Source organism: Photorhabdus africana (assembly GCF_035181445.1).
Taxonomy (GTDB): Bacteria; Pseudomonadota; Gammaproteobacteria; order Enterobacterales; family Enterobacteriaceae; genus Photorhabdus; species Photorhabdus laumondii.
This window is the reverse complement of record NZ_JAXBVE010000035.1, coordinates 1-47,902: the sequence shown is the minus strand read 5'-3', so window position 1 is coordinate 47,902 and position 47,902 is coordinate 1. Positions and strand designations below refer to the sequence as shown.

Genomic DNA, 47,902 nt, shown 5'->3' with positions numbered 1-47,902 from the left:
GATCACCCGCGGTAATTTGCGTACCTAATTCAGAGAATTTGTCTAATCCATCTAATTCGGATAAATAAAACAGGCTCTCTGGTGTATTGGGCCGAGAGATATCAATATCGCAACCCGCACTGAGCATGACTTGTTGTCCCGCCCGGATACCCGCTTGCCGCAACATTAAATCATTTCCCGCAAACAGATTAATGTTGCCCGCCGCGTTCAATTGGCTCCGACTGGCATTCAGGTTACGACCCGCACTTAATGTCAGATTGTGTGATTTATCTAATCGGGTACCGGAGAGATCCAGATCGTTGCCCGCGGAAATCCGCAAATGATTATCGGCCGAAATTGAGGCTAATAACTCATGAGTCCGACTCCGCCCCATTTGGATGTCGCCTTCATGCACCAGAAGCTCAACATTTTGCCCGTTTAACTCTGCCTGACGAGCGGTGATATCCTTGCCCGCAATTAAGGTCAGATTGTTATTTGCCGCTAATTTAACCCGGTCGGCATTAATTTCATGACCCGCATTTAACGTTATATTGTTGGCTTTATCGAACAAAACACCCTGGAGATCCAGTTTGTTGCTCGCGAACATCTGCACATTATTGCTGACCGAAATATGAGAAGAATCCTCCACGCCCATCGGCAGCCTAATGTCACCCTCACGCGCGAGAAGCTCAATATTTTCCCCTTTCAGCCCGGTTTGACGGGCGGTGATACCTTTGCCCGCAATGAGTGTCAGATTTTTCTGTGCGGCCAATTTAATCTGACTGACATCAATTTCATGACCCGCGTTTAACGTTATCGTGTTTGATTTATCGAACAAAAGATCATAGAAATCCAGTTTGTGATCCGCGAATATCCGCAAATTGTTGTCGGCCGAAATACGCGAACCGTCCCCCCACATCTGGATGTCGCCTTCATGCGTCAGCAGTTCAATATTTTCCCCCTTCAACCCGACTTGAAAAGCCTCAATATCTTTACCTGCAATCAAGGTCAGATTTCTGTTTGCCTCCAGTGTGTTTTGGCGGGCATTTATTCTACGTTCAGCGATGACGGACAGATCATTGTCCGCCTTGAGGTGGCCTATATTGATAATTTCACCGGCATGAAGCAGAATATTTTTCGCCAGTATGAATGCCGTTCCGTTGAATTGATGAATAAAATCGGCCACCACATTTAGATCGGCTGAAAGTTTGCCGTCCATCCCGTGGTTAAAGTCGTGACCGGTTAAGATAAGATTTTTCTTCGCATGAAACTGGCTTTGACTGTTATCCAGTTTTGTCGCATTGATATAAGCGTTCATGCCCGCAGCGACGCTAGCATCCCTGTCATTATTTAACGCTTTTGTGCGAATGATGATATCGCCGCTATTGGTTTTTAGCGTCGCTGAAGTGTTGTTAATTTCAGTGCTTAAATTACCGCTCGCGTCTTTTTGCAACCAGAGATGATTATTTGCCTGAATCAGCCCCTTATTCTGATTGTATAAATGGTCGATAAATAACCGCATGTCACCTTCTGCGATAATCTTACCGGTGTTGTTCAGCGTGTTCGCAGCAAGCGTGATATCTTTCCCTGCCTGTACATGGCTCTGTTCCGCCGTTTTAATGTCTTTACTGCTAACGGTGATATCCGTTTTGGCCTGTACATCTCCCAGTGTCACCTTGCCATCCGCCGTCAGACTAATGTCGCCTTGCGTTGCGGTCAGGTTGGTCAGGTTAACTTTCTTACCCGCCTCAGTACTCACCAGACGGATTTTATTAGCATACATTCCCCCTAATGACCCGGTATCAATCGCGTTCCAAGGGGTATTACCTTCGCCTGCAATAGGGACAAGAGTCCCGCGTTTGAAATCAATCCGGTTGGACCCTTGTGTCAATGTCAGGTTTTTCGCCTGCACCTTGCCGTTAAGTATCGTCGCACGGCTGATAATGTCGACAGCATCCTGCGCCGTTGCGTCCAGCCCCTTTTCATCAAAGGTTATGACACCTTTTTTCACCTCTAAAGCCGCTAACGCGCCCTCTTTATCAAATACCGGTTTCCCGGTCGATAAGGTGACAGCCGGGGTATTGATAAAACCACAACCATGACAGGTTATGCCGTTCGGGTTAGCGATGAAGACCGGGGCTTTTTGCCCCACCACTTCCAACAGGCCCTGTAAATTTGAGGCTAAAGTCCCCACCACTTCATTAATAATCAACTCAGCCGATTTACCATTGAAGTGAGGGTTTGCCCCAATTTGTCCCACCAGTACGGATTGGCTAGCTTCGGTAGCATTATTGAGCACCAGCCCGGCAGCCCCAACATTAAACTCCCGATAACGGTTATGTGAAACACCTCGGGAATTCGGTGCCGCAATCTGGATAATAGGCAGGTTATTTCTCACGGCAATCTGCGCGCGTTTATCCGCCAGTTGAATTCCGGGTATTCCACCGGCTATTTCTGGAATAGTGATGGTCAGTTGGGGGGCATTGCCTAATGCAAGGTCAATCAGTGCAGAAGTCACCGGAGTATATTCCCCGCCGACTAAGTGCAACGCGGCACTATTTTGGGCGACTGCGGTCGTCCCTTCTGCCGATAATGTTGTCTCCGTTATATTGCGGCGGGCAATCAGGGTTAAATTGTTGCCGGCGGTAACCTTGCCAATATTAATCGAGCCACCACTGGTCACGGTAATATCTTTCCCGGCGGTCAGGGAAATCCCATCCAAATTTATCCCCCCTCCAGCGTGAAGATCAATATTCTCATCCGCCGCCAAATGCTGATTAATACCAATCCACCCATTACTCGCCACAAAGATATTTTTCGCCCGGTTAATTAGCGTATCTGAAAGCGATATTCCCTGTTCAGACAGAATACGCAGCGTATTAACCGCAGAAATAATAGGTAATATTCCTGTGCCTTCCAACGTGTCACCAAGTGAAACAGAAGTATTATAACTATTGGCAATCAAGGTAATGTCATGACCTGAGATATCCGTGCCACGCACCGTAAAACTGTTCTTTCCCTGTAGCAGAACCTGGTTCCCGGCGGTGATATTTCCCCCATCTAAAGACAAGGTTTTCGCTTTAATGGTGACATCACCGTCGGCACCAATTCGTCCCCAACTCTGCAATGTATCGGTTGTCAATATTAGATGTTGACCGGCTTGCATATGACCTTTTTTCGCCATGTCAATGTCTTTACCGTTAACGGTGATATCCGTTTTGGCCTGTACATCCCCCAGAGTCACCTTGCCATCCGCCGTCAAACTGATGTCGCCTTGGGTTGCCGTCAGATTAGTCAGGTTGACCGCCTTACCCGGCTCAGTACTCACCAGACGGATTTTATTGGCGTACATTCCCCCCAATGATCCGGTATCAATCGCTTCCCAAGGGGTATAACCTTCCTCTGAAATAGGGACAAGAATCCCGCGTTTGACATCAATCTGGTTGGGGCCTTGTGTCAATGTCAGGTTTTTCGCCTGTAGTTTGCCGTTAAGCTTAGTGGTCCGGCTGATGACATCGATAGAATCTTGCGCCGTTGCATCCAGTCCCTTTTCACTCAAGGTGATAGCGCCTTTTTTCACTTCCAAAGCCGCTAACGCGCCATCTTTATCAAACACCGGTTTACCGGTCGATAAGGTGACAGCCGGGGTATTAACAAAGCGGCAGCCATTACAGGTCATGCCGTTCGGGTTAACAATGAAGACATTGGCTTTTTGCCCTGCGACTTCCAACAGCCCTTGCAGGTTTGAGGCTAAAGTCCCCACCACTTCATTAATAATCAGCTCGGCTGATTTACCGTTGAAGTTAAGATTCGCGCCAATTTTCCCCGCCAGCAGAGACTGCGTATCATGGGTAGCGTTATTCAATACCAGTCCCGAAGTGCCAACATTAAATTCCTGATAACGGTTATGTGAAACACCCCGGGCGTTAGGTGCCGCAATATGAATAATAGGGTGATTGTTTTTCGAGGTGATCCGGGTTTGTTTATCCGCCAGTTTAATCCCCGGAACTTCTCCTTCTACTTCTGAGGCGTTTATGGTCAGTTGAGGAGCATGGCTTAACGCACGTGCAATCAGCGCAGAAGTGACTGGCGTATATTTTCCTTCAACTGAGTTATACCTCCCTGACGGTGAATGCAACTCTGCGTTGTTTTTGATGATGGCAGTCGTCCCTTTTGCCAATAACGTTGCCTCAGTATCAATAATATTACCGCCAGCATTAAGGGTTAAATTATTGCCGGCAGTGATGATACTTCTCGCTATGGGTAATTGAAATTGTGGGTAAGATTGTTCGTCTTCCTCGTCATCGGCATTTTCATAATGCTTTTCATAACCCTCTCCGTGTTCATTTTCATATTCATAGGAGTCATCTTCTGTGATTTTACTCATATCAAGCGTGCCGCCACTGGTCAGCGTGATATCCTTCCCTGCCGTCAAGGAAATGCTTCTCAGATCGACAATCTTTCCTGCATGGATCTCAATATTTTCATCCGCTTGCAATTGGCTGAGCTGGCGCAGACGCTGATTAATTAATTCTTGTTTAGCGCCGTCATTGAGTGGGCTCTGCTCATCAATTAAATCACCAGAGGCATAAATCTCAAGCTTATCATTGGTTGCCAAAAAGATATTTTTCGCCCGGTTAATCAGGGTATCAGCAATATCAATAGGACCCTCGGCGATAATGCGTAATATGTTATCAGCAGAAAGCGTGGTTAATACCCTTATTCCTTCCGGGGTATAGTCGTCTCCAGAGACAACAGACAGCAGTCCCCGGCTGGCAAGCAGGGTCACATCACGACCGGAGATATCATAGCCATTCACATCAAGATGTGATTTTCCATCCAGAATGACATGGTTCCCGGCTTTTAAATTCCCTTGACCTAAATAGATTGTTTCTGCGTCAACGGTTAAGTTTTGTTCTGCCCTCATTGACGCACGATTTACTAAATCTCTGGCGGTTAAAGAAATGTTTTTCCCGGTGATTAACGCCAGATCCGTGGGTTTCTTTCCCGCTTTAAAATGTTCTTTATCAAAATCAAAACGAAATGTATCTTGAAATGTCGCCGTCAGATCCCCACCAGCACTCAGTTTACCGATGATATTATCCTGACCGTCTTTTATCGCTTTGGTTGAAAAATTTTTGCCTGTCAGGGTGAGATTTTGTCCCGCGCTTAACTCGCCAACATTATTTATCTCGTTCGCGGTAATGGTGCTGTTTTTACCCGCAGTAATAATCGGGTGACTTTGCTTAGTCGGGTTTATGTTATCAAGTTGAGTCGCTTTAATGGTGACATCACCACCCGCACGGATTTGACCTTGATTCCGCAATGTTTCGGTGGTCAATATCAGATGTTGGCCCGCCTGCACATGGCTTTGTGCCGCCGTTTCAATGACTTTGCTATTGATATTAATGTCCGTCTTGGCATGCACCTCCCCCAAGATAATTTTACCCTCAGCGGTTAAGCTGATAGCGTCCTGCGCTGTGGTCAGGTTGGTGAGATTAACCCCAACTCCCTCTTCAGTGGCAATCAGGCGGATTTTATTGGCATACATGCCGCCTAACGCTTTGGTATCAACCGCTAATTGCGGTTTTGCCCCTTCTCCGGCGATAGGTTTAACCGTGCCGTCTTTCAAGTTGATACGGTTGGCCCCCTGAGTCAGCAACAGAGTGTTAGCCTGAATTTTTCCATTCAACTCCGCCGCCCGGCTGATGATATCGACATAATCCGTCGTCTTGCCGTCCAGCCCTTTGCCACCAATGGTAATCTGGCCTTTTTTCACTTCCAGCGCTTCCAGTGCGCCCTGTTTATCAAATTGGGGTTTACCGGTGGTCAGGGTTGCGCTGGCGGTATTAATAAAACCACAACCATCACAGGTAATGCCGTTAGGATTGGCAATCATCACGTTGGCTTTATTGCCAACAATTTCCAACTGGCCTTGCAGGTCAGAGCGGCCACTGCCGGTGACTTCGTTAATAATCAGTTCCGCTGCTTTGCCTTTCAGGTTAGGGTTCGCGTTAAGTTGCCCTGCCAGTTGTGATTGAGCCGCCTGTGTCGCGTTATTAAGTACGACCCCCTGCGTGGCAATATTGAACTCTTGATAGGTGTTGTGGGATATCCCTGCATCATTCGGCGTGGCGATATTCACCACCGGTGCATTGCCCTGATTTTGTACCTGTGTGCGGTTGTTATCCGGTGTTATGCCGACAGCCATAGCCGGGTGCAATGGCTGGATTGCCGTCAGGTAAATTAAAAGATAACTTGTGACCCTGGCCATCGAGTTGTGGCGTTTATCCATCGTACTGTCCCTTTTCTTAATTTAAGTGTGACAAAGTCAGTCATGCTGACTAATAAATTACCCAATGAGGTATTAGCGGTTTTTCGTACCCGTGCGTTGATATCCTGCCAAGTTAAACCCGCGAATAAATAAGGATGCATCGAGTGTTCTTGGTCTGACCGAGACAAACTTTCTGCCCCTGCAAATTCAATCCGGTGAATAATGTGACAAATAGATCCCAATGCACCCGATGTTGAAACATATGTCCATTCGGATGTTGCCCGCAGGATAAGTACTGCCAAGCTGCGGCGATAAAGCGATAATCTTTCCATAGAAAATATTGATAATTTGATAGTGGCATAATAAAACTATTCTAATGTTTAATTATTTGCTTGTCTAAATCATCAGTACGAAATGTGATCAGCATCTGGATTTTTAATCCTGCTAATGGCGAATCTGATATATTAAATGCCAGAAAATCGCGATAAGGCTGGAGATATTAAATGGTGACGGAGTAGAAGGAAAAGACTAAGGATTGTGAATATCATACAATAATAATAAATTATTATATTAATAATAGTTTCAATTTTATATTAATGAAATATCATTACCCATAAAAACCTATTTAAATAAAATATCAATAAAAACATTTTATTAAATAAAAATAGCAATAATTAAAGATGCTGTTAGATTAGAAATAGCATGTAAAGCTTGGGAGAAAAAGGTATTAAATATATAAATTAATTTTATATTTAAATCGACTTCGCCAATAAATATAAATAATAGCAACGCCAGTTATTATACTGGCATTGACTATTATATTAGTGATTATTGATAATCACAGACAGGTGCACAAGAGCAATGCAGATTACGATCACCGTAAACATCATCAAGGCGTTTAACCGCAGGCCAATATTTATTGGCTTTGGTTTCCAAGGTTGGGAAAACCGCGGTTTCACGGCTGTAGCTATGGCTCCAGTCAGAAACCAGTTCAGCTTGTACGTGAGGCGCGTTAACCAATGGGTTATCTTCTAATGACCACTCGCCTTGCGCCACTTTGCCAATTTCAGCACGGATCGCCAGCATGGCATCCACAAAGCGATCAATTTCCACTTTGCTTTCTGATTCCGTGGGTTCCACCATCAGCGTGCCAGCAACCGGGAATGACATGGTTGGTGCATGGAAGCCGTAGTCAATCAAACGCTTGGCAATATCCATCTCGCTGATACCAAACTCTTCTTTCAACGGTCGAATATCCAGAATACATTCATGCGCCACATAACCATTATGACCGGTATACAACACGTCATAATCATTCTTTAAGCGAACAGCAATATAGTTAGCATTCAAAATCGCCGTCTGGCTTGCCTGTTTCAACCCTTGCGAGCCCATCATACGGATATACATCCAGCTAATCGGCAAAATAGAAGCACTACCAAATGGTGCCGCTGAGACAGCTCTCTGTTCAGTAAGGCCATCCATTTGAACTACTGAGTGTCCCGGTAAGAACGGCGCTAAATGGGCTTTTACGCCAATCGGCCCCATACCCGGACCGCCGCCGCCGTGTGGGATACAGAATGTTTTATGCAGGTTGAGGTGTGAAACATCAGCTCCGATAAAACCGGGCGCGGTGATACCAACCTGCGCATTCATATTCGCACCATCAAGGTAAACCTGACCACCATACTGGTGAATGATTTCACACACCTGACGAATAGTTTCTTCATATACGCCGTGGGTTGATGGGTAAGTCACCATGATGCAGGAAAGCTCATTACCTGACTCTTCCGCTTTTTCACGCAGGTCGACTAGATCAATGTTGCCCTCTTTATCGCAACTCACCACCACAACGGTCATGCCTGCCATATGAGCAGAAGCCGGGTTGGTACCATGAGCAGAACTGGGGATCAAACAGATATGACGATGCCCTTCTCCACGACTTTCATGGTAACGGCGAATAGCAAGCAGACCCGCATATTCACCCTGTGCACCGGAGTTTGGCTGCATACAAACGGCATCGTAACCTGTCAGTTGCACCAACCAGTGAGATAATTGGCTGATCATTTGCTGATAACCCTGCGCTTGCTCTGGCGGACAGAATGGGTGTAGTTCATTAAATTCAGGCCAAGAGATCGGTAACATTTCTGCCGCAGCATTCAGTTTCATGGTGCAAGAACCCAATGGGATCATGGCCTGATTCAGTGCCAAATCTCGGCGCTCAAGACGATGCATATAACGCATCATATCCGTTTCGCTGTGATAACGGTTGAAATTTGGATGCAGCAGGATTTCATCACTACGCAACATTGAGGCAGGAATGGCGTGACTTTCCGTCATCAGCTCTTTATCCAGTGCTTCAACATCTAGCTTGTCATCCGTGCCTGTCAGCACAGAGAACAATTTGATCACATCATCACGGCGGGTAGCTTCACTCAATGTGATACCCACCGCGCCGTAAATATCGGTACGCAAATTGATTTCAGCTTTGTCTGCCCGGGCCAATACCGCCGCTTTATCAGCAACTTCAACCGTCAGCGTATCAAACCAAGTTTTGTAACGTAGAGTGAACCCGGCTTTCTGTAACCCAACCGCCAGAATGTCAGTCAGACGATGAATACGGCTCGCAATGCGTTTCAGCCCCTTCGAACCATGATATACCGCATACATCGCCGCGATATTTGCCAACAACACCTGAGCAGTACAGATGTTGGAATTCGCTTTCTCACGACGGATATGCTGCTCACGGGTCTGCATTGCCATGCGCAGTGCCGTATTACCTGCCGCATCACGGGAAACACCGATAATACGTCCCGGCATAGAACGTTTGAATTCATCACGGCTGGCAAAAAATGCGGCGTGGGGACCGCCATATCCCATTGGTACCCCAAAACGCTGAGCTGAACCAAACACCATGTCAGCGCCTTGTTTACCCGGTGCAGTCAGCAGCAGCAACGCCATCAAATCAGCGGCAACACTGACAATGATTTTGCGCTGTTTCAGTTGTGCGATCAGATCCGCATAATCATGAACTTCACCTGTCGTGCCAACCTGTTGTAACAACACACCAAATACACCGTCCAGCTCCAAGACTTTTTCTGCTTTATCCACAATCACATCAAAGCCAAAGGTTTCCGCGCGGGTACGAACAACGTCTAATGTTTGAGGATGGATATCATCAGCAACAAAGAAACGGTCAGCATTTTTCAGTTTGCTGATACGTTTTGCCATTGCCATTGCTTCAGCCGCCGCAGTTGCTTCATCCAGCAAAGAGGCAGAAGCAATATCCAACCCCGTCAAATCGATCGTCACTTGTTGGAAATTTAACAGTGATTCAAGGCGACCTTGAGAAACTTCTGGTTGATAAGGTGTATAAGCGGTATACCAGCCAGGATTTTCTAATAAATTACGCAAAATAACTGGCGGAAGCACAGCAGGCACATACCCCATACCAATATAGGATTGGTGACGTTTATTTTGGCTGGCAATCGCTTTCAGTTCAGCTAGTGCTTGCTGTTCAGTTGCACCACCGCCAACATCGGGTGGCTCTGGCAACGCGATATCACGGGGAACAATTTTCTGTGTTAAATCATTGAGGGAACTTGCCCCCACTGTCGCCAGCATCTCTTTTTGCTGTTCGGCGGAAGAGCCAATATGACGGCGGATAAACTCGCCCTGATTTTCGAGTTGGCTTAATGTCTGGGTCATTTGTGACTAATTCCTGAAGCTGGCCAGAAATGGCATACAAATAAAAACGCCCTGCTCACAATGTGAAACAGGGCGACGGTAAGCATATTATTCTTCTTCGTCCAGAAGTGCCTGATATCCTTCGGCATTCAGCAAACTCGAAAGTTCACTTTCATCAGAGGCTTTAATACGGAACAGCCAGCCTTCATGATAAGGCTCACTGTTAACCAGTTCAGGCGAGTCATTTAGCGCGTCATTAACGGCAATAATTTCACCACTCAATGGTGCATAGATATCAGAAGCCGCTTTTACTGATTCAACAACCGCACAATCATCACCAAGATTGATTTGATCACCTACTTCCGGCAAATCAACAAAGACCATATCGCCGAGCAGCTCCTGTGCATGCTCGGTAATACCTACCGTGTATTCACCATTACCTTCTGCACGAACCCACTCATGTGATTCAACATATTTTAACTCTGCGGGTACATTACTCATTACCATCATCTCCTTCAATCCTAGAATCTACCCCTATTAGGCTATTTTGTGCTCCTGCACCAATTATGCTTACCGGGATAAATGACTATTTACTCATCAAGTTATTATTCGATAAAAATGACTATACGAGAGGTTTGCCCGCCCGTACAAAGCCAGGTTTGACTACCTGAACCGGCATTTCACGATTGCGGATTTGGACAACCGCCTGTTCACCAATCCCCTGCGGCACACGGGCAAGGGCAATACTGAATCCTAATGTTGGAGAGAACGTACCACTGGTAATAACGCCAGAATGTAAGGCACCCATCTCATCAGTAAAACTAACCGCTAAACCACCGCGTAACACACCCTTTTCTCTCATCACTAAACCAACCAACTGTTCAGTGCCCTCTTCACGCTGTTTTTCTAGCGCTTCACGGCCGATAAACTGGCGATCTTCGGGTTTCCAAGCGATTGTCCAACCCATGTTAGCCGCAAGGGGAGAAATGGTTTCATCCATTTCCTGTCCATAGAGGTTCATACCGGCTTCAAGCCGTAACGTATCACGCGCACCTAATCCCGCGGGTTTAACGCCGACGCTAAGCAATTTTTGCCAGAAATCCGCTGCTTGCTCTTTTGGTAATGCCACTTCATAACCCGCTTCACCGGTATAACCCGTTGTTGCGATAAACAGATCCCCCGCCTGAACACCAAAGAAAGGTTTCATGCCGGCTATAGTCTGTTTTTGTTCATCATCCAATAGAGACTCTACTTTTGCCTGAGCGTCAGGCCCCTGAACTGCAATTAATGCCAGATCATCACGAACCTGAATATCAACCGGGTAACTGGCTACATGTTCATTAATCCAAGCCAAATCTTTCTCACGAGTCGCAGAATTGACCACCAACCGATAAAAATCATTGCTAAGGTAATAAACAATCAGGTCATCAATTACACCACCAGAAGCATTAAGCATCCCGGTGTATAAGGCTTTACCCTTTTCTGTCAGTTTAGCAATGTCATTTGCCAACAAATAACGCAGGAAATCACGGCAGCCAGTACCATGCAGATCCACAATCGTCATGTGGGAAACATCAAACATACCGGCATGAGTGCGGACAATATGATGCTCATCCATTTGTGAACCATAATGCAAAGGCATCATCCAGCCATGAAAATCTACCATACGTGCACCACAAGCCAGATGCTGGTCATACAATGGGGTTTGTTTTGCCATTATTTCCCTCTTTTCATTTCCTACATGAAAACATACCGCGTATTAACCGACAGATACTGTGAATCATGAACAAAAAGCGGCTAAAAAACGCGACGCAAACGATATCTTAAAATGAAAGTTATCACTGAAAACCCAAATGAACCATAAGTAAAAATAGGGTTCAATCCAGTGACCATCAAAAAACGTGTTATGAGTATGCAGAATTTTCAACTATTAAAATGAGTCATAATACTCAAAATTAACAATTAACTTTAGAAAACACCCATTTTCTGTTACAAGCTAACTGAAATATGAATAAAATCACCTATTCATATTTCAGCAAGGTATGAGAAAAAGTTATCGATAAGCAGAGGCTAAATTAGATTTTTTCAGCCGAATGGGATTTAGAACAGAGCCAGTCCGGCAAGTCATTCAATCCCATTGCCTGACGAAGTAATTTAGGTTTAATTCCCGGTAAATTATCTGCCAGAGACAACCCGACATCCCGCAAAAGTTTTTTCGCCGGATTATTGCCATCAAATAATTGACGAAAACCTTGCATCCCGGCCAGCATCACAGCAGCACCATGTTTACGTCGGCGCTCATAACGACGTAAATAAAAGTGCTGACCAATATCTTTTCCCTGACCATGCAAGCGACGCAATTCACCTATCAGCTCAGCGACATCCATAAAGCCCAAATTCACTCCCTGACCTGCCAATGGGTGAATAGTATGGGCGGCATCTCCCAACAAGGCCAGACGATGAGCCGCGAAATTACGGGCATAACGGCCGGTCAGTGGAATCGTCAGACGCTCATTCATCAGTTCACATTGACCAAGGCGCAGATCAAAATCTACCGCCAATTGCTGGTTGAAACGCCTATGATCAAGCTGTTTGTACTGTTCAGCAACTTCACCCGGTAGTGACCAAACGATAGAACACAAATGAGGATCGGCAAGCGGCAAAAACGCCAAAATACCATCACCATAAAAGACCTGACGGGCAGCCCTGCCATGCGGCTTTTCGGTGCGAATAGTGGCTACCAACGCATGATGTTCATAATCCCAGAATGTGAGAGGGATATCAGCATGTTGACGCAACCATGAATGAGCACCATCAGCACCAACAACTAAACGAGCAGTTAACATGCGACCATCGGATAAAGTCATAAAAGCTTCATTTTCACCCCAAGCAACCTGTTTCAAAGCCGCTGGCGCCAAAATGGTCACTTCAGATAAGCTGTCTGCTTTTTTCCATAATGTTTCACGGATAACGCGGTTTTCAATGATATGACCAAGATATTCCAGCCCATATTCAGCCGCGCTGAACCGAATACGGCCAAAGCTATCCCGCTCCCAAACCTCAATTTCCTGATAAGGACTGGTACGCATATCCAAAATATCTTGCCACACACCAAGATGCTGTAATAAGCGCTCACTGGCTGCATTAATCGCAGAAACCCGCAAAGCGTACTCTTCTCCAGCAACAACGGATTGAGTAGGCGGATAGCTCTCCACCACAGCCACCCGCAAGCCACTGCCTTGTAAGCCACAGGCAAGCGCCAAACCAACCATACCGCCACCAGCGATAACCACATCAAATGATTGCATAATATAATGTCCTCTTATTTTGTCTGCTTTATCTGCGGTTACCTTTGGGCGACCCAACCCAAGGTCTGACGGGCCAGTATCCCCCGCATAGGAGAGCATTTTTCCATCATCATCAGGCCGAAGTTACGCCCGACTTGTAATGGAAAATAACGATTGGCAAATATCCGTATCAATCCATCGGTAATATCGATGGTGTTTTCCCGATCTAAAACCCGTTGCTGTTGATAGTTAGCCAGAACCTGATAAGCACCAATATCTTGACCGGCAGCAAAAGCCTCAGAAACAATCTGAGCCAGTGTCATAACATCTCGCATACCAAGATTGAAACCCTGACCCGCAATCGGGTGTAATGTTTGCGCAGCATTTCCCACCAGCGCCAATCGGTGGCTAATTTGTTGATTCGCAGTAGATAGCGTCAATGGATAGCTATGACGCTGACCGGTTTCCAATATTTTCCCCAGTCTCCAGCCAAATGCTTGCTGTAACTGCCTAAGAAATTGCTCATTATTCCAACCCGCTATCTCCTTTCTCCGTGCCAACTTATGGCACCATACCAGCGAGCTCCGTCCCTCAGACATTGGCAGCAAAGCAAGTGGGCCATATTCGGTGAAACGTTCAAATGCCCTACCTCGCGGATGCTCGGAAGTCAGTACATTAGTAATCACGGCAACCTGTTCATAAGCATGCCGCTGCCACTGAATATTACAGGCGTGACCAATGGCAGAATGGCTGCCATCTGCTGCTACCAGCAATTCACCTTGCAATCGTTCACCACTGTCCAAAATGACAGCGACCGATGACAGGGTTCTTTCAACAGCCATAACCTTGGATGGACAATATAGCGTTACCCCAGGCGCATTTTTCAGCAATCCGAACAAACACTGCCCTGCATTATACAATTCGATAACATTACCTAGCGCTGGAATGTTATATTCTTTTGCATAAAGATTCACAAACCCTGCATGACCACGATCACTAACATGAACGTGAGTTATTGGTATCACATAATCTTCCAGAGCAGACCAAACACCAATCTGTTGTAAACGCTGACAAGTACCGTAAGCCAGCGCTATCGCTCTGGCATCAAAGCCGGGATGTTTCTGCTCCGGCTCTGCTGCTTCAATCAGGGACACATGAATCTGCCCCTTACTCAGGGAAGATATCGCCAGCGCAAGCGTCGCGCCGGTCATGCCTCCACCAACGATAATCACGTTCATTCTTAACTTAACCCTGTTTTGCTTTCGCCATCAGAGCTTCAATCTCATCAGCTTCTTTAACGACACTGGCTGTCAGGTTTTCATTACCTGTTTCAGTGATCAAAATGTCATCTTCAATACGGATACCGATACCCCGATATTCCAACGGCACATCTGCATCCGGTGCAATATACAGCCCCGGTTCAACCGTCAATACCATTCCTGGTTGCAAAATACGGTCGCGCTCTACGCCATAGTCACCGACATCGTGCACATCCAATCCTAACCAATGACTGAGACCATGCATAAAGAACTGGCGATAGGCTTTGGTTTCGATTAAATGCTCAACTTCACCGTGCATAATGCCCAGTTTCACCAACTCTTCCACCATAATCCGCACCACATGTTCTGTGACCTTGTTGATGCTGGTGCCTGGTTTATACAATTCCAATGAAACATTTAACGTTTTCAGTACGATATCGTAAATTTCACGCTGAGCACGAGTAAACTTGCCATTGACAGGGAAAGTACGGGTGATATCTCCGGCATACCCCAGATATTCACAACCGGCGTCAACCAACACCAAGTCACCCTCTTTCATCCTGCTTTCATTCTCGGTGTAGTGCAGAATACAGCTATTTTCACCGCTCCCGACAATCGTGTTGTAAGCAGGATAGCGAGCCCCTTGATGAGTAAATTCGTGATGAATTTCAGCTTCCAGTTGATACTCAAACATGCCTGGGCGGCAAACTTTCATCGCACGCATATGGGCCTGAGCGCTGATTTTACCTGCCCGGCGCATAGCCTCAATTTCTGCCTTAGATTTGAACAACCGCATTTCATGTATCCAAGGGCGCCAATCAGTTATCGATAAAGGCGCTGAAAGATTACGGCGACCGCCTTTTCTTAATATATCCAACGCATGGAAGACAATTTCATCTGCGTAGGCAAATTCGCCTTGCGCGTGATAAACCACATTCAAACCATTCAGCAACAGGTAAAGCTCTTCTTTGATATCATCAAAAGACAAAGCACGATCAATACCCAGTTTTTCCGGCGCCGCTTCTTGTCCAAGACGACGACCAAACCAAATTTCCGCAGTCAAGTCACTCGCTCGATTAAAAAGCACACTGTGATTATGCGTATCATCACTCTTAATTAATATCAGCACCGCTTCCGGTTCATTAAACCCGGTCAAATAAAGGAAATCGCTATGCTGACGATAGGGATATTCATTATCTGAATTTCGTGGCGCAGGCGAGGCAGAAAAAATAATCGCTGCGCTGGCCGGAGCCATTTTTGCCAGTAAAGCCTGACGGCGGGATAAATATTCTTGTTTGATCATACCCTCTCCTGCGACTTATAATTATTTTACGTTCAATAAACACCAATTAATGCAATGTTGGTTTGTCGTTTTTTGCAATTAAAACGGTTTTAGGTTCAGTAAAGGCGATATAACAAAGCTGCGCAGCCACCCGCACATATTCAAGGACCTCTTCCAGTGCTTGGGCCAACTCTTCTTGATCATCACCTTCTTCATAACCAAGCAGACCGATATTACGCAAATCACCAATAATCTCACCGATCTCTTTTCTATCCGAGAACTTCGGTTGAGCAACACCTAATCCCAGCAAAAAATGGTTAACCCATCCAGCTAATGCATCTGCTCGTTCAAATACATTATCTTCCTCATCTGGCAGCAATAAACCGAATGCAAAATTACTGTCATCCAATGATTCGAATGTGATTTCACGTAATTCACGCAATTGTTGGGCTAATGGATGGGAAAAAGCCAGCCCATCATTCGCTAAGTCATGAACTAAGACCTGCCAACTACTGTCGCGATTACCACCGCACAGCAGGCCGCTAATCAACCCATGCATCTCCGCTGCCGTCAGTGCCACTGACTGTTGATGCAATATTTCGTCAAAAGATTGATAATCTGGTAATGAATTCTGTATAGACATGTGTATTGGTCATCGTTGACGGTGTAAGTTCATGCTATGCTACCACCAAGGGGAGTCGCTATACCAGACAACAACCTTCGCTAATCGTGAGTTGTCTGTCGGTATAGCGTTATAATGATTGGCGCCGGTTTCAATTCTATCATTCAGAATTAAAACCGGAGCGCAGCAATAAGTCAGGAAGGGGTCATGTCTGCACAACCGGTAGATATCCAGATTTTTGGGCGGTCACTACGTGTCAATTGTCCATCAGAGCAAAAAGAAGCATTGCTGGCTGCGGCTGTGGAACTTGAGCAACGTTTAGACGATTTAAAAGAGCGCACCAGAGTAACCAATACTGAACAACTGATTTTTATTGTGGCACTGAATATCTGTCACGAATTGGCACAAGAAAAAGTGAAAACCCGTGACTATGCCTATAATATGGAACAGAAAATAAAGATGCTTCAACAGACTATAGAACAAGCATTAGTGGAACAAGGTCGCATCACTGAGAGCGCTATTTCACCAAATGAATGAATTCTATTGATAAATCATGCATTAGTGAGTGAATCATTCGAGAATTAGTTGCTTTCTGTATTTAGTTTCATACAATAGGTGGCATAAAGTTGCTTACAAGCGCTGAATAAATTTCTCTGAGATGTTCGTTAACGGGGAAAGTCCCCTGAGCCGATATTTCATACATTATAGAATGTGGTGCTCCGTAGTCTGGTGTGCATGCTCGGTCCGGCCGAGAAGCCTTAAAGCTGCGACGCTGCGTTCACCTTGAACCAAGGGTTCAAGGGTTACTACCTGTAACGGCATCTTGGAGAATCTCAACCTTAATCGCTGCTGCTATCCACTGGCAAATTCTATGCAATCAGAGCGCCTATTATCACTCAGACAAAGCATTAGAAAGAAAATACGCCAACAACGCCGTGAACTCACGCCTGAACAACAATCTCTTTTTGCAAGACAGGCTGCTGAGCGAGCAATCAACCACCCCAAAATTCACCAAGCCAACAAAATCGCGCTATTCCTTTCGTTTGATGGTGAACTCGATACCCGTCCACTGATTAACCAACTCTGGCAACAAAATAAACAGATCTATCTGCCGGTATTGCATCCTTTCCGTCATCACCATCTGCTATTTTTAAACTATCAACCCAATAGCCGACTTGTCAGAAATCGCTTCAATATAGAAGAGCCACCGCTGAATATTGAACAGGTTTTACCATTATCAGAGCTGGATATCATGATGATCCCGCTGGTTGCTTTTGACCGCACAGGGCAACGACTTGGCATGGGTGGTGGCTTTTACGATCGTACATTGAGGCAATGGCAACAAAAAAATTTCTATCCGATAGGTCTGGCGCATAACTGTCAGTTAGTCGATACACTGCCCATAGCCGAATGGGATATCCCATTACCCGAAATCATCACACCTGAAAAAATCTGGCAATGGCCGTAAAAAATGGGTGCCTTACACAAAGCGCCCATTTTTGACATATCAAAATATACCCTATGGATTTCAAGATGCATCGCGACGGCAAGGAGCGAATCCCCGGGAGCATAGCAAACTATGTGACCGGGGTGAGTGAGCGCAGCCAACAAAGAGGCAACTTGAAAGATAACGGGTATAATCAGTAAAGCAGACGAGAACGGATAGTACCCGGCAATGCTTTCAGTTTCTGAAATACCATTTCAGCTTGAGCCGGATTTTCAGTCACAATATCAATAACCACATAACCCATATCCCCACTGGTACGCAGATACTGAGCAGCAATATTGATATCTTGTTCAGCAAACACTTGGTTAATACTGTTCAATATACCCGGGCGATTTTCATGAATATGCAAAAACCGGTTGGTATCATCAGCATGAACAGGAAGAGACACTTCTGGGAAGTTTACTGCTGATAAGGTAGAACCATTATCGGAGTATTTCGCTAACTTTCCTGCGACTTCATAACCAATGTTTTCCTGCGCTTCTTGGGTAGAACCACCAATATGTGGGGTCAGCAACACGTTATCAAATTTACGTAACGGTGACTCAAATGGATCACTATTGGTTGCCGGTTCAACAGGGAACACATCCACAGCCGCCCCTGACAAATGTTCACTTTCCAACGCATCACATAATGCCGGGATATCCACCACCGTTCCGCGTGAAGCATTAATCAGGATAGAACCCGGTTTCATCAGGGTCAGTTCAGTTACACCAATCATATTTTTAGTTGATGGCGTTTCTGGTACATGCAAACTAACCACATCACTCATATTCAGTAATTCTGACAAATGACGTACCTGATGAGCGTTGCCTAACGGCAATTTATTTTCAATATCGTAAAAGTAGACATCCATACCAATATTTTCAGCCAGAATACCAAGCTGAGTACCAATATGACCGTAACCAATAATGCCTAGTTTTTTACCACGAACTTCATAGCAGCCTTTAGCCTGCTTATCCCACACGCCACGATGAGCTTTTGCATTCGCCAAAGGGATACGACGCAGCAATAACAACAGCTCACCAAGGACCATTTCAGCAACAGAACGGGTATTAGAAAATGGCGCATTAAAGACAGGAATACCACGTTTCGCAGCCGCTTTCAGATCAACCTGATTGGTACCAATACAAAAACAGCCTACAGCAACCAATTTTTCAGCTGCCTGAAAAATGTCTTCGGTCAGTTGTGTGCGGGAACGGATACCAACAAAATGGGTATCACGAATTGCCTCTTTTAACTCTTTGGAATCTAATGCTCCCTTATGATATTCAATATTGCTATAACCGGCTGCTCGTAGGTTTTCTACCGTGCTCTGATGTACACCTTCTAATAGCAAAAATTTAATCTTATCTTTTTCCAGAGATACCTTAACCATTTATCCTGCCTATTGTTACGCTTCGTTACATTTAAGATTCATTCTCTCAACATAACAAAAAAACGAACACAGCAATATAAACGATTGCTATTCCCGTCACATAAGTCTTAATAAAGTAGTTATTATGAGGAATAAAATGATCTGAAAAAGAACAAAATCAGGATTTAGATTAAATAACAATCATAAATATGAAACATATCACTAAATTCTCCACCTATTTTAAACGTGAAAAAATTTTTAAGGGCGAAAAACTCCGCCCCTGTAAATAATATTATTGAGTGATGGTTTCCACTCCATCAAGTGTTCCCATCAATACAATATCCGCACCACGGTTAGCAAATAGGCCCACAGTCACCACACCTGAGATACGATTAATTTTATTCTCTAACTCAACAGGATCGAGTATGGCTAGATTATGCACATCAAGAATCACATTGCCGTTATCAGTCACAACATTCTGACGATATTTTGGTACTCCCCCCAATTTAACCAACTCACGAGCAACATAAGCCTGAGCCATTGGAATCACCTCAACCGGCAGAGGGAATTTACCCAATACATCAACTTTTTTAGAAGCATCAACAATACAAACGAATTTTTTTGCTATTGCAGCAATGATTTTTTCACGCGTCAATGCAGCACCACCGCCTTTAATCATCTGCATATTGCCATTGATTTCATCCGCACCATCAACGTAGATATCAAGGGAATCCACTTCATTACAATCGAATACAGGAATTCCCAAACTTTTTAACTTCTCAGTAGAAGCCTCAGAGCTGGATACTGCCCCTTCAATCTGATCTTTAATGGAACCGAGAGCATCAATAAAGTGTGAAGCCGTTGAACCAGTCCCCACACCCACAACTGTTCCTGGTGTAACAAATTCGAGTGCTGCCCAACCTACTGCTTTTTTTAGTTCGTCCTGAGTCATATCAATTCATTGCCCATTATCAGTTACAAGGAAAGCCTGTCGACTAGTATAAACCTTGCTAGTATAAACCTTGATAGCAACAAAGAAACCGCAATTAAGTTGAGTGAGATGAATCATGGCAAATTTAAGACAAAATGATGTGAAAAACCCGCCATACTAGCGGGCCACAAAAGCAGAGTGATGTCTATGCAGCCTCTTTGTTACGACGACGACCTTGTTTTTCTTGGCTTGGTGCCTGTGCATGTTCTTCCAAAACCGGACCTACTTTCATGAGAAAATCTAAGGTCTCTCCAGCTTTTTTATAAGTTTGAATGGTATCGAACATCGGTTCTTTTTGTGTTCTCATAGCAACACCTCTAAAACGACTTTACATTACTGAACTGATTTAGTCATACAGGACAAAAAATTCCCGACAAAATCTCTCTGTTATGGTCATAGCAACAAATTTAGTAAGGCTTCACCTTCAACAAGTCTAAATGAACAAAATAACTATTCCATATTCCACCTGGTCTACCAGAGTACTATAAAACGCATATATACCCGTCATCTTTCAAGTTGCCTCTTTGTTGGCTGCACTCACCCCAGTCACATAGTCTGCTATGCTCCCGGGGATTCGCGCCCTTGCCGCCGCAATGCATCTTGAAATCCATAAGGTATAAACGCAGAGATATCAAGGAACTAACTCCTTAGACCTACTCTTCAACTTTGCCGTTAATGTCTTAATATCACATGACATTACATATCCACAACGTTCTAGCTCAAAACCAAACGAACGATAGTAAGCTATTTTATCCTTAACGGGTTCATGAATCCTGACGTTTTCACCATCAGCCACATTCATGAAAATCAATGTTGCATACAGAGTATACAAAAGCATCTTTCTATGCAACGGATGATTTTCTATATCCTTCACAAAATTTTCCAATACATGGATGTTAAAACTCTTATCGTTCAAATCATATGTCGATAAAGCGACTCCAGCCGGAGCAGATTCAATTTGGAAATTTTCCCTTGATATGACAAATTTTATACATAAGCTGAAACAGTCATGTCGATTACCGACCTCTGTAATATAATATTCCCAGTTAAGCTCACCATACGCTTTTGTTAGCATGTTTGCATCGCTGTCAGAAATAGGACCAACCGCCAAATCTATTCCTCTCTGATCCATATATAACTGCAAAGTATTGTATGTTAATTGTGCAACATGTTTCAGTGACAGCATAAAAAGCAACCTTACTTACATTGTTATTAAATAGTCCAAAATAACGATTTTTAACAATTTTATTGAAAAATCACACTTAAGCGAAACATGCAAACAATCTTTGGCTCGACCAAAAATTTATCATTAAGTTATCAAAAACAGCTTCACCCAGTGCATTCTCCTGAGCATATCGCCTATTCAACCACGTCAACAAACTCAACCTTCAAAAATGGAACCCCCTTCCCAAAGGCGACCAACCAACAAAAATTTATCCAAATTGGGTATAACATGCTTAATTTCTGAAAGGTAGGATTTTACAGCCCACCAGATAAATTGCCTCATGCATCAGAAAAATATGGCATAGTGATATTCAGAAAAATAAATGGAGAATCTTTCTATAATGAAACGCCCTGACTACCGAACACTACAAGCTCTAGATGCGGTGATCCGAGAACGCGGCTTCGAGCGGGCCGCCCAGAAACTCTGTATCACTCAATCCGCAGTTTCTCAACGTATCAAACAGTTGGAAAATCTTTTCGGTCAGCCTCTATTAGTACGCACCGTGCCGCCGCGCCCCACCGAACAAGGACAAAAACTACTGGCACTATTGCATCAAGTAGAGTTGTTGGAAGAACAATGGCTAGGCGGTGAACAGGGGAGCGATACTCCATTGCTGCTTTCACTAGCAGTCAACGCTGACAGCTTAGCAACCTGGCTGTTACCGGCTCTACACCCGGTACTCGCTGATTTACCTATCCGACTCAATATTCAAGTTGAAGATGAAACTCGGACTCAAGAACAGTTAAGAAGAGGTGAAGTCGTTGGCGCAGTCAGTATTCAACCACAACCTCTACCCAGTTGTCTGATTGATAAACTAGGCGCGCTGGATTATCTGTTTGTCGCCTCACCAGAATTTGCTGCACGCCATTTCCCAAATGGGGTTACCCGTTCGGCGTTACTAAAAGCCCCAGCGGTTGCATTCGACCATCTGGATGATATGCATCAAGCATTTTTACAACAGAACTTCGAGTTGTCCCCGGGTAGCGTTCCATGTCATATCGTCAACTCATCTGAAGCCTTTGTACAACTGGCAAAACAAGGTTCCACTTGTTGTATGATCCCACATTTACAGATTGATCAAGAATTGAAAAATGGTGAGCTGATCGACCTGACACCGGGTTTATGTCAGCGCCGGATGCTCTATTGGCATCGTTTTGCACCGGAAAGCAGGACTATGAAAAAAGTGACTGACGCCCTACTGAAACTTGGGCGTCAGATGTTAAGACAAGATGACATTAATTAAGGTTTTAGCTCAAAAACCACATCAACCTGATCGCTGAAGTTGATGCTATCCTGCTGGTAAGTTTCACCTACTCCAGCAGCAGCACCTCCCGACATCATCACATCAGTATTGCGATACTTCATGTGATCAATCGCCTCTGGTGCTCGGTAATTGATACTGTATATCGAACCAACTTTGCTATTAAAGCCTTTCGCCAAGGCACCCGCTTGTTCAATTGCATTCTCAATCGCTTTCTGGCGGGCTTCATCACGATATTTTTGCGGATTGTCCACACCAAATTGAACAGATACGATTTCGTTCAAACCCGCTTTTAATGCGCCATCTAGCAGATCATTAAGTTGATCTAACTTACGAATCTTCACCTCCACTGAACGGATCGCACGATAGCCTTTCAGCACCGATTTGCCCGATACATTATCGTATTCATAATCAGGCTGAGTACGCAAATTCGCTGCATCAATATCTTTCTTTTCAATACCGTGATTTTTCAGAAAATCAAAATATTTAGCAACCAGCTCATCAACCTGCTTTTTAGCCCCAGAAGCATCTTTAGCCGCAATATTGACGTTAATCAGCAATGTTACTATATCCGGTTCTGCTTTCACTACCGCATTACCAGAAGTAATAACATGAGGGACTCCGGGTAAATCAGCAGCCTGTGCAGCAAGTGGCACCCCGGCACTTAACATGGCGGCCAACCCCAATGATTTTAATTTCACACAACCTCCGAAGAAAACCTGTTACAGAAAATGTTCATCCCACGGAAAAACCGAAATATACATGGGATGAATGAAACACTAACACAGAGACTGTATGCAAAGAAGTGTTCAGCTTAATCAGAAATTAGCAATCCCTGCTTAGCAAGTTGCCATGCGATATACCACATTATGATACAAATAAACCCATTAATAATCCGTTGAGAAAGCGGCTTACTTAGCACGGGGGAAAACCATGCAGCCAGCAATGACAGAGAAAAAAACCAACTAACAGAAGCACTTGCCGCCCCAAAAGTAAACCAGGGCCTGAGTTCTGAAGATAACTGACCACCAATACTGCCCAGAACAACAATGGTATCTAAATAAACATGCGGATTTAACCAAGTGACCGCAAAGATGATCGCAATTACCCGCCAACGGTTTTTTACTGAATGATTTACCTGTGCCAGTTCAACATTGGCAAACAAAACCACACGTAAGGCCCCCCATCCATACCAGAATAAAAAAGCAACACCTCCCCAGGTGACAAATTGCAAGAGTAAAGTTGACTGACTAAGTAATGCACTACCACCAAATACACCGACACCAATCAGAAAGCCATCACTGATCGCGCACAAAGTTGCGCTCATCAAATGAAATTGTCTCCTGCTCCCTTGCTGCATAACAAAGGCATTTTGTGGACCAAGAGGCAAGATCATTGCTGCGCTAAGAAAAAAACCCTGCACAAATGTCGATAACATAAAAAAACTCCTCAATAATTATTCACTTTGCTATTTCAATGTTCAGAATATTAAGAAGAATAGCTCATTAGAGGAAATAAATGTTTCTAATTGATCATAAGAAATTTTAATAACCAACCAAAAAGCAAATTTTTACAGAAAAATCATTTGATTAATTCAAAGAAAATCAAGCTAATACCCATTCAAAACATTAATAAACCCTTAATTCTGTAAGAATTAAGAGAAATAAATTATCGCTTGCATAATATTAGCAATCATTATTACTACCGCACTCACTATCATCAATGACTATTTTGTTCCTAAGCAATGCTGAAAAGATACTAAACCAATCTAAAACAATTGAATATTACATTAATACAGCAACAAAATATTACCAATATCGAATCCTGCCATAAACCCTTTAATTATAACCACATAAAAAAATAACCTGTTACGATAAATTGCAAAAACTTAGCCATTTACTTTATAAAATGAGACAAAGATAAAAAAACCATAAAAAACTCAGGGATTATTGGAATTTATTCGCAACATTAACTACTCTTTAATTACTGACTATCAAGCCAATAGAATAATGGGGTTTGCATATGAACGTATCTACAAAAAATCATGATGCTAAATTATCTCCTCAGGGGGAGAATAGTAAAAATAAAGATAATAGAGAGACTAATGATAACAGAGATAAATCAGAATACGAAAATTATCCTGAGCTTTCTCAATGGACCTTTAGATTCTAAATACTAAAAATTTAACTTAAACAACGGCATTGGTAGTCAGTACCTATACCGAAAACTAATCCCATTAACGCTATTTTATTTATCATTTTATATTCTCAATACTGATGTACTGTATATGCATATTAATAACTCTACACAGTCTGAATAAAAACCATCTACAAAAATAACACTTAAAATAGAGGTTAAGATGAACGAAAAAATAGAAGTAATAAATATAGATGTAAATAGCGACATGAGCACTAATTACACTAAAAAAAGACCTAAAATACCTCAGGAACTATACGCATATGAAGATATAAAGAAAATTCCAATCCAAGATATTCTTTCTGATGATGAAATAGAAATTTATGAAAATGAAATACAGAAAAAAATAAAAGTAAAACCGTTGGGATCTAATAAACTTGTTGTTGTTACCAAAGCGACCAGATTATGCAATCTAAGATGCTCCTACTGCCATTCATGGGCTGAAGGGAAAAATAATACAATGAGTTTTAGTAGTTTAGTTGCCATGACGAAAAGAATCCTCGATATTCCTGATTTAATTAGAATTGAATTTGTATGGCATGGCGGTGAAGTTACAAGATTAAGACCTGAATTTTTCATAAAATTCATTTGGTTACAACAACATATTAAGAGAGACAACCAATTCGTTACCAATGCGATACAAACAAATGCTGTAAATATCAGTGAAAAATGGATAGCATTGATAAAAAGATTGAATATTAGTGTTGGAATCAGTCTTGATGGTCACCCCGAAATTAATGATAGCAGAAGAGTTGATCTAAAAGGCGTTGGCACTTCTAAAAGAATAGAAAAAACAATACAAACATTTAGAAATAACAACATTAAATATGGCGGGCTAGTTGTCGTTGATCGGCTTATTCTTGAATCAAATAAAAGAGAACTATTAAGCTATTTTGCAAGAATAAACCTCAATGATCTTGTTTTTCTGGATATTGTTCCAGATAACAGGTTGCTTCCAGGAGAGTCTCCAGGTGACAGCTATGTCAATTACTTCGAATACATGGACTTTCTCTCGGAACTATTTCTAATTTGGTGGAAGGAATATAAAGACACAATTAACATTCCTTTATTTAACTCATTTGTTGGTGTTTTGAAAGGTGCTAGTAATGTTTTGATGTCATGTTATTGGTCAGAAAAATGTCATCAAGAAGTTGTTACAATTGAGCCAAATGCAACCGTATCTGCATGTGACAAATACGTCGGAAGCGAAAATTTTTACTATGGTTCATTGCTAGATAATGATTTAAGAACATTATTAGAGAATTCTATACATTATGAAAAATCAGAAAAAGAAGAAATCGATAATAATAACAACATGAAAAATTGCCAGTGGTTTCATTTATGTCACGGAGGATGTCCACAAACGAGAATAAGTAACAGGAAACATAATAAAATGTACTCAGATATATTAGCATGTTGCGGAACTGACAAGCTACTTAATACAATTTCTGGAGTTTTATGATGGAAAATAACAATAAAAACACTAACTTTAATAAAACTGAAATGAATAAATTCACTTTTGTAGAATCAAAATTGAGCAATGAAGAAATCGTTGATATACATGATATAATGGTGAACTCAGGAGAATTAAGACCTATTGAATACCTTAAGTTATGCCAGAGTGAGATTAAAGAATCAAAGAGAATAGTTATACTCTGTAGTCATAATACAGAGTTTGTCGGTATGGCACATATTCTCTTAATATCTGAACGCACATCATTTAATGACCACGGAATTATTGAACTCCATGACCTTTGGATTAATCCAAAGTGGAGGAGAAATGGCATAGCACTTCTTTTATCGCGAAAATTAGAAGAAATTTGTTATCAACGACTTAAAGTAAAAAATGTTGGCTTGGCGATACAACTCTATAAAAACAATGAATATATTTTACGATTTTATATGAAAATTGGGTATAAACCCATTGATTTACAAATAGATGGTTCTAATACAGTATTATGGATGACAAAAGAAATAGAACCTTTTTAAACGACGGGTATTGAACTATCAATATCAGAGCCTATCCCAATAGGCGTAATTATTGCAAACAATGGCAAATAAAACAGCCTAATGGGATAGGTTATTATTCAATTTCTTGTTTATAATAGGGTTATTATTCTTCCATTTAACTCAACAATATCATCATACCGAGATATACCCGTCATCTTTCAAGTTGCTTCTTTGTTGGCTGCACTCAATCCGGTCTGAACGATCACAAAATCAATAAATCATCAACCGGACTGAACTCAGCCAATAATAACGCCAACATCGATACCTTAATATACGCAAAAAGGATCGTGATGATAATCAAACTCTAATCGCTCACCCTATTCTGCGACACAGCTTGGTTCTGATGCAAATAAACTTCCATTTGTGGATAAGGAATACTGATATTGTGTTTATCCAATGTGCGTTTAAAGTTCTCCATCAAATCCCAATAAACCTCCCAAGCATCACCATTGATGGTCCATACACGCACAATAAAATTCAGTGAAGAAGGAGCCATTTCATGCAAACGAATCGTCACGCCTTTGTCATGCTGAATACGATTGTCTGCGGCAATAACATCACCTAATACTTTTTTAACTTCGTCAATATCCGCATTATACGCAACACCAACCATAATCTGGGTTCGACGATTCGGTTCACGGCTGGTATTAATAACATTATCTGCAATAATTTTCCCATTCGGGATCACGATAATTCTGTCATCTGCTGTACGCAATGTAGTAGAGAAAATCTGCACCTGAACAACGGTGCCTTCAACCGCGCCCAGAATAACATATTCACCCGCACGGATTGGACGAAAAGCCACCAGCAATACCCCTGCGGCAAAGTTGGACAAAGAACCCTGTAAAGCTAAACCAACAGCTAAACCAGCCGCACCGATAACCGCAATGACGGAAGCCGTCTGAACACCTAATTTGCCCAAAACTGCAATAATAGTGAACGCAATAATCAAATAACGAACAACAGCAGCCAGGAAATCGGATACCGTTACATCAATGCCACGCAATGACATAACTCTTTTCACGCCCTTACTAATGAGTTTCGCCGCCATCAATCCCAGAACAAGAATGAGAATAGCAGCAATAGTATTGACCAAATATTGAATGATTAAATCCTGATGATTAATAAGCCAGCTTGTAGCTTCATTAATGCCACCAGACAGATTGATATCTTCCATTAAAACCACCTCGATTCTTTAGCTATTTAACTATCATTGAGTAAAATTACTCGATGACTCTCCTTCATAGCAACCATTAACAGCAAGAAAAAAATCTATCGTGCCAGAGAACTATTTTTGTCTATATACCGCGTCTTACCAATCGTACTTTTGCAAAATAAAATCCCGATAATCGGCCAACATATCAATAAAATCCTTGGTACCGCAAAAAGCCAGGCTCTCATTATCGTAATAACTCATGCCCTCCTCCATCGAATCAGTTTCAAATTCAAGCTGATTGGCACGAACCATAACTTCTTCGTCATCCATTAACAGCGTATATTCATGACCTACAAGTTGCCATTGACGTTCACTACCTTTAATTTCAGCCAACGCTGAGGCAATCTTATCTATCACCGCCAAATCACCTTTAACTTCTTCATTCAGCCACTGACCAATAGCTTCGTGATCCATTGAGAACCGGCTAGTCACCAGTCCAGTGACATCCAGCAAAAATTCGTATTCCATCATTACCTCCGGTGCGTTCTTTCCATTTTAATATTTCCTAGCAATTCCGCCCCAAAATCAGCCCACAAATTGCCAAGAAGTGGGAGATTAAAGCCTCTATGCTGACACAACGGTATGGTTTTCACCTGGATAACCGAAATATACACCCCCAAGTTATTCTTGAGGTTTGTGTCCGCTACGGCTTTCATCGGAGGAGAGTTCAGCCTCAGTGCAAATCTCAGTGCAAATATAGACAAATACACTATAATTAATAATATCTCAGAGAAACAAAAACAGCAAAATCGAACACACATCCACTAATTGATGAGATATATTCAAGAGTCTTGCAATAGAACAATTTATTTTCTATCTTGTCAGCAAAAACAAAAACACCTTTCAGGAGCCATTATGATACGCCATATTCTTTTGTTAAAATTCACATCCGAGATAAAACAACAACAATTAACGACGATAAGAGATACCGCTATTTCCATGCAGCATCAGATCAAAAGTATTTCTTCTATCGAGTGGGGAAGTAATGTAAGTAGTGAAAACAAAAACAAAGGTTTTACACATGCTATCACCATGACATTTGATGACCATAAAGCTATTGCAAACTATTTTCCTCACCCAGTGCATGAAAAATTAAAAGATAATGCGATAATAAAATAGCAGATTTTACCTCCCATTTTAGACTGCTGAAAAACCTATTTAAAAAAGAAGAGACATTTCTATCTCATTGAAAAAAAATTAAAAAAATATAACGATCGGATGGGTTAAAACAGTATAAAACCAGTTTAAACCGGGGTATTTAAGTTATCATGGTTTTGCATAATAAATACAACATAATAATACTGTAAGTAACCCAGTTCATGTGCTGTAAAATCATTTATCTGTGAATTTTTTATGCCGACAATTAGTTCTTTTCTGTTTTGATTTTTTTAAGTTTAAAACCAAAAAGAGCAATAGGCTTGTTAATAACATTAAAATAAAAACCAATTTCTTTAACAGTTTTTAATGCCGCGAAACGTTTTTTTCTTTTCGCTGTTAATTTTCTTAATACGGTTAATATTGTTATTCCTTCCCTGATTAATCAATTCAAAATCCGTTTCTCCTGATGCTTTCTCTTTTAATATCAGTTATAGCATCGAATTTTTTACCCACTTTTAAAAATCGTTAATCACGACTTTTTACCTTTAATGATTAAAGTTTTTATCTGCTTTTTAACGATATGCTTGTCTTTTTTCCAGATGTTAAAACCACACTGATAAGCAAAAAACGACCTTTCTTAACACTTGTTTTATCATTGATAAAAACTTAGCAGTGATAGTCGAAACGTTAAAAGCCAGCAATCTAAAATGGGAGGTTTTTACCTCCCATTCATTGGTATCGCAATTACACCGCAGTTTGGAAAATCACATCATCCGCTTTTTCCGTGTATTGGTTCAGTTGATCAAAATTGAGATAACGGTAAGTATCTTCCGCGGTCTCATCAACTTTAGCCATAAATTGCTGGTACTCTTCCGGTGTAGGCAGGCGTCCCAACAAAGAAGCCACAGCCGCCAGTTCAGCCGATGCCAGGTAAACATTCGCCCCCGTCCCCAGACGATTCGGGAAGTTACGAGTCGAAGTGGAAACTACGGTTACACCGTCAGCAACGCGTGCTTGGTTACCCATACACAAGGAACAGCCAGGAATTTCAACCCGTGCCCCACTCTTACCAAAGATGCTGTAATAACCTTCCTCTGTAAGTTGAGCTGCATCCATTTTCGTTGGTGGAGCAACCCACAAGCGAGTTGGTAATTGACCTTTATGTTGATCCAATAATTTACCGGCTGCACGGAAATGACCAATGTTAGTCATACAAGAACCGATAAAAACCTCATCGATTTTACTGTTCGCCACATCAGACAGTAAACGGGCATCATCGGGATCGTTCGGTGCGCACAGAATAGGTTCTTTGATTTCAGCCAGATCGATTTCGATAACGGCGGCATATTCTGCATCAGCATCAGCTTCCAACAATTGAGGATCTTTCAGCCAGTTCTCCATGCCCGTTACACGACGTTCTAAAGTACGGCGATCACCATAACCTTCGGCAATCATCCATTTCAGCAGCACAATATTGGATTGCAGGTATTCAATAATCGGTGCTTGATCCAATTTAATGGTACAGCCTGCCGCAGAGCGCTCCGCAGAAGCATCTGCCAGCTCAAATGCCTGCTCGACTTTCAGATCTGGCAAACCTTCGATTTCGAGGATACGGCCAGAGAAGATGTTTTTCTTACCTTTCTTTTCAACCGTCAGAAGGCCTTGCTGAATTGCATAGTAAGGAATCGCATGAACCAAATCACGCAAAGTAATACCGGGCTGCATCTGCCCTTTAAAACGAACCAGCACCGATTCTGGCATATCTAAAGGCATCACCCCCGTCGCAGCAGCAAACGCCACCAGACCAGAACCCGCCGGGAAGGAAATACCAATCGGGAAACGCGTATGAGAATCACCGCCCGTACCAACGGTATCAGGCAACAGCATACGGTTCAGCCATGAGTGAATAATGCCATCACCCGGACGCAGAGAAACACCGCCACGATTCATGATGAAGTCAGGCAAGGTATGGTGAGTGGTGACGTCAACTGGCTTAGGATAAGCCGCCGTATGGCAGAATGACTGCATTACCAGATCCGCAGAGAAACCCAAACACGCCAGATCTTTCAGTTCATCACGGGTCATTGGGCCTGTTGTATCCTGAGAACCAACAGAGGTCATTCTAGGTTCACAGTATTCACTAGGGCGAATACCCACAGTGCCACATGCCCGACCAACCATTTTCTGAGCCAGGGAGAAACCGCGACTACTTTCTTCAACCGCTTTCGCCTGACGGAAGACGTCACTGGAGGGTAAACCAAGAGACTCACGCGCCTTACTGGTCAAACCACGGCCGATAATCAGTGGAATACGGCCACCCGCACGCACTTCATCCAACAAGACATCTGTTTTCAGTTCAAATTCAGCCAGTAACTCATTGGTTTCGTGGTGACGTACTTCCCCTTTATATGGGTAGATATCAATTACCTCCCCCATATTTAATTTGTTCACATCCAGCTCAATTGGCAGCGCACCGGCATCTTCCATCGTATTGAAGAAGATTGGCGCAATTTTACCGCCCAGAACAACGCCACCACCACGTTTATTTGGCACAAAGGGAATATCGTCGCCCATAAACCATAATACTGAGTTAGTGGCCGATTTGCGGGAAGAACCTGTACCAACCACATCACCGACATAAGCCAGCGGATAGCCTTTTTTATTCAGCTCTTCAATCTGTTTGATTGGACCAACAACCCCAGCTTGATCGGGTGTAATTCCTTCGCGGGCATTTTTCAACATAGCCAGAGCATGCAGTGGAATATCAGGGCGTGACCATGCATCCTGCGCGGGAGATAAGTCGTCAGTGTTTGTTTCACCCGTTACTTTAAATACCGTGACTGTGATTTTTTCTGCCAATTCAGGGCGTTCCAGATACCACTGCGCATCAGCCCAAGATTGCATAATTTGTTTGGCTTGTGGATTTCCTGCTTTTGCTTTTTCTTCTACATCATAGAAGTTGTCAAACATCAACAAAGTATGAGAGAGCGCTTTAGCTGCAATTGGAGCCAGTTTTTCATTATCCAGAGCATCAATCAAAGGATGAATATTATAACCACCTTGCATCGTTCCAAGCAGTTCAATCGCCTTCTCTGGCGTGATTAGCGGTGAAATAGTTTCATCTTTCGCAATGGCGGCAAGAAAACCGGCTTTTACATAAGCCGCTTCATCAACGCCGGGGGGAATACGGTTAATCAGCAGATCTAACAAGAAATCTTCTTCACCTTTTGGTGGGCTCTTCAGTAACTCAACCAGCGCCGCCGCTTGTGTCGCGTCCAATGGTTTAGGGACGACACCTTGGGTTGCACGCTCGGCTACGTGCTTGCGGTATTCTTCTAGCACGACTTTCTCCTCGCTCTCATTGTCATTTTATCTACCCGGCTCTGCACCCACCTTAGAACCAGTCTCATCAAGCTATCGTCTTTGCGCAACCAATATGTGTTTTCGCAACAAATAGCCCCTCCTGAAACAGGTTGTTAGTTATGGTTCCGGGTGCCAGGTCAGAGGATTGCCGGCATAACTTAACAAGTGCAAAACAAGTTATGCCCAGCTTCGGGCGCTCAGCATACCAAAATTTGAATGCGATGTTAATTCGTTCACAGAAAAGTAACATTAACTGATAGTAATATTCTGAATTAACAGCAGATAAAGCTATTAAAACAGATTATTCCGCTGATTTTTGCCAGTAGCACCCACAAAAGCCATACTTTTTATATTGAGTTTCCTCAAACAGGTCATACCAGATAAAAAAACGGCTTTCAATAAATGAAAGCCGCTTCGGTAAATTACATTAATAGATTGATCGATTTAACAAATTATTTCTTTTTCTTCGCTTTCGCATTTGGCAAATCAGTAATACTGCCTTCAAAGACTTCAGCAGCCAGACCTACCGACTCATGCAACGTTGGGTGAGCATGGATGGTCAATGCGATATCTTCCGCATCACAACCCATTTCAATTGCCAGACCGATTTCACCCAACAATTCACCACCGTTAGTACCCACAATAGCACCACCGATAATACGATTACTTTCTTTATCGAAAATCAGTTTGGTCATACCATCAGCACAATCAGAAGCAATTGCGCGGCCAGAAGCGGCCCACGGGAAAGTTGCCGTTTCATAGCTAATGCCTTTCTCTTTCGCTTCTTTCTCAGTCAGGCCAACCCATGCAACTTCCGGTTCAGTGTAAGCAATGGATGGAATCACTTTTGGATCGAAGTAATGTTTCTTACCAGAAATAACTTCCGCCGCAACGTGACCTTCATGAACACCTTTATGCGCCAACATAGGCTGACCAACAATGTCACCAATAGCAAAGATGTGCGGTACATTGGTGCGCATTTGCTTATCAACATGGATAAAGCCGCGGTCATCAACGCCAACACCGGCTTTACCTGCATCCAGCATTTTACCGTTAGGTACACGACCGATAGCAACCAGAACCGCGTCATAGCGCTGTGGTTCTGTTGGTGCGTTTTTGCCTTCCATCGTGACGTAGATACCATCTTCTTTGGCTTCTACCACGGTAACTTTGGTTTCCAGCATCAGATTGAATTGTTTGCTGATACGTTTGGTAAAGACTTTCACTACGTCTTTATCCGCCGCAGGAATCACCTGATCCAACATTTCAACAACATCAATCTGAGAGCCCAGAGCGTGGTAAACGGTTCCCATTTCCAGACCGATAATACCACCGCCCATGACCAACAAGCGGCCAGGAACCGTAGTCAGCGCCAAAGCATCGGTAGAATCCCAAACACGCGGGTCATCATGAGGAATAAATGGCAGTTGGATAGGACGGGAGCCCGCGGCAATAATGGCGTTATCAAAATTAATCGTTGTTGCGCCACCTTCACCTTCAACAACCAGCGTGTTAGCTCCCGTAAATTTACCAAAACCATTAACCACTTTAACTTTACGGCCTTTAGCCATACCAGCCAAACCACCGGTTAGCTGATTAATAACTTTTTCTTTCCAAACACGGACTTTTTCGATGTCAGTTTTGGGTTCACCAAAAACGATGCCATGATCTGCCAGCGCTTTAGCTTCCTCAATCACTTTTGCTACATGCAGCAATGCCTTGGAAGGGATACAACCAACGTTAAGACAAACACCACCTAAGGTAGAGTAACGTTCCACCAGAACGGTTTCCAAACCTAAATCCGCGCAACGAAAAGCAGCAGAATACCCTGCTGGACCTGCCCCAAGTACCACTACTTGGGCTTTAATTTCAGTACTCATCATGACCTCTTAATTGTTTGTCCGGCGGGTCAGGCGCCAAAAACGATATATTCCACCGGGACCTACACACCGCGAGCAGTTTACAGAATTGTTAATAACCTGAAAAGTGCGTTAACGTGACAGAACTCGCAACAAACTCACCCGATGTAAGCCGTCTCTCTGTCACCACAATAACAATCAGGCCGGCACATGGCCGGCCTTTGAGATTACATCACCAGACGGCGGATATCGCTCATCGCATGATTAATAAATGTGATGAAACGCGCACCATCAGCACCATCGATCACACGGTGATCGAAAGAGAGTGACAGAGGTAGCATCAAGCGTGGAACAAACTCTTTACCATTCCATACCGGCTTCATTGATGAGCGGGATACACCCAGGATAGCCACTTCTGGTGCATTAACGATTGGCGTAAATGCTGTGCCACCGATACCACCCAGGCTTGAAATAGTGAAGCATCCCCCCTGCATATCAGATGCAGTCAGTTTGCCTGCACGAGCTTTCTTAGACATCTCAGTCAGCTCGCGGGACAATTCGATGATGCCCTTCTTATTCACATCACGGAACACTGGAACCACCAGACCATTAGGTGTATCAACTGCCACACCAATGTTGATGTATTTTTTCAGCGTCAGTTTCTGACCATCTTCCGAGATAGAGCTGTTAAAGCGCGGCATCTCTTCCAACGCTTTTGCTACCGCTTTTATGATGAATACTAACGGAGTAATCTTCACGCCAAGCTGTTTCTTCTCAGCTTCCTGATTCTGCTGTTTACGGAAGTTTTCAACTTCAGTGATATCCGTTTCGTCGAACTGTGTAACATGTGGGATCATCACCCAGTTACGGCTCAGGTTAGCACCAGAGATTTTCTGAATACGGCCCAGTTCAACTTCTTCAATTTCACCAAATTTACTGAAATCAACTTTCGGCCAAGGCAGCATACCCGGCAGACCACCACCGGCTGACGCAGGAGCCGATTCAGCACGTTTAACCGCGTCTTTCACGTAAGCCTGAACGTCTTCACGCAGAACACGGCCTTTACGCCCTGTACCTTTCACTTTAGCCAGATTAACGCCGAATTCACGCGCCAAGCGACGGATCACCGGCGTTGCATGAACATAAGCGCTATTTTCAGCGAAATCATTTTTGTCTTCTTCTGCGAAGCTTCTACTAGCAATAACCGGTGCCGCCGCTTTCTCTGGTTCAGCCGCTGGCGCTGAGGCAACCGGAGCAGCAGGCGCTGCACCCGCGACTTCGAATATCATGATCATAGAGTCGGTTTTCACTTTATCACCGATCTTGATTTGAATTTCTTTAACGATACCTGCGAATGGTGCGGGGACTTCCATAGAGGCTTTATCGCCCTCTACGGTGATCAGCGATTGTTCTGCTTCCACTGCATCACCAACTTTCACCATCACTTCGGTAACTTCGACTTCATCACCGCCGATATCCGGTACATGAACCTTCATAGCCGCGGAAGCTACGGGTTCTGGCTCTGCCATACGCGCAGACAATGTTACCGCTGCTGGCGCTTCCGCGGAATCAAAAATCATAATCAGTTTGTCGGTTTCAACTTTATCGCCAACCGCAATGATGATCTCTTTAACGACACCCGTTTGAGGGGATGGAACTTCCATCGAAGCCTTATCACCTTCCACGGTGATCAACGATTGCTCAGCTTCCACTGTATCGCCAACTTTCACCATGATTTCGGTGACTTCAACTTCGTCCGCACCGATATCCGGTACCTTAATTTCGATAGCCATTGATTCTTTACCTCTTATGCCAGACGCGGGTTAACTTTTTCTGGGTTAATGTTGTATTTGTTGATTGCTTCTTCCACAACACTCACATCGATTTCGCCGCGCTTAGCCAATTCACCCAAAGCAGCAACTACCACGTAAGAAGCATCAACTTCAAAATGATGACGCAGGTTTTCACGGCTATCGGAACGACCGAAACCGTCAGTACCCAATACGCGGAATTCACTTGCAGGGATGAAGTTACGAATTTGTTCTGCGAACAACTTCATATAGTCAGTAGAAGCCACTGCCGGTGTTTCATTCATGATCTGAGCAACGTAAGGTACACGTGGCGTTTCTGTTGGGTGCAACATGTTCCAACGTTCACAATCCTGACCATCACGAGCCAGTTCAGTGAATGAGGTCACGCTGTACACATCAGAACCCACACCATAATCGTTAGCCAGAATCTGTGCCGCTTCACGAACATGACGCAGAATAGAACCAGAACCTAATAGCTGAACTTTACCTTTGCTGCCTTCCAAGCTTGCCAGCTTGTAGATACCTTTACGGATACCTTCTTCTGCACCTTGTGGCATTGCTGGCATGTGGTAATTTTCGTTCAGCGTGGTGATGTAGTAGTAAATGTTCTCTTGTTTCTCACCATACATACGCTCTAAACCATCATGCATAATCACAGCAACTTCATAAGCAAATGCTGGATCGTAAGAGATGCAGTTAGGGATAGTCAGAGACTGAATGTGGCTGTGCCCATCTTCGTGTTGCAGACCTTCACCATTCAGGGTTGTACGACCGGAAGTACCCCCAATCAGGAAGCCGCGAGCCTGTTGGTCACCGGCTGCCCAGCACAGGTCGCCAATACGTTGGAACCCGAACATAGAGTAGTAGATGTAGAACGGAATCATTGGCAGGTTATTAGTGCTGTAAGACGTTGCCGCCGCCAGCCACGATGAAGCAGCACCCAGTTCATTGATGCCTTCTTGCAGAATCTGACCTTTGGCATCCTCTTTATAGTAAGCAACCTGCTCACGGTCCTGCGGAGTATACTGCTGGCCGTTAGGACTGTAGATGCCGATCTGACGGAACAGACCTTCCATACCAAAAGTACGCGCTTCATCAGCAATGATTGGAACCAGACGATCTTTGATTGACTTGTTCTTCAACATCACGTTCAAAGCACGAACAAAAGCGATAGTGGTAGAAATCTCTTTGTTTTGTTCTTCCAGCAACGCACCAAAATCTTCCAGCGTTGGCAGTTCCAGTTTCTCTTCAAAATGAGTACGACGGCTTGGCAAATAACCACCCAACGCTGCACGATGCTCATGCAAATATTTGTACTCTTCAGAGTCTTTATCAAACGTTACATAAGGCAGTTTTTCAAGTTGATCATCAGCCACAGGCACATTGAAACGATCACGGAAATGGCGAACGCCTTCCATATTCATCTTCTTAACCTGATGAGCGATATTTTTACCTTCCGCAGTATCACCCATACCGTAACCTTTGATGGTCTGAGCCAGGATAACGGTTGGTTTGCCGGTAATTTCCTGCGCTTTTTTCAAAGCAGCAAAGACTTTCTTAGGATCATGACCACCACGGTTCAACGCCCAAATCTGGTCATCGGTCATATCTTTGACTAATTCAGCGGTCTCTGGGTAACGGCCAAAGAAATGCTGACGCACATAAGCGCCATCTTTGGATTTGAACGTCTGGTAATCACCGTCCAGCGTTTCATTCATCAGTTGGATCAATTTACCGCTGGTATCTTTACGCAACAGTTCATCCCAACGATCGCCCCAAAGCACTTTAATCACCTGCCAGCCTGCACCATCAAAAATGCCTTCCAGCTCATTAACGATTTTGCCATTACCCGTAACTGGGCCATCCAGACGTTGCAGGTTACAGTTGATAACAAAGACTAAATTATCCAGTTTCTCGCGAGTTGCGATAGTGATCGCACCTTTGGATTCTGGCTCATCCATTTCACCGTCGCCCAGGAAGGCATAAACAGTCTGCTTGGAGGTATCTTTCAGACCACGGTGTTCCAGATATTTCAGGAATTTAGCCTGATAAATCGCACCGATTGGCCCCAATCCCATTGAAACAGTTGGGAACTGCCAGAATTCAGGCATCAATTTTGGATGCGGATAAGAAGAGAGACCGTTGCCATGAATTTCCTGACGGAAATTATTCATCTGCTCCTCAGTTAAACGGCCTTCAAGGAAAGCACGAGCGTAGACACCTGGAGAGATGTGACCTTGGAAATAAACCAAGTCACCGCCGTCATTTTCATTACGGGCACGGAAGAAATGGTTGAAACAAACTTCATACATGGTTGCTGAAGACTGGAATGAAGCCATATGACCCCCTAATTCCAGATCTTTTTTGGATGCCCGTAACACGGTCATCACCGCATTCCAACGAATAGTAGAGCGAATACGACGCTCCAAATCCAGATTGCCAGGGTAAGCAGGCTCATCCTCAACAGCAATGGTGTTGATATAATCGCGGTTAGCAGCACCGGCCGCAACATTCACGCCACCTTTACGTGCTTCGTTCAGTACCTGATCAATCAAGAACTGAGCACGATCAACACCCTCTTCACGGATGACCGATTCGATCGCCTGTAGCCAGTCGCGAGTTTCGATCGGATCCACGTCATTTTTCAAAATGTCTGACATGGTGTATTCCTTATCTGTTATCTGTTTCTAATGATTGTTTTGGAGCCTATCTTCCCGTCATACCCTTTGACGTTCAGCCGGTCATGACTGGAAAATAGGCCCTCACTGTTGTTGCCGCTAGCGCCCTCAGTAAAGGGACTCAACTTAGCTGTGCAAACGCAGCAAACTTCAAGATCCACACAGCTAATTTTATTCCTGATGCTGTTGAAGACGTCGTAATGATCGCTCACGGCGAGTATGCTCGCGGCTGAGATCCAATAAAACATCTTCAATGAAAGCTAAATGGCGATGGGAGGCCTCACGGGCTTTCTCCGGTTGCCGCGCCATTATCGCTTCAAAAATCTTCGCCCGATGATCGCTGACAGCCGTCAGCGTTTCCCGCCGGGTATACAAAAACTCAAAATTCTGCCGGATATTTTGTTCCAGCATAGGTGCCATACAGCGTAATAAATGAAGGAGAACGACATTATGCGCAGCTTCGGCAACGACAAGCTGATATTGCAAAACAGCTTCGGATTCCGCATTGACATCACCACTTTCCTGAGCTTGTTGAATAACAAGGTGATATTGCCGAATGCGTTCAAAATCTTCGTCAGTTCCACGCAGTGCCGCGTAATAGGCAGCAACACCTTCCAAAGCATGGCGGGTTTCAAGGAGGTCAAATTGAGATTCAGGGTGACCAGCCAGTAGTTGTGCCAGTGGATCACTGAAACTTTGCCAGAGGTTACTCTGAACAAACGTCCCCCCACCCTGACGGCGAAAAAGAAAACCTTTAGCTTCTAACCGCTGAATGGCTTCGCGCAGTGAAGGGCGTGACACATCAAACTGTTTCGCCAACTCACGTTCAGGCGGCAACTTCTCCCCTGGACGCACAGATCCTTCAAGGATGAGATGTTCAAGACGCTGCTCAATAACATCTGATAATTTTGGTTGGCGGATTTTGTTATAAGCCATATTTACTATAAGTCAGTTAGAACCAAGCCAGTTAGAACCTATCTCATGAGGCTATTTTGTTTGTCGTTTCGAACCCGGGCAATATTCAAACCGCCTACATCAATAGCGCCTACTTAAGGTAGCTACATATGGATAAACGCTGTTTCGGTCTTTGCCAAAGTCAATTGGTAATACCAATTTAAACTACCGGGCCATAAAAGTAACAAAGTATTCACCAACTGTCCATAAAGACCTTGTGCCAAATCATAAAAACCTGCAAATTTTAACAATTTTTTTTAAAAATTAGCAAAAGTTGACAACCAATAGGTTAATAAACATCCTAAGGTAATATTTTAACCTAACCTTTATGAACGTATAAATAGGTACAGTGAATCGTTACAGCAAGAAAATAGTTGAATCTTTATTAAAAAAATATAGCGACCAAATCATCACCTGTTGATTTTAAATACAAATGCATACCATCAGGTTATAAATGTAGCTCAAATCAATAAAACCGAGAGGCTAAAACTAGCTATCAAAAAGGAATAATGACAAATATGTGAGGAACCACCAGCAACAGTTTCACATAACTCCTGCTGATGGAAAAAAATGGACTATACCCTATAGATTTCAAGATGGATCGCGACGGCAAGGGAGAGAATCCCCGGGAGCATAGATAACTATGTGACCGGGGTGAGCGAACGCAGCCAACAAAGAGGCAACTTGAAAGATAACGGGTATTATTAAAACCAATAACGCGTCTCTTCATGCCACCCTTTTCTATACATACAGGATGAAATTATCCAACGCCTTGACGATTCATTTTTATCCCAACGCTTAACCTCAGTTTTCGGCACAGTAATGTAATGATTACAGGATTTGTCTTCCTTTTCGTCTTTATCTTTACAGGGAAAATGTTTTGTCTCGAAAGAATGAACGACTTCGCTGGTCCAGTCTGATGGTAACTGAGAATAACCCAATGCTTTACATTCAGCGTAATCCCTGTCTCTTTCATACTTAGTTGCGCCTGGTTTTTCCCACGATGTACAACCCGCCAATACAGTAAATAAGGTAAATAAAGGGATAACAGCTATTTTTCTTATAAAATTCATATAACAATACCTTAATTAAAAATAAAAAAATAACCAAAGAAATTAAATTAGAATTTAAAAGTCCCCCCAATACGGTAACTCTTATCTTCAAAAGATCGCCTTCCACCAGATTGTATAATTTGTCTATCTTGGATTGAGATATCCCGGTAAATATCAGGAGTAGAACGTATATTATCTATTTTAACTTCACTGCCTGAAACTATATCCTTGACATTACATTCAAAATAATCACAGGTTGAAATATAGCTATCAGTAAGCCGTGGCATAGAAGAACACCCTGTAATCACAAATATTGAGGATAAAGCAATAAAAAATTTACTCATTGTTAACATCCTTGAATTGCTGTTTTTTTTATAAAAATTTAACTTAAATGAAAAACTATATAAAAAGAGAGATCATTTCTTATGATCGAGTAAATAATATCTACATATGCATTTTATCTTTCTGGCATTCCACGGAATATCAGAACAATATCCCCCCAGAGAGAAATATATATTCTTATCGCTAGGAGAAACCTGTTTTATTGGTGAATCATTAACACCAAAGAGTAACAGGCTAGATAAAAAACATGAAATAATTAATATTTTCATGTATTTAAAACTGGCTAATGAATATAAAGTTCTATCTTATAAGATACCAAAAGACACACAATGACTTTATTTATTGTATTAGCGGTTATCCTCTCCATCTTCCACATATTCCAATATATCTCCAGGTTGACACTGTAAATGCTGACAAATTTTTTCCAGCGTCTCAATACGGATACCTTTTATTTTGCCATTTTTCAGCAATGATAAATTCTGCTCAGTAATACCAATAATGGCAGCCAGTTCTTTAGACTTTACTTTCCTTTTTGCTAAGATCACATCCAACCTTATTATAATACTCATGATGATTCTCAGATAAAATAACGCTGCTCATCGCTTATCTTCTTAGATTCACGCATAATTAAGCTAAATATCAGAAGGAACACACCAAACATAATAATAAACAGAGATTCTGAATTAACGCCAAACGAAAAACTAAATACCCGTTGCCCTTTCACTAAATCCACAGATAACGCCATTCCTTGTAACATATTAATCACAGGGTAGAGAAGTTGCTCTAGAATCATCAAGAAACCAATAATACATGAAACGGCAATATTGCGGTCACTCCATATTTCACCTTTAGCAAACCGGAAAAACAAAATTCCGATTAATACATAAGAAGCGGTTGATATGATCCGAGGTATCGTATCCAGCGAGATATAAAGTACTTGGCTTAATAAAGATTGCTTAAATCCTTTTGCAATCAATGCAGGCATAAGATCGCTATACGCCTGAAGAACAGCCTGACGAGTGGTATCATGCCATAATGACCAAGACGCAATATGAAGCCCGATATCACCAATTGCCATAACAGAAGCAATAATAATAGCCAGAAAGCTGAGTAGCTTGATTCTGGGATTAGTTTCAAACTCCTGTTCACCACACATTTTGTGTCATTCCATATACATGTTTAACTAAACTTTCGTTAAAGTACTTCAAAAGTTATCGTATGACAATAATTTTTTATCACTAAATAGACAGAATATGGTTCAAAGTGATAGATAAATCAGAGTGATAATCATTGAAAGCTATCATTAATTTATTGATAGAAAAAGAAAAAAACCATCATTTACCTGAATATCTTCAAACAGTAAACAGCAAGCAGTATATGTTACTTGGTCACTGTTCTCATCCTGCCATCACATGGTTTACCGCGATAGTTTGTTGTGAAGATTGTATGACAAACACAGAACGGTTTACTCCGGGTACCTTTCAAAGCTCAACTCAATATACCCGCACAATGCCGGTCAATTTCAATACAGAGTGAATTGAAGATGATGGCTCAAAACGAACCTGATATCAGGTCTTAATCAATCCCCTCAATACTGAAAATCAATAAGAGTAATTAATGTAATGCTTTTGTGATTCTGGAGAGTCGTGTTTCTGCGCAAGGGTAAGAAGGTGTAAGAACGAGGAAAAGCGTTACTCAAAGTAGCGGTGTGGCTTTCAATGACATCAGTTTCTGATATGGGACAAAAAACCGAACATTTGAGTTATTTTGTTCGGTTATTGTCAACCGCCGGGGCAATATACGGAAAATTTCATCACTTAAAAGCGATTTTTTGTATTATTTTGTAAAAAATTACTTAATTTTTTAATTACAAAAGGAAATTATTTCTTTCGTTATGGATATTACGGCCTGTTTTGAGGTCGTTTTTTGAGCGATTTGATATTCATTTTCTTATGCAACAGGCTGAAATCCTGAAATCAAATGGCATAAGGCAGAAGTGATTTCGTTATGTGAATATTAATATTCATATATTTCATATAGTTAATAACCGAACAAAATAACTCTAAATGACCAGTAAATGCACCGCGCCAGCGGCCCGGTTGTTTAATCTGTCATGGTGTTGTTTTAGGCAAAATGTATGTAAATAGATGATGTAGATAAGGAATAGATGAAATGAAAAAGCAAATTTTGAAGACTTGTGTGGCAGCAGCACTGTGCCTGGGGGGATGTCGCAGGCTATGGCAGATACTGTTAGTGGTGCTGGTAACCTGACAGTGAACTCTAAAGTGACCGCAGGGACTTGTGAGTTTGACACAATGCCTCCGGTCGATCTTACGGCTCTGACATCAGCCTTGGATGGTGCTGCTAGTAAGGCAGTAGTAGATGAGCAAGATGTCCAGATTAAAGTGAAAGGCTGCCCTGGTAATCAAAAATGGAAGAGCGAGAACTCCATTGCACAAGTTAATTTGACAGTTACAGGTGCAGCACAAGGAAACGACTACTTTCAGCTTAAAGAGGGTAGTAATCCAATCGTTGATTATGCGGTTAGCCTGAAGGCTGATAATGTACAAGTGGTACCAAACCTAAAAGCTAGCGGTGCGCTAGCTGATGCTGCTGATAATGCCATCACGCTTAAGGCAGGACTGGTCAAGGTTGGTTCAACCCCGGTGACCGCAAAAGACTCCTCTGCGACCCTGACTGTAGCAATAGCCTATCAATAATCCACTCCGTTAGGCACTAGGAACACATAGCAGTGGAATTGGACAGGGAGGTCCAATTCTTACTTACGCAATACCAAAACAGACACATTCAGGTGACTCAGTGAAAAAATTCATGACAGCAATGATGGTGGCCAGTTTATTAGGCGGCACGGTCACCGCCGCGCAGGCTGGAGGGGTAAGTATTGATGCCACCCGCATTATCTACCCAGCGGACCGTCACGCCGCCACCGCTTCACTGCGCAACAGCAGTAAAGAGACCGTCTATTTGATGCAAGTAGCGGTCAATACCGCTCCTGAGCAGAAGAAGGCCGCTCCGTTTGTAATAACACCGCCCCTGTTTCGTATGGAGCCCGGCAGCCAGAATCAGGTCCGTATCATCAAAACTGGTCAGGCCCTGCCGACCGACCGTGAATCCCTGTTCTGGTTTACTGCGAAGGCCATCCCATTAAGTACTGAATCCGACAAACATTCCCGCCAGAGTGTCTCCGGCGGAATACAGTTTGCTCTGGCCCACACAATTAAATTGATGTATCGCCCGTCAGGGCTGCCGGTTTCTTCGGAGCAAGGGTTTGGTTCACTGCGCTTCAAACCGACAGCCGCAGGGATAACGGTCACGAATCCGTCACCCTATTACATCACCTTCGCCTCCTTAAAAGTGGGCGGCCAAGAGCTGATGACGAAACAACAGAAAGAGAACATGGTTTCTCCGTTCTCGGCACTGGCTTTTCCGTTCAAAGGGGCACATTACCCGGCCAAAGTGAGCTGGACGGTGATTAATGACCTTGGCGGCGAATCCACCTATCACGGGGAGATACCGTAATGTTAAAACCGTGGACCCTTATCAGACAAACAACACTGGCCGGTCTGCTTTGTACCATCCCCCTGCCCGGGGGAGCAAGCCCCAACACAGCAGAACTGACGTTGGCATTAACGCTGGAACAGCCAACCTGTGAACTCAACGGTAAACGTCCGGTTACCTATGTCTGCTGTGTTCACTGACGGCAACGGCCCTGCCCGCCTCAGCGCGGGAATACTTTAATCCGGCGTTCCTGATGGGCACTGATGATGAACGCAGTCATGTCGATCTCTCAGCGTATGAAAACGCGGGGTATATCGCCCCCGGGCGCTATCTGGTGGATGTCTACATGAACCAGAATCGGGTGGACAACCGCGAGATCGAATTCAGGCTGGTTAACGGCCATCTCCAGCCGGTATTAGTCCGCGCACCCGGGGCGAAAGGGGTGACGGTCAGCAACGGCAACGTACAGACCGACTTTTATTGACCGCATTACCCCTCCAGGCGGCTGAGACTTATCAGGACTGCGGGACTGAACTGGGGAGTAAGGTTAGCAATGTCACCGGCTATGCCATGATGCCGAACAATAAAGATAAGCGTGATTATTCACGGGATGAAATCGTGGGTTATACCACCAGCGGCCCTTTTGACCGGTCGACAACCTGCCGCGTTCCCCCCGAGACCCAGTTTATGGCCTACACCGTGGGATCGGGGACCGGCTCATTGATCTCTTTGTCGTCACCGGGTAGCGTCCGGGTAGGAAAGGCTGGCGACTTTATGGTTGATATCGGGCAATCGTCACTCTCTTGCCAGACGCATGGTTCACCCAATACTTATCAATCAGCCAGTCTGGTCAAAGGAAATGCTGGCGTTAACATTCCCTGCGTCCCGGATGCCAACGGTCTGGTTGATATCAGTGTTCGCTCAGTGACCGGAGCCATTTACCCGGACCATGACGGGAATTTCAATGCAAAACCCGGTGGAAGTTATTTGTCTGTGGGCTCTATCGGCTGGGCTTCAACGGCCGTATCGGGTTCCAGCAGCATACCGAACCCCCTGTGGACCACGGTTATCCTTTCACCGGTCAAAAAGCCGTCCACCTGTGCAGTAGTGCTTACTCCGTCATCGGTGGATTGGGGAACAGTGAAAAGAGCCGGTAAACAGGCGGGAGAGACACTGGCGTCGGCCAGACAGATCGGGATAAACAGCACTTGTTCCGGTGATGACGAGGTATTTCAAAATTCACGCCTACTCTACCGGATCGATGGCCCCTTCGTGCCGGGCAAACCGCATGCGCTGGCCTCGTCAATAGATCAGGTCGCCTTCGCGTTCTTCGATTTTGCCAATAGACCCTTATCACTCAGTACCGGGCACAGAGGTGAAGGAGAGAACGCAAGATATGTTAAACAAGGGAACGATAACTACATGGCATCAACGCAAGTGTCTGTTGTACCGGTTCTGTTGAAGACTGACGGTGCCGGCGGGCTAGCCAGAGCCGTCGCGGTCATTTCCGTGTGGTCGGATGTTAGCTTCATCGAACCCTCTGCTTAGTTATTGCGATTGTTGTTATTGCGATTGTTGCAGCGCCAGTCGGCGCTGCATAAACCGGCTCTAATAGCTAAAAGTAAGTCAAACAACGCCATACACGGGATGAATAAAACCCGAACAAATCAGAGTCATTAAGACAACGAATCAAACCAACGCCCCATAAATCGTCAGTAAAGCAACGACAACGATGATAGAGAACGTCACTTTTTTCGCCAGTATCACCGCAGCAATAGGCGTTTGAATTGAATCAAGATGGGGTTCACGACTTAATGAAAACTGAGCAAGCTGACAGAGCACTTTATATTGTGAAGTTCTTAAATCACTAAGAGAAGCAACCCACGCCGGTAAAGCCCGTTCACCATGCCCTAATAAAGCATAGGCAACGCCAGCCAGACGAGCAGGAACCCAATCCAACCAATGCAACAAGCTGTCAACACCCGATTGCGCCCGCTGAACCGGAGTACCATATTGCGCTAACCATCCCTGATAAGCCCTCAAAAAGCCATATCCCATCAAAGCAACAGGACCTAATTTACCCGCCACAATCAACCAAAAAATCGGTGCCAGATAATAGCGAAAATTTATCCATAGCAATGCATTTTGTATCTCTCGTAGCATACTCTCTTTGCTGGCATCAGAGGGTAAACCCTGAATAATGGCGAGACGCGTAAGACATTCTCTTTGTTGTTCCCTATCATCCTGACGAACAGCACGAAAATATTCACGATAGTCATGCCGTAAGCGCCCGGCTCCGATGCACAGCAAACAAATGAACACCCATAACACCAATTCAAGAACACCAAACATAAAATCATTTAATATTTCAATCAGTAGCCATGTTATCAGCATGACTGCTAACGTCATCAAAAGGCTTTTCCATAACGAAAAGGATTTCATATCGGTAAACAATGGCTCAAGACGGTGCTCCAATTGCCAATGGTCACCCATTTTAAAAACTCGTTCCCACGCCAACACTAACAACAGTATAAAGAGAGTCATTCTTTCTGCTCCTGTAACAATTGCTGGTAATGTGTCCAATCGAAATAAAGTCCCAGATCAATTTCTCTTCCCAGAACAACATCATTATAGCCAGTGATATGCTCTTTTATACCCTATGGATTTCAAGATGCATCACGACGGCAAGGGAGCGAATCCCCGGGAGCATAGCGAACTATGTGACCAGAGTGAGCGAGTACAGCCAGCAAAGAAGCAACTTGAAAGATAACGGGTATATATCCGGGCCTGCCTATAACGCATTGTGTCAGTACAACAAAGTTTTCCTGGAGACAAACTATTTTCCGGGAAACAAACTAATACGATGAATAACCAATAAAACGGTTGTTCACCCTGTGGGCACAAATCGTGTGAACGAATTTTTCTAACTCAATTCATCATGCAACCACATTTTTTCCTTTGCTGAATCTCATATACAGGATCTTAAGAATTAAGTCGTTCAAAACACGCATCCAATGTTTTGTTTTTAGACGACTTTCTTTGCGGTGTTTTGAATGCATTCTGGGATAAATAGGCTTTG

The 47,902-nt window shown here is 43.5% G+C and carries 39 protein-coding genes and 1 other RNA gene; 13 read left to right on the top strand and 27 right to left on the bottom strand.

The features are described from left to right. From SLS51_RS17675 to SLS51_RS17635, 9 genes are all read right to left on the bottom strand, one after another. Nucleotides 1–6,274: filamentous hemagglutinin N-terminal domain-containing protein (locus SLS51_RS17675; RefSeq protein ID WP_323839953.1), on the bottom strand; the 6,274-nt coding region annotated here is incomplete at its 3' end. Further along, on the bottom strand, nt 6,226–6,585 hold the full coding sequence (locus SLS51_RS17670; RefSeq protein WP_323839952.1) for a hypothetical protein: 360 nt from the start codon (nt 6,583–6,585) through the stop codon (nt 6,226–6,228). The genes SLS51_RS17670 and SLS51_RS17675, both read right to left, overlap by 49 nt. Before the next feature lie 496 nt (nt 6,586–7,081). Beyond that, on the bottom strand, nt 7,082–9,958 hold the full coding sequence (gene gcvP / locus SLS51_RS17665) for an aminomethyl-transferring glycine dehydrogenase (protein WP_323839951.1): 2,877 nt from the start codon (nt 9,956–9,958) through the stop codon (nt 7,082–7,084). Nucleotides 9,959–10,045: 87 nt separating this feature from the next. Continuing rightward, nucleotides 10,046–10,438, bottom strand: a complete 393-nt coding sequence (gene gcvH, locus SLS51_RS17660; RefSeq protein WP_323839950.1) for a glycine cleavage system protein GcvH — start codon at nt 10,436–10,438, stop codon at nt 10,046–10,048. 121 nt (nt 10,439–10,559) lie between these two features. Beyond that, nucleotides 10,560–11,654: a glycine cleavage system aminomethyltransferase GcvT gene (gcvT, locus tag SLS51_RS17655; RefSeq protein WP_323839949.1), complete on the bottom strand. Its 1,095-nt coding sequence runs from the start codon at nt 11,652–11,654 to the stop codon at nt 10,560–10,562. A gap of 358 nt (nt 11,655–12,012) precedes the next feature. Next, nucleotides 12,013–13,245 (bottom strand): FAD-dependent 2-octaprenylphenol hydroxylase, encoded by a 1,233-nt coding sequence (gene ubiI / locus SLS51_RS17650; RefSeq protein ID WP_323839948.1) that lies wholly within the window; start codon nt 13,243–13,245, stop codon nt 12,013–12,015. A 38-nt stretch (nt 13,246–13,283) separates the two neighbouring features. Next, nucleotides 13,284–14,462, bottom strand: coding sequence for a 2-octaprenyl-6-methoxyphenyl hydroxylase (gene ubiH / locus SLS51_RS17645; protein WP_323839947.1), 1,179 nt, complete (start codon nt 14,460–14,462; stop codon nt 13,284–13,286). 7 nt (nt 14,463–14,469) lie between these two features. Continuing rightward, the gene (gene pepP, locus SLS51_RS17640; RefSeq protein WP_323839946.1) at nt 14,470–15,786 is read right to left on the bottom strand and encodes a Xaa-Pro aminopeptidase; all 1,317 of its coding nucleotides are present in this window, start codon (nt 15,784–15,786) and stop codon (nt 14,470–14,472) included. 46 nt (nt 15,787–15,832) lie between these two features. After that, nucleotides 15,833–16,408: a YecA/YgfB family protein gene (locus tag SLS51_RS17635; RefSeq protein ID WP_323839945.1), complete on the bottom strand. Its 576-nt coding sequence runs from the start codon at nt 16,406–16,408 to the stop codon at nt 15,833–15,835. A 186-nt stretch (nt 16,409–16,594) separates the two neighbouring features. Here SLS51_RS17635 and zapA point away from each other — a divergent pair, with 186 nt between their 5' ends. The 3 genes from zapA (at nt 16,595) to SLS51_RS17620 (ending at nt 17,855) form a co-directional block, all read left to right on the top strand. Continuing rightward, nucleotides 16,595–16,924 (top strand): cell division protein ZapA, encoded by a 330-nt coding sequence (gene zapA / locus SLS51_RS17630; protein ID WP_323839944.1) that lies wholly within the window; start codon nt 16,595–16,597, stop codon nt 16,922–16,924. A 110-nt stretch (nt 16,925–17,034) separates the two neighbouring features. After that, nucleotides 17,035–17,221, top strand: a non-coding RNA gene (ssrS, locus tag SLS51_RS17625) — 6S RNA. 37 nt (nt 17,222–17,258) lie between these two features. Further along, nucleotides 17,259–17,855, top strand: coding sequence for a 5-formyltetrahydrofolate cyclo-ligase (locus tag SLS51_RS17620; protein WP_323839943.1), 597 nt, complete (start codon nt 17,259–17,261; stop codon nt 17,853–17,855). Nucleotides 17,856–18,027: 172 nt separating this feature from the next. On the opposite strand, the gene serA is transcribed toward SLS51_RS17620, so the two are convergent. The 4 genes from serA to SLS51_RS17600 form a co-directional block, all read right to left on the bottom strand. Beyond that, on the bottom strand, nt 18,028–19,269 hold the full coding sequence (gene serA, locus SLS51_RS17615) for a phosphoglycerate dehydrogenase (RefSeq protein WP_323839942.1): 1,242 nt from the start codon (nt 19,267–19,269) through the stop codon (nt 18,028–18,030). Nucleotides 19,270–19,540: 271 nt separating this feature from the next. Next, complete coding sequence (rpiA, locus tag SLS51_RS17610; protein WP_323839941.1) at nt 19,541–20,200, bottom strand: ribose-5-phosphate isomerase RpiA; 660 nt, start codon at nt 20,198–20,200, stop codon at nt 19,541–19,543. A 184-nt stretch (nt 20,201–20,384) separates the two neighbouring features. Then, nucleotides 20,385–20,546, bottom strand: a complete 162-nt coding sequence (locus SLS51_RS17605; RefSeq protein ID WP_214086850.1) for a hypothetical protein — start codon at nt 20,544–20,546, stop codon at nt 20,385–20,387. A gap of 324 nt (nt 20,547–20,870) precedes the next feature. Continuing rightward, nucleotides 20,871–21,425 (bottom strand): hypothetical protein, encoded by a 555-nt coding sequence (locus SLS51_RS17600; protein WP_323839940.1) that lies wholly within the window; start codon nt 21,423–21,425, stop codon nt 20,871–20,873. Between the two features lie 379 nt (nt 21,426–21,804). Here SLS51_RS17600 and SLS51_RS17595 point away from each other — a divergent pair, with 379 nt between their 5' ends. Further along, nucleotides 21,805–22,707, top strand: a complete 903-nt coding sequence (locus tag SLS51_RS17595) for a LysR family transcriptional regulator ArgP (RefSeq protein WP_323839939.1) — start codon at nt 21,805–21,807, stop codon at nt 22,705–22,707. Here SLS51_RS17595 and SLS51_RS17590 read toward each other — a convergent pair. Continuing rightward, nucleotides 22,704–23,426 carry an oxidative stress defense protein gene (locus SLS51_RS17590; protein WP_323839938.1) on the bottom strand — a complete coding sequence of 241 codons (723 nt, stop codon included), beginning with the start codon at nt 23,424–23,426 and terminating at the stop codon, nt 22,704–22,706. The genes SLS51_RS17595 and SLS51_RS17590 overlap by 4 nt on opposite strands. A 113-nt stretch (nt 23,427–23,539) precedes the next feature. Further along, complete coding sequence (gene argO, locus SLS51_RS17585; protein WP_323839937.1) at nt 23,540–24,163, bottom strand: arginine exporter ArgO; 624 nt, start codon at nt 24,161–24,163, stop codon at nt 23,540–23,542. Nucleotides 24,164–24,747: 584 nt separating this feature from the next. On the opposite strand from argO, the gene SLS51_RS17580 reads away from it, so the two are divergent. The 3 genes from SLS51_RS17580 (at nt 24,748) to SLS51_RS17570 (ending at nt 26,910) form a co-directional block, all read left to right on the top strand. Next, a complete protein-coding gene (locus tag SLS51_RS17580; RefSeq protein ID WP_323839936.1) occupies nt 24,748–24,897 on the top strand; it encodes a hypothetical protein in 150 nt (49 codons plus the stop codon). 187 nt (nt 24,898–25,084) lie between these two features. Further along, entirely contained in the window at nt 25,085–26,383 is a 1,299-nt protein-coding gene (gene darE, locus SLS51_RS17575; RefSeq protein ID WP_323839935.1) for a darobactin maturation radical SAM/SPASM protein DarE, read from the top strand. Next, on the top strand, nt 26,380–26,910 hold the full coding sequence (locus SLS51_RS17570; protein ID WP_323839934.1) for a GNAT family N-acetyltransferase: 531 nt from the start codon (nt 26,380–26,382) through the stop codon (nt 26,908–26,910). Before darE ends, SLS51_RS17570 begins: the two co-directional genes overlap by 4 nt. A gap of 325 nt (nt 26,911–27,235) precedes the next feature. On the opposite strand, the gene mscS is transcribed toward SLS51_RS17570, so the two are convergent. Together mscS and SLS51_RS17560 are read right to left on the bottom strand one after the other, a co-directional pair. Continuing rightward, nucleotides 27,236–28,108 (bottom strand): small-conductance mechanosensitive channel MscS, encoded by an 873-nt coding sequence (gene mscS, locus SLS51_RS17565; protein WP_323839933.1) that lies wholly within the window; start codon nt 28,106–28,108, stop codon nt 27,236–27,238. A gap of 135 nt (nt 28,109–28,243) precedes the next feature. Next, complete coding sequence (locus SLS51_RS17560) at nt 28,244–28,615, bottom strand: YacL family protein (RefSeq protein WP_112876755.1); 372 nt, start codon at nt 28,613–28,615, stop codon at nt 28,244–28,246. Nucleotides 28,616–29,002: 387 nt separating this feature from the next. Here SLS51_RS17560 and SLS51_RS17555 point away from each other — a divergent pair, with 387 nt between their 5' ends. After that, nucleotides 29,003–29,266: a Dabb family protein gene (locus SLS51_RS17555; RefSeq protein ID WP_323839932.1), complete on the top strand. Its 264-nt coding sequence runs from the start codon at nt 29,003–29,005 to the stop codon at nt 29,264–29,266. Between the two features lie 723 nt (nt 29,267–29,989). On the opposite strand, the gene acnB is transcribed toward SLS51_RS17555, so the two are convergent. The 9 genes from acnB to SLS51_RS17510 form a co-directional block, all read right to left on the bottom strand. After that, complete coding sequence (gene acnB, locus SLS51_RS17550; RefSeq protein WP_323839931.1) at nt 29,990–32,587, bottom strand: bifunctional aconitate hydratase 2/2-methylisocitrate dehydratase; 2,598 nt, start codon at nt 32,585–32,587, stop codon at nt 29,990–29,992. A gap of 473 nt (nt 32,588–33,060) precedes the next feature. Continuing rightward, nucleotides 33,061–34,488 carry a dihydrolipoyl dehydrogenase gene (gene lpdA / locus SLS51_RS17545; protein WP_323839955.1) on the bottom strand — a complete coding sequence of 476 codons (1,428 nt, stop codon included), beginning with the start codon at nt 34,486–34,488 and terminating at the stop codon, nt 33,061–33,063. A 206-nt stretch (nt 34,489–34,694) separates the two neighbouring features. Beyond that, nucleotides 34,695–36,260 carry a pyruvate dehydrogenase complex dihydrolipoyllysine-residue acetyltransferase gene (gene aceF, locus SLS51_RS17540; RefSeq protein WP_323839930.1) on the bottom strand — a complete coding sequence of 522 codons (1,566 nt, stop codon included), beginning with the start codon at nt 36,258–36,260 and terminating at the stop codon, nt 34,695–34,697. 14 nt (nt 36,261–36,274) lie between these two features. Further along, entirely contained in the window at nt 36,275–38,938 is a 2,664-nt protein-coding gene (aceE, locus tag SLS51_RS17535; RefSeq protein ID WP_323839929.1) for a pyruvate dehydrogenase (acetyl-transferring), homodimeric type, read from the bottom strand. A 189-nt stretch (nt 38,939–39,127) separates the two neighbouring features. Beyond that, a complete protein-coding gene (gene pdhR / locus SLS51_RS17530) occupies nt 39,128–39,892 on the bottom strand; it encodes a pyruvate dehydrogenase complex transcriptional repressor PdhR (RefSeq protein WP_323839928.1) in 765 nt (254 codons plus the stop codon). Nucleotides 39,893–40,614: 722 nt separating this feature from the next. Beyond that, the gene (locus SLS51_RS17525) at nt 40,615–40,983 is read right to left on the bottom strand and encodes a hypothetical protein (protein ID WP_323839927.1); all 369 of its coding nucleotides are present in this window, start codon (nt 40,981–40,983) and stop codon (nt 40,615–40,617) included. A gap of 47 nt (nt 40,984–41,030) precedes the next feature. Then, nucleotides 41,031–41,306: a hypothetical protein gene (locus SLS51_RS17520; RefSeq protein ID WP_323839926.1), complete on the bottom strand. Its 276-nt coding sequence runs from the start codon at nt 41,304–41,306 to the stop codon at nt 41,031–41,033. Nucleotides 41,307–41,651: 345 nt separating this feature from the next. Further along, nucleotides 41,652–41,873: a helix-turn-helix domain-containing protein gene (locus tag SLS51_RS17515; RefSeq protein WP_323839925.1), complete on the bottom strand. Its 222-nt coding sequence runs from the start codon at nt 41,871–41,873 to the stop codon at nt 41,652–41,654. Nucleotides 41,874–41,881: 8 nt separating this feature from the next. After that, nucleotides 41,882–42,460 carry a hypothetical protein gene (locus SLS51_RS17510; RefSeq protein WP_323839924.1) on the bottom strand — a complete coding sequence of 193 codons (579 nt, stop codon included), beginning with the start codon at nt 42,458–42,460 and terminating at the stop codon, nt 41,882–41,884. Between the two features lie 1,057 nt (nt 42,461–43,517). Here SLS51_RS17510 and SLS51_RS17505 point away from each other — a divergent pair. From SLS51_RS17505 to SLS51_RS17485, 5 genes are all read left to right on the top strand, one after another. Continuing rightward, nucleotides 43,518–44,024, top strand: coding sequence for a fimbrial protein (locus SLS51_RS17505; protein WP_323839923.1), 507 nt, complete (start codon nt 43,518–43,520; stop codon nt 44,022–44,024). 100 nt (nt 44,025–44,124) lie between these two features. Further along, on the top strand, nt 44,125–44,844 hold the full coding sequence (locus SLS51_RS17500; RefSeq protein ID WP_323839922.1) for a fimbrial biogenesis chaperone: 720 nt from the start codon (nt 44,125–44,127) through the stop codon (nt 44,842–44,844). Next, nucleotides 44,844–45,023, top strand: coding sequence for a hypothetical protein (locus SLS51_RS17495; protein ID WP_323839921.1), 180 nt, complete (start codon nt 44,844–44,846; stop codon nt 45,021–45,023). Before SLS51_RS17500 ends, SLS51_RS17495 begins: the two co-directional genes overlap by 1 nt. Then, the gene (locus SLS51_RS17490; protein ID WP_323839954.1) at nt 45,008–45,307 is read left to right on the top strand and encodes a FimD/PapC N-terminal domain-containing protein; all 300 of its coding nucleotides are present in this window, start codon (nt 45,008–45,010) and stop codon (nt 45,305–45,307) included. The genes SLS51_RS17495 and SLS51_RS17490 overlap by 16 nt, the downstream gene beginning before the upstream one ends. Beyond that, nucleotides 45,304–46,371, top strand: coding sequence for a DUF1120 domain-containing protein (locus SLS51_RS17485; protein ID WP_323839920.1), 1,068 nt, complete (start codon nt 45,304–45,306; stop codon nt 46,369–46,371). Before SLS51_RS17490 ends, SLS51_RS17485 begins: the two co-directional genes overlap by 4 nt. 141 nt (nt 46,372–46,512) lie before the next feature. On the opposite strand, the gene ampE is transcribed toward SLS51_RS17485, so the two are convergent. Next, complete coding sequence (gene ampE, locus SLS51_RS17480) at nt 46,513–47,367, bottom strand: beta-lactamase regulator AmpE (RefSeq protein WP_323839919.1); 855 nt, start codon at nt 47,365–47,367, stop codon at nt 46,513–46,515. Between the last annotated feature and the right edge of the window lie 535 nt (nt 47,368–47,902).

Coding starts and splice junctions, on each gene's coding strand:
- ubiH (WP_323839947.1), bottom strand. CDS start 14,462: ATGAACGTGATTATCGTTGGTGGAGGCATGACCGGCGCGACGCTTGCG.
- SLS51_RS17605 (WP_214086850.1), bottom strand. CDS start 20,546: ATGAGAACACAAAAAGAACCGATGTTCGATACCATTCAAACTTATAAA.
- serA (WP_323839942.1), bottom strand. CDS start 19,269: ATGGTTAAGGTATCTCTGGAAAAAGATAAGATTAAATTTTTGCTATTA.
- SLS51_RS17495 (WP_323839921.1), top strand. CDS start 44,844: ATGTTAAAACCGTGGACCCTTATCAGACAAACAACACTGGCCGGTCTG.
- SLS51_RS17635 (WP_323839945.1), bottom strand. CDS start 16,408: ATGTCTATACAGAATTCATTACCAGATTATCAATCTTTTGACGAAATA.
- pepP (WP_323839946.1), bottom strand. CDS start 15,786: ATGATCAAACAAGAATATTTATCCCGCCGTCAGGCTTTACTGGCAAAA.
- SLS51_RS17555 (WP_323839932.1), top strand. CDS start 29,003: ATGATACGCCATATTCTTTTGTTAAAATTCACATCCGAGATAAAACAA.
- SLS51_RS17570 (WP_323839934.1), top strand. CDS start 26,380: ATGATGGAAAATAACAATAAAAACACTAACTTTAATAAAACTGAAATG.
- SLS51_RS17510 (WP_323839924.1), bottom strand. CDS start 42,460: ATGTGTGGTGAACAGGAGTTTGAAACTAATCCCAGAATCAAGCTACTC.
- ubiI (WP_323839948.1), bottom strand. CDS start 13,245: ATGCAATCATTTGATGTGGTTATCGCTGGTGGCGGTATGGTTGGTTTG.
- SLS51_RS17670 (WP_323839952.1), bottom strand. CDS start 6,585: ATGGAAAGATTATCGCTTTATCGCCGCAGCTTGGCAGTACTTATCCTG.
- zapA (WP_323839944.1), top strand. CDS start 16,595: ATGTCTGCACAACCGGTAGATATCCAGATTTTTGGGCGGTCACTACGT.
- argO (WP_323839937.1), bottom strand. CDS start 24,163: ATGTTATCGACATTTGTGCAGGGTTTTTTTCTTAGCGCAGCAATGATC.
- SLS51_RS17560 (WP_112876755.1), bottom strand. CDS start 28,615: ATGGAATACGAATTTTTGCTGGATGTCACTGGACTGGTGACTAGCCGG.
- SLS51_RS17515 (WP_323839925.1), bottom strand. CDS start 41,873: ATGAGTATTATAATAAGGTTGGATGTGATCTTAGCAAAAAGGAAAGTA.
- SLS51_RS17520 (WP_323839926.1), bottom strand. CDS start 41,306: ATGAGTAAATTTTTTATTGCTTTATCCTCAATATTTGTGATTACAGGG.
- aceE (WP_323839929.1), bottom strand. CDS start 38,938: ATGTCAGACATTTTGAAAAATGACGTGGATCCGATCGAAACTCGCGAC.
- rpiA (WP_323839941.1), bottom strand. CDS start 20,200: ATGACTCAGGACGAACTAAAAAAAGCAGTAGGTTGGGCAGCACTCGAA.
- gcvP (WP_323839951.1), bottom strand. CDS start 9,958: ATGACCCAGACATTAAGCCAACTCGAAAATCAGGGCGAGTTTATCCGC.
- SLS51_RS17580 (WP_323839936.1), top strand. CDS start 24,748: ATGAACGTATCTACAAAAAATCATGATGCTAAATTATCTCCTCAGGGG.
- gcvH (WP_323839950.1), bottom strand. CDS start 10,438: ATGAGTAATGTACCCGCAGAGTTAAAATATGTTGAATCACATGAGTGG.
- mscS (WP_323839933.1), bottom strand. CDS start 28,108: ATGGAAGATATCAATCTGTCTGGTGGCATTAATGAAGCTACAAGCTGG.
- darE (WP_323839935.1), top strand. CDS start 25,085: ATGAACGAAAAAATAGAAGTAATAAATATAGATGTAAATAGCGACATG.
- ampE (WP_323839919.1), bottom strand. CDS start 47,367: ATGACTCTCTTTATACTGTTGTTAGTGTTGGCGTGGGAACGAGTTTTT.
- SLS51_RS17600 (WP_323839940.1), bottom strand. CDS start 21,425: ATGCTGTCACTGAAACATGTTGCACAATTAACATACAATACTTTGCAG.
- aceF (WP_323839930.1), bottom strand. CDS start 36,260: ATGGCTATCGAAATTAAGGTACCGGATATCGGTGCGGACGAAGTTGAA.
- lpdA (WP_323839955.1), bottom strand. CDS start 34,488: ATGAGTACTGAAATTAAAGCCCAAGTAGTGGTACTTGGGGCAGGTCCA.
- SLS51_RS17595 (WP_323839939.1), top strand. CDS start 21,805: ATGAAACGCCCTGACTACCGAACACTACAAGCTCTAGATGCGGTGATC.
- pdhR (WP_323839928.1), bottom strand. CDS start 39,892: ATGGCTTATAACAAAATCCGCCAACCAAAATTATCAGATGTTATTGAG.
- SLS51_RS17525 (WP_323839927.1), bottom strand. CDS start 40,983: ATGAATTTTATAAGAAAAATAGCTGTTATCCCTTTATTTACCTTATTT.
- SLS51_RS17620 (WP_323839943.1), top strand. CDS start 17,259: ATGCAATCAGAGCGCCTATTATCACTCAGACAAAGCATTAGAAAGAAA.
- gcvT (WP_323839949.1), bottom strand. CDS start 11,654: ATGGCAAAACAAACCCCATTGTATGACCAGCATCTGGCTTGTGGTGCA.